At 64.6% G+C, this 57,671-nt stretch carries 42 protein-coding genes and 1 pseudogene (1 of these 43 running past the window's edge); 23 read left to right on the top strand and 20 right to left on the bottom strand.

Annotation, left to right across the window (positions count from 1 at the left end; all coding sequences use genetic code 11):
- Positions 1–15,816, bottom strand: partial view of an amino acid adenylation domain-containing protein gene (locus AC3WK8_RS18825; RefSeq protein WP_207245085.1) — the 5' portion only. Its footprint begins 4,137 nt before the window's first position; only the first 15,816 of its 19,953 coding nucleotides appear in the window; it begins with the start codon at positions 15,814–15,816; its stop codon lies beyond the left edge, outside the window.
- Between the two features lie 825 nt (positions 15,817–16,641).
- Between AC3WK8_RS18825 and AC3WK8_RS18820 the strand changes: the two genes are divergently transcribed.
- Together AC3WK8_RS18820 and AC3WK8_RS18815 are read left to right on the top strand one after the other, a co-directional pair.
- A complete protein-coding gene (locus AC3WK8_RS18820; RefSeq protein WP_103325490.1) occupies positions 16,642–17,472 on the top strand; it encodes an alpha/beta fold hydrolase in 831 nt (276 codons plus the stop codon).
- A gap of 308 nt (positions 17,473–17,780) precedes the next feature.
- A complete protein-coding gene (locus AC3WK8_RS18815) occupies positions 17,781–18,371 on the top strand; it encodes an acyl-homoserine-lactone synthase (protein ID WP_103325491.1) in 591 nt (196 codons plus the stop codon).
- A gap of 36 nt (positions 18,372–18,407) precedes the next feature.
- Here AC3WK8_RS18815 and AC3WK8_RS18810 read toward each other — a convergent pair whose 3' ends face one another.
- Entirely contained in the window at positions 18,408–19,133 is a 726-nt protein-coding gene (locus tag AC3WK8_RS18810; RefSeq protein WP_085599372.1) for an autoinducer binding domain-containing protein, read from the bottom strand.
- A gap of 428 nt (positions 19,134–19,561) precedes the next feature.
- Between AC3WK8_RS18810 and AC3WK8_RS18805 the strand changes: the two genes are divergently transcribed.
- The 15 genes from AC3WK8_RS18805 (at position 19,562) to AC3WK8_RS18735 (ending at position 36,181) form a co-directional block, all read left to right on the top strand.
- On the top strand, positions 19,562–20,053 hold the full coding sequence (locus AC3WK8_RS18805; protein WP_085599374.1) for a PhzA/PhzB family protein: 492 nt from the start codon (positions 19,562–19,564) through the stop codon (positions 20,051–20,053).
- A 30-nt stretch (positions 20,054–20,083) separates the two neighbouring features.
- On the top strand, positions 20,084–20,575 hold the full coding sequence (locus tag AC3WK8_RS18800) for a PhzA/PhzB family protein (protein WP_031321683.1): 492 nt from the start codon (positions 20,084–20,086) through the stop codon (positions 20,573–20,575).
- A gap of 25 nt (positions 20,576–20,600) precedes the next feature.
- Positions 20,601–21,797: a 3-deoxy-7-phosphoheptulonate synthase gene (locus tag AC3WK8_RS18795; protein ID WP_103325492.1), complete on the top strand. Its 1,197-nt coding sequence runs from the start codon at positions 20,601–20,603 to the stop codon at positions 21,795–21,797.
- 15 nt (positions 21,798–21,812) lie between these two features.
- Positions 21,813–22,436: an isochorismatase family protein gene (locus AC3WK8_RS18790; RefSeq protein ID WP_022640947.1), complete on the top strand. Its 624-nt coding sequence runs from the start codon at positions 21,813–21,815 to the stop codon at positions 22,434–22,436.
- Complete coding sequence (locus AC3WK8_RS18785; RefSeq protein ID WP_103325493.1) at positions 22,433–24,346, top strand: anthranilate synthase family protein; 1,914 nt, start codon at positions 22,433–22,435, stop codon at positions 24,344–24,346. The genes AC3WK8_RS18790 and AC3WK8_RS18785 overlap by 4 nt, the downstream gene beginning before the upstream one ends.
- Before the next feature lie 3 nt (positions 24,347–24,349).
- On the top strand, positions 24,350–25,186 hold the full coding sequence (locus AC3WK8_RS18780; RefSeq protein ID WP_022640949.1) for a PhzF family phenazine biosynthesis protein: 837 nt from the start codon (positions 24,350–24,352) through the stop codon (positions 25,184–25,186).
- Positions 25,183–25,851, top strand: a complete 669-nt coding sequence (gene phzG / locus AC3WK8_RS18775; protein ID WP_085599380.1) for a phenazine biosynthesis FMN-dependent oxidase PhzG — start codon at positions 25,183–25,185, stop codon at positions 25,849–25,851. Before AC3WK8_RS18780 ends, phzG begins: the two co-directional genes overlap by 4 nt.
- A gap of 140 nt (positions 25,852–25,991) precedes the next feature.
- Positions 25,992–27,824 carry an asparagine synthase (glutamine-hydrolyzing) gene (gene asnB, locus AC3WK8_RS18770; protein WP_103325494.1) on the top strand — a complete coding sequence of 611 codons (1,833 nt, stop codon included), beginning with the start codon at positions 25,992–25,994 and terminating at the stop codon, positions 27,822–27,824.
- A gap of 443 nt (positions 27,825–28,267) precedes the next feature.
- Positions 28,268–30,445 (top strand): type VI secretion system Vgr family protein, encoded by a 2,178-nt coding sequence (locus tag AC3WK8_RS18765; protein WP_103325495.1) that lies wholly within the window; start codon positions 28,268–28,270, stop codon positions 30,443–30,445.
- Between the two features lie 16 nt (positions 30,446–30,461).
- Positions 30,462–30,914, top strand: a complete 453-nt coding sequence (locus tag AC3WK8_RS18760) for a DUF6484 domain-containing protein (protein WP_103325496.1) — start codon at positions 30,462–30,464, stop codon at positions 30,912–30,914.
- A 12-nt stretch (positions 30,915–30,926) separates the two neighbouring features.
- A complete protein-coding gene (locus AC3WK8_RS18755; protein ID WP_103325497.1) occupies positions 30,927–32,069 on the top strand; it encodes a DUF2169 family type VI secretion system accessory protein in 1,143 nt (380 codons plus the stop codon).
- Positions 32,070–32,074: 5 nt separating this feature from the next.
- The gene (locus AC3WK8_RS18750) at positions 32,075–33,130 is read left to right on the top strand and encodes a 3-oxoacyl-ACP synthase (protein ID WP_085599391.1); all 1,056 of its coding nucleotides are present in this window, start codon (positions 32,075–32,077) and stop codon (positions 33,128–33,130) included.
- Entirely contained in the window at positions 33,127–34,038 is a 912-nt protein-coding gene (locus tag AC3WK8_RS18745; protein ID WP_103325498.1) for a DUF4150 domain-containing protein, read from the top strand. The genes AC3WK8_RS18750 and AC3WK8_RS18745 overlap by 4 nt, the downstream gene beginning before the upstream one ends.
- Positions 34,039–34,040: 2 nt before the next feature.
- Entirely contained in the window at positions 34,041–34,907 is an 867-nt protein-coding gene (locus tag AC3WK8_RS18740; protein ID WP_178088032.1) for a hypothetical protein, read from the top strand.
- A gap of 5 nt (positions 34,908–34,912) precedes the next feature.
- Entirely contained in the window at positions 34,913–36,181 is a 1,269-nt protein-coding gene (locus AC3WK8_RS18735; RefSeq protein WP_103325499.1) for a TIGR02270 family protein, read from the top strand.
- Positions 36,182–36,361: 180 nt separating this feature from the next.
- Here the strand turns inward: AC3WK8_RS18735 and AC3WK8_RS18730 are convergent.
- The 5 genes and pseudogenes from AC3WK8_RS18730 to AC3WK8_RS18710 all read right to left on the bottom strand — a co-directional run.
- Positions 36,362–36,814, bottom strand: a pseudogene (locus AC3WK8_RS18730) (ATP-dependent Clp protease proteolytic subunit); the annotation flags it as partial.
- A 173-nt stretch (positions 36,815–36,987) separates the two neighbouring features.
- Positions 36,988–37,587, bottom strand: a complete 600-nt coding sequence (locus tag AC3WK8_RS18725; RefSeq protein ID WP_053129805.1) for a transglycosylase SLT domain-containing protein — start codon at positions 37,585–37,587, stop codon at positions 36,988–36,990.
- A 169-nt stretch (positions 37,588–37,756) separates the two neighbouring features.
- Positions 37,757–38,392, bottom strand: a complete 636-nt coding sequence (locus AC3WK8_RS18720; RefSeq protein WP_085599399.1) for a hypothetical protein — start codon at positions 38,390–38,392, stop codon at positions 37,757–37,759.
- 54 nt (positions 38,393–38,446) lie between these two features.
- A complete protein-coding gene (locus tag AC3WK8_RS18715; RefSeq protein WP_085599401.1) occupies positions 38,447–39,058 on the bottom strand; it encodes a LysE family translocator in 612 nt (203 codons plus the stop codon).
- A 133-nt stretch (positions 39,059–39,191) separates the two neighbouring features.
- Positions 39,192–40,085, bottom strand: coding sequence for a LysR family transcriptional regulator (locus tag AC3WK8_RS18710; protein ID WP_103325501.1), 894 nt, complete (start codon positions 40,083–40,085; stop codon positions 39,192–39,194).
- A 110-nt stretch (positions 40,086–40,195) separates the two neighbouring features.
- Between AC3WK8_RS18710 and AC3WK8_RS18705 the strand changes: the two genes are divergently transcribed.
- Positions 40,196–41,047, top strand: coding sequence for an isocitrate lyase/PEP mutase family protein (locus AC3WK8_RS18705; protein ID WP_103325502.1), 852 nt, complete (start codon positions 40,196–40,198; stop codon positions 41,045–41,047).
- On the opposite strand, the gene AC3WK8_RS18700 is transcribed toward AC3WK8_RS18705, so the two are convergent.
- Both AC3WK8_RS18700 and AC3WK8_RS18695 read right to left on the bottom strand, forming a co-directional pair.
- Positions 41,023–41,763, bottom strand: coding sequence for an FAD-dependent oxidoreductase (locus AC3WK8_RS18700; RefSeq protein WP_158250057.1), 741 nt, complete (start codon positions 41,761–41,763; stop codon positions 41,023–41,025). The genes AC3WK8_RS18705 and AC3WK8_RS18700 overlap by 25 nt on opposite strands.
- Before the next feature lie 33 nt (positions 41,764–41,796).
- The gene (locus AC3WK8_RS18695; RefSeq protein ID WP_022640966.1) at positions 41,797–42,480 is read right to left on the bottom strand and encodes a type 1 glutamine amidotransferase domain-containing protein; all 684 of its coding nucleotides are present in this window, start codon (positions 42,478–42,480) and stop codon (positions 41,797–41,799) included.
- Positions 42,481–42,721: 241 nt separating this feature from the next.
- Between AC3WK8_RS18695 and AC3WK8_RS18690 the strand changes: the two genes are divergently transcribed.
- Positions 42,722–43,720, top strand: a complete 999-nt coding sequence (locus AC3WK8_RS18690; protein WP_178088033.1) for an acetoacetate decarboxylase (ADC) — start codon at positions 42,722–42,724, stop codon at positions 43,718–43,720.
- A 61-nt stretch (positions 43,721–43,781) separates the two neighbouring features.
- On the opposite strand, the gene AC3WK8_RS18685 is transcribed toward AC3WK8_RS18690, so the two are convergent.
- Both AC3WK8_RS18685 and AC3WK8_RS18680 read right to left on the bottom strand, forming a co-directional pair.
- A complete protein-coding gene (locus AC3WK8_RS18685; RefSeq protein ID WP_103325504.1) occupies positions 43,782–44,858 on the bottom strand; it encodes a saccharopine dehydrogenase family protein in 1,077 nt (358 codons plus the stop codon).
- Positions 44,859–44,975: 117 nt separating this feature from the next.
- Positions 44,976–46,115, bottom strand: coding sequence for a calcium:cation antiporter (locus AC3WK8_RS18680; RefSeq protein ID WP_103325505.1), 1,140 nt, complete (start codon positions 46,113–46,115; stop codon positions 44,976–44,978).
- Between the two features lie 489 nt (positions 46,116–46,604).
- Here AC3WK8_RS18680 and AC3WK8_RS18675 point away from each other — a divergent pair, with 489 nt between their 5' ends.
- A complete protein-coding gene (locus AC3WK8_RS18675) occupies positions 46,605–47,537 on the top strand; it encodes an MBL fold metallo-hydrolase (RefSeq protein ID WP_085599411.1) in 933 nt (310 codons plus the stop codon).
- 68 nt (positions 47,538–47,605) lie between these two features.
- Here the strand turns inward: AC3WK8_RS18675 and AC3WK8_RS18670 are convergent, their stop codons facing one another.
- The gene (locus AC3WK8_RS18670) at positions 47,606–48,019 is read right to left on the bottom strand and encodes an MAPEG family protein (protein WP_219738419.1); all 414 of its coding nucleotides are present in this window, start codon (positions 48,017–48,019) and stop codon (positions 47,606–47,608) included.
- A gap of 157 nt (positions 48,020–48,176) precedes the next feature.
- Between AC3WK8_RS18670 and AC3WK8_RS18665 the strand changes: the two genes are divergently transcribed.
- On the top strand, positions 48,177–48,494 hold the full coding sequence (locus AC3WK8_RS18665; protein WP_022640972.1) for an ArsR/SmtB family transcription factor: 318 nt from the start codon (positions 48,177–48,179) through the stop codon (positions 48,492–48,494).
- A 16-nt stretch (positions 48,495–48,510) separates the two neighbouring features.
- Here AC3WK8_RS18665 and AC3WK8_RS18660 read toward each other — a convergent pair whose 3' ends face one another.
- The 7 genes from AC3WK8_RS18660 to ectB form a co-directional block, all read right to left on the bottom strand.
- Entirely contained in the window at positions 48,511–48,963 is a 453-nt protein-coding gene (locus AC3WK8_RS18660) for a hypothetical protein (RefSeq protein WP_103325507.1), read from the bottom strand.
- Between the two features lie 60 nt (positions 48,964–49,023).
- Complete coding sequence (locus AC3WK8_RS18655) at positions 49,024–50,529, bottom strand: sensor domain-containing diguanylate cyclase (RefSeq protein WP_103325508.1); 1,506 nt, start codon at positions 50,527–50,529, stop codon at positions 49,024–49,026.
- 266 nt (positions 50,530–50,795) lie between these two features.
- Positions 50,796–51,194: a hypothetical protein gene (locus AC3WK8_RS18650; RefSeq protein ID WP_103325509.1), complete on the bottom strand. Its 399-nt coding sequence runs from the start codon at positions 51,192–51,194 to the stop codon at positions 50,796–50,798.
- A gap of 9 nt (positions 51,195–51,203) precedes the next feature.
- Positions 51,204–51,827, bottom strand: coding sequence for a LysE family translocator (locus AC3WK8_RS18645; protein WP_053129770.1), 624 nt, complete (start codon positions 51,825–51,827; stop codon positions 51,204–51,206).
- 56 nt (positions 51,828–51,883) lie between these two features.
- On the bottom strand, positions 51,884–53,197 hold the full coding sequence (locus AC3WK8_RS18640; protein WP_158250058.1) for a SidA/IucD/PvdA family monooxygenase: 1,314 nt from the start codon (positions 53,195–53,197) through the stop codon (positions 51,884–51,886).
- A gap of 10 nt (positions 53,198–53,207) precedes the next feature.
- Positions 53,208–53,672 (bottom strand): GNAT family N-acetyltransferase, encoded by a 465-nt coding sequence (locus tag AC3WK8_RS18635; RefSeq protein ID WP_022640982.1) that lies wholly within the window; start codon positions 53,670–53,672, stop codon positions 53,208–53,210.
- The gene (gene ectB, locus AC3WK8_RS18630; RefSeq protein WP_207245088.1) at positions 53,669–54,928 is read right to left on the bottom strand and encodes a diaminobutyrate--2-oxoglutarate transaminase; all 1,260 of its coding nucleotides are present in this window, start codon (positions 54,926–54,928) and stop codon (positions 53,669–53,671) included. Before ectB ends, AC3WK8_RS18635 begins: the two co-directional genes overlap by 4 nt.
- 463 nt (positions 54,929–55,391) lie before the next feature.
- Here ectB and AC3WK8_RS18625 point away from each other — a divergent pair, with 463 nt between their 5' ends.
- Together AC3WK8_RS18625 and AC3WK8_RS18620 are read left to right on the top strand one after the other, a co-directional pair.
- Complete coding sequence (locus AC3WK8_RS18625; protein ID WP_256592302.1) at positions 55,392–55,748, top strand: aldehyde dehydrogenase family protein; 357 nt, start codon at positions 55,392–55,394, stop codon at positions 55,746–55,748.
- A gap of 199 nt (positions 55,749–55,947) precedes the next feature.
- Positions 55,948–56,508, top strand: a complete 561-nt coding sequence (locus AC3WK8_RS18620) for a TetR/AcrR family transcriptional regulator (RefSeq protein WP_103325512.1) — start codon at positions 55,948–55,950, stop codon at positions 56,506–56,508.
- 168 nt (positions 56,509–56,676) lie between these two features.
- Here the strand turns inward: AC3WK8_RS18620 and AC3WK8_RS18615 are convergent.
- Positions 56,677–57,671 (bottom strand): efflux transporter outer membrane subunit (locus AC3WK8_RS18615; RefSeq protein ID WP_492574076.1); only part of this gene is annotated, 995 nt, incomplete at its 5' end.

Here is a 57,671-nt window from a genome sequence, read left to right as displayed (position 1 = left end):
ATAGCGCCCGGCGATACCGATGATCGCGATATCGTCATGCACCGGCGGGTTCGCCAGGGGCGGCGGCGCAGCGCTGTGGAACAGACGCCGGAGCGCAGCGCCAGGGGCGCGCCCTGGCGCCTTGGTGGTCCGCGCCGCCAGGTAGCCAGCCAGGGCGTCGAGGCTGCAATGCTCGAACAGCAAGGCCGGCGGCAACGCACCGAACACCTGTCCGAGGCGCCGGGTGAGCGTGAGGATCTGCAATGAGTCGAACCCCAGCTCCTCGAAACAGCGCGAGTCGTCGCTGCGCTCCAGCGGCCGCTGCAAGACCTCGGCCAGCAGGCCGCGCAGTTGCTCAGCGAGCGGTGCCGATACAGGGCTCGGGACCTGGCGTGCGGCAAGATAGCCAGCCAGCGCGCGCAGGCTCGGGTACTCGAAGAACAACGTCTTGGACAGCGGGCCGAAGCGTTTTTCCAGGACGGCGGTCATTTCCAGGATCATCAGCGAATCGAGCCCGTACTGCTCGAACGGCAGCTCTTCGTCCAGCCGTTGCGGTGCCAGCTTCAGGGTCCTGGCCAGCAACTGGCGCAGCCAACTCGCCACATCCACAGCCTCCAGCGCCACGACTTCGGCCACCGGCGCCGGGCCGGCGTCGAGCAAGGCGCGCAGTTTCTCGCCGTCGCGGCCAGCCAGGACCATCAGTTGTTCCGCATCGCTGTGCAATGCCTGGTAGAACGCCTTGACGCCGGTGGCGCTGGCCATGGCTTCGATGCCCGTGCGCTCGGCCAGCAGGCGACGTGCGCCAGCGCTCATGTGCAGGCCGCCCGCCTGCCAGAGCGGCCAGTTGATCGCCAGGGTCCGGCCTTGCCGGTCGCCAGCGGCGACCTGGCGGTTGCGCAGGCTGGCAAAGGCATCCAGATAACCATTGGCGGCGGCGTAGTCGCACTGTCCGGCGTTGCCCAGAACACTGGCGATGGAGGAAAACAGCACGAAGAAGTCCAGCGCCAGGCCGCTGCTGCTGCGGTCCAGGTGCTGCGCGCCGGCGACCTTGGCGGCAAGGACGGCGGCAAAGTCTTGCGCGCTCTTGTCCACCAGCAGGGCGTCACGTGTGATACCCGCGCAATGGAGGATCCCGTGCAGTGCGCCATGACGCTCGATGAGGTCGTCGATCAAGCGCTGGACCTGGTCGGCGGCGGCCAGGTCCAGGGCCTGGTATTCCACTCCCGGTCCCAACTGGGCCAGCTTCTCCAGCGCCTCGGGCGCAGTCGCCGGCGTGCGGCCACAGAGCACCACGCGGGCTCGGGGCGCCGCCGATCCGATCGCCCGGGCCATGATCATGCCGATCCCGCCCAGGCCACCGGTGATCAGGTACACGCCGTCCGCTCGCCACGGCGCGGGGCCGTCGCCAAGGGGCTGGGACAGCCAGCACAACTCTTGGCGCCGCAACGTCCCGGCCTCGGCCAGGTAGCGCAGCTGGCGCTCCGCAGGATCGACCGCCTCGGCCGCCAAGGCACTGGCCAGTTGCCAAGGGGCGAGCCCTGCCGCCACCTCGACCACCTGGCAGGCCAACGCCGGCTGCTCACGACTGGCACTGCGCAACAGCCCGGCCAGGCCGACATGGCCCACAGGCTCATCGGCGGCGATCAACAGCTGCAGCAGGCATGGCCGCGCGTCCTGGAGCAAGGGCTTGAGTTGCGCAGCCAGGGCCTGCGCGGCTTGCTGGTAGTCGCCCGGCGCCAAGGCATGACAGCCGATGCCCGAGGCCTGTAGCGCTTCGGCCAGCCCGGCAAAGGCTTCATGCTGGCCCAGGACCAGCACCTGTCGATCGAGGTCCGGCGCGGGAATCGCGCTGGCCGGTTGGACCTCGCGCCACTGCTTGCGGCACAGCAAGCCGTCGCTCGCTTCGGGACCGGCAGTGGCGACCCGGAACGACAACTGGTGGAGCAAGGCGCAGCACTGGCCCTGCTCGTCGAACAACTCAAGGTCGAAGCGATAGCCCGGGGCCGTACCGCCCGCCCGGCGAATTCGTACCTGCAACGTTGCCGGGCAATCGGCCAGCAGCACCCACTGCCCCACCCTGTCGGGCAACAGCAGCGGTGGCCGCTCGCCCAGCTCATCCAGCAACAAGGCCATGACCCCTTGCATGGCGGCATCGAGCAAGGCTGGATGAATGGCGAAGCCCGCGTTCGCCGCCGGATCCTCCAGGGTCACCCGGGCCAAGGCTCGGTCTTCCCAGCGCTCCAGCGTCAACAGGCGACGATGGCTGTGCCCATACTCGATGCCCATGGCGGCCAGGCACCGATAACAGGCCTGAATATCCACTGTCCGCGGAGCGCCGCCGGCGGCCTCCAGCGACGGCGCCGGGACCACGCCAAGGGCGGCCTGCGCCTGGCAATGCAGTTGCAGCTGGGCGGCATGATCGTAGGAATAGAGGCCGACCCGGTACTGGTCCTGCGCCTGTGCTTGCACCTCAAGGAACAGCTCCCCGGCAGCGGCGGTTTCGACGCTGAACGGCTGGTGCCAGGCCAGGTCGCGAACCAGCAACGCTTGGCCGGCGGGTAGCGCGCCGCCCAGGGCTGCGGTCAACGCCGCCTGAATCATCGCGACCATCGCCGCCCCGGGCAGCACGCCCTGGCCGTTGACACGATGCTCGGCCAGCAGGCTTTCGGTACCGCTGAAGCGGGTCAGGTAACGCAAGCCATGCAGGTCCGATACATTGCGCTGGAGCAGCGGATGCAGGTGGGTTTCGCCGCTGCTGACAGGCAGCTCCCGGGCCGCGGGAGCCTGCCAGTATCGCTCGCGGGCGAAGGGGTAGCCCGGCAGGCTCAGGGGCGCCGGACGGCCCTGCGGATACATCTGCTGCCAGTCGAGGTCGGCACCGGCCAGCCAGGCGTCGAGGGCGGCCTGGCTGGCCGCCCGGTGCATGTCGTGGCCAAGCGCCGGGCCGGGCAACGGCGTGGCGGACTTGGCTCGAGTGCGGGCCTGGGTGGCACCACTGGCGATGAAGTCGCGCAGCCGTTCCTGCAATTGCGCCAACGAACCGACCAGCCATCCACAGCGCTGCTCCATGGCCTCGCGCGCCAGTTGCAGGGTGCAGGCCAACGCTGGCAAGCCAGCCCCTTGCACTGCCTCGTGGGTCAATTCGTCGAGCAGCGAACGGGCTTGCTGCAACAGTTGCTCGCGGCTCTTGGCCGACAGCAGGATGATCGCCGGTCGCTGTTCGTCCACGACCATGGCGGGCCTGGGCCGTTGCTCCTGGTACTCCTGGAGCACCAGGTGGGCATTGGCGCCACCGGCGCCGAAAGACGACACGGTGGCGATGCGCGGCGCCGCCTTGAGCACACCGCCGACCTCGACCTGGGCCTGGGGCCACTCGGCCAGGGTTTTCTGCACCCTGAAGGGGGTGGCGGCAAAATCGATTTCCGGGTTTGGCGCATCGGCGTGCAGCGACGGCACCAGCTGCCGGTGCTGGAGTTGCAGCAGCACCTTGGTGATCCCGGCGATACCGGCCGCGCTTTCGCAATGGCCGATGTTGGACTTGATCGAGCCGATGGCACAGTACTGAGTGCGCGCAGTGCCCGCCCCGGCATTGAACGCCCGCGCCAGGCCGGCGATCTCGATCGGATCGCCCAGGGCGGTGCCGGTACCATGGGCTTCGACATAGCTCACGGAGCTGGGGTCGACGCCGGCGCGGGCCAGCGAATCGCTCACCAGGCGCGCCTGGGCCAGGGGGTTGGGCACGGTGTAGCCGTTGGTCTTGCCGCCGGCATTGAGCATGCTGCCCTTGATCACGCCGTAGATCCGGTCGCCATCGGCCTCGGCCCGGGCCAGCGGCTTGAGCAACAAGGCGCCTACACCCTCGCCGGCGACAAATCCGTCGGCGTCGGCGCCGAACGCCTTGCAGCGCTGGCCGGTGGAGAGCATCTGCATTTCGCTCAGGCCCATGTAGTGCACTGGATCGACCAGCAGGCTGACCCCGCCGACCAGCGCACAGTCGCTGACGCCGCTGTGCAAGCTGTCGAGCGCCAGGTGGATAGCCGTGAGCGATGAGGAACAGGCGGTGTCCACCGCCAGGCTCGGCCCCTGGAAGTTGAACTGGTAGGACACCCGGTTGGCCACCGACCAGTAGCTGGACTGCCGGTTATAGGCGCCGTTCATCACACCGACGAACACTCCGACCCGCTGTCCCTCGGCCAGGCGCGCCGGGGTATAGCCGGCATCGCCGATGCACTGGTAGGCCTCTTCCAGGAACAGGCGCTCCTGTGGGTCCATCTTCAAGGCTTCGCGGGGCGAGATGTGGAAGAACAGCGGGTCGAACTTGTCGATCTCGTGGATGAAGCCACCCCAAGGGGTATAGATGCGCCCGGGAGTACCGGGAACCTGGTCGAAATACTGGCGCCAGTCCCAACGCTCCCGCGGTACCTGGCTGATGCAGTTGCTGGCGTTCTTCAGGTGCTGCCACAGCTCGCGCACGTTGGCCGAATTGGCGTAGCGTCCCGCCAGCCCGACGATGGCCACATCGGTACCGGGTCTGCCGGATGGGGGCTGGACGGGTGGCGGCGAGGCAAAACGTGACTTGCCCGGGATGATCGGTTGCCCGCTCGTTCCGGCGGCGGGAGCCGGCGGTGGCGCGGCCTGGTCCACGCCCAGCAGGGACTTGAGGCGTTCTTTCTGGGTAGCGACGAAATGCCCGGCCAGGGCCTCGACGGTCTGGTATTCGAAGAACAGCGTGCTGCTGACCCCATCGAGCTGGTCACGCAGCAAGTTGGTGAGCTGCACTACCAGGATCGAATCGATGCCGTAGGTCTCCAGCGCTTCACGAGCGTCGATCTCTTGCGGAGCGATCTTGAACAGCCCGCCGATGACCTGCTTGAGGTGGTCGATCATGCCCGCCTTGAGCTGGCTGTCGTCCACCGCCAATGGCGCGGCGAGCGGCCTGGGCAATGCTGGCGATGGCGATGGCGCTTGCGTCGCGCTGCGTGACGGGCGCGCCGCGGTGCCGGCGCCGCTTGCCAGGGGCTCGCAGCGATCCTGCCAGACCACGCCATTGCTTCGGGCGATGATCACTTGCTGGCCCAGGTCGTGATCGGCCAGGGCCGGAAACAGCACCTGGCGGTAGCCTTCACTTTCCAGGACCTGCTTCCACTGCCGTGGAGCCAGCGCCGGACCGCCGGGCAGGCGCAGCTGCGGATCATCGAACAGCCACCAGCCCTTGAGCAGGCCAAAGGTCAGGTGGGTGAACAAGCCATTGCCGGCGATCTCGTTGATCATCAGCAGGCCGTTGTGCTTGAGCAGCGCCTTGACGTTCTTCAGGGTCCGGCGCAGATCCTGCGTTGCATGCAGGACGTTGGTGGCGATCACCAGGTCATAGGTGCCTGGCTCGATACCCTGGACCGCCAATGGCTGGTCGACATCGAACGGCTGGCAGGCCAGGTACGGGACTTGCGGGCCATAGGCCTGGCGGGCGTGCCTGAGGAACGCCTGGGAGACATCGGTATAGCAGTATTCGGCGATCCACTCCTGGAACGGTCGCAGCTTTTCGAAGGCACGGGCACTGGTGCCACCAGTGCCGGCACCGACCTCGAGGATCCGGATCGGCACCTGCGGCGCCTGCTCCAGGCGGCCGCGGACGAACTCCAAGGCCGCGTCGAGCAGTACTTCGTTAAAGAAATCGGACAGCGGATTGTGCTTGTAGATGCCCTCGACCAGAGCCATCGAGGCATCGGGAAAGAGAATGTCGGTGGCCGGGATCCGGCCATCGAGAATCCGCGGCAGGGCCTGCAAGCTCGCCTCGGCCAGCAATACCTCGGCCTTGAGGCTGGCGTGTTCGAGCCAGGCCGGCTGGTGCCCGGCCCACTCTTGCCACAACGCCTCCAGTGCCACCGGCCGCACCTGGGTGTCGTGGTATACGCCGTCCTCCAGCCGCAGGTAGCCATGCTGCGCCAATTCTTCCAGGCTCTTGGCAAGCCAGCGCTGGTACATCGGCGACAGCTTGCAGCGCTGCTGCATATCGATGGCCGATTCGCCTGGACAAGTGAAGCAGCCCAAGCGCTCGAGCTGGGCCTGCAGCAGGCGCAACTGCAAGGTATGGATGAGCGCCTTGTGCGCCTGCACCTGTGCCACCACGCCGCGCACCTGCTGGCTGTCCGGACGCAGGCGGTCCTGGATCCGCGGGAGCAACGAGGGGTAGGCAGCCGGACGCAGTTCGGCGTATTCCCCCAACGGGCCGCCGGCAGGGGCCGGCAGTGCCAGCTGGCCGAAGGTTTCACCCAGGCTGCGTGTGGCACGCAGGAAGGTCAACTGGCTCGGCGCCTGGCCTTCGGCCTCACCAGCGAGCAGCACCCGCAGGGCTTGCAGCGCCGACTCGCCGTCGATCGAGCCCAGTCCGAGGCCGGCCATCCGCCGCCGATAGTCCTCGCCGGCCACCGAGCCGATCTCACCCCAGTAGCCCCAGTTGATGACCTGCACCGGGTAGCTGCGGCGTTGCCCCAGATAGCGGCCGAAAGCGTTCTTGAAGGTGCAGCCGGCGGCGTAGTTGCCCTGGCCCGGGGACTTGGTGAAGCTCTGCAGCGAGGAGAAGAACAGCATGAAATCCAGCGGCTGATGCTCGAATACCTCGGCCAGGCATACGCTGACGTCGACCTTGGCGGCCAGCGCGGCGGCGAACTCCCCAGGCTGCATGCGCGCCAGGCTTCGATCCTCGAGCTGCAGCGCGGCGTGGATCACGCCATGGATCGGCCCATGCTCGGCCAGCACTTGCGCCACGGCCTGTTGCAGCGCGGCATGATTGCCGGCATCGGCCCTGATGTAGCGTGGCGCCGGGCCCAGCCGGGCGAGCTGGTCGATGGCCGCGGTGATCGGGTCGTCCTGTTCACGACGCCCGATCCAGATGACCTGCGCCGCATGGCTGCGGATCAATTGCTCGCTCCACCAGCGGCCGATGCCACCGGCACCACCGACCACCAGGTAGACCCCGCCTTGGCGATAGGGGTCCTTGAGCGTAGCGGCCTGGGGGGGCAGGCAAGGCACCAGGCTGGGTCGATACCAGGCCGCGTCGCGCCAGGCCAGTGCATCGCCTTGCGGGTCGGCGGGCAATGCCAACAGGTCCTGGCTCGGCCAAGCGTCGCCGGCCGGCAGGTCCAGCAGCCGAATCCGCCAATGGCGGTACTCCTTGGCCATCGCGCCGACCAGGCCGTGGACGCTGGCATGGGCAGGCGCCACCGGTTCATGGACGGCCTGGTGCAGCGTGCTGGCCTGATCGAATACCGTCAGGGTGGCGCGGGTGATCAGCGTCCAGGCCAGCGGCTGGCTGTCGCCGCCCATCGCCAGCACCGCCTTGAGCAAGCGGAACAAACCCAGGACCCCAGCCTGCTGGGCGTGGATCATGTCGGCGACGCCGCTCGACTGCTGTGCCTCGCTCGGCGCCAGCCACAGCACCTGCTCCAACGGGCCCAGCTCGGCCAACCGCGCGGCCAGGGTCTCGATGGACTCGCTGCCGTCCAGGAGCAACGCGGCGGCCTGCGGATAACGCGCCGCCAACTGCCGCTGGCCATCCACGTCATGGGCGATCGTCAGTAACCGTCCGGTGTCCGGCGCTTGTACTTGCACACCGACACGCTGCCATTTTTCCAGCAGGTACCAATCGGCCTGCGCGCGATCGTCCAGCAAGCCTTGCAGGGCCGACGGCGCCTTCAGCTCCCGCAGGACAAAATCCCGCAGGGCCAGGCAATGCTCGCCCTGCTGGTTGTAGATATCGATATCGAAGCTCGACTGACCGACATCCACGGCCTGCCGGGCATCACGCACCCAGGCCCATATCCGCTCCCCCAGCGCCGCCCCGCTCTGCCACAACCCGGCCAATGCGAAAGGCACTCGGGTGGTCTGCAACAGCGCCGCCTGGCCCTGCTCCAGCCGCTTGGCCAGGAGCAGCCCGACGGTGGCTTGCAGGGCGCCATCCATCAGGCTCGGATGCAGGACGAACGGCCCATGCCCTGCCCTCGACGACTGCGGCAGTTCGATCTGCGCCAGCAATTGTCCGGCACCGGTGTGCAACTGGCTTACCGCCCGGTGGCTGGGGCCGTAGTGGATGTCGACGCTGTCGAAGGCGCGGTACAGCGTGTCGGCGTCCAGGCTTCGCTCCTGGATACTCGCCTGCAACGCCGCCAGGGACGCTGGTGGCTCGGGTATACCCTGCAGCAGCGCCTCGCCCTGGCAGTACAGCGCCTGGCCCTGCGGCGCGCGTATCTGGAAACCCAGGCGCTGCGGGTCCAGGCTGTCCACCAGGATCTCGACACCCAGAGGCTCGCCGTCCTGTTCGTCGAGCGCCAGCGGTTGCGCCCATACCAGGTTGCACAGGGCCAGGGGAGCGGCCCCCTGCTCACCCAGGGATTGGCTGATGGCCTCGCGTGCCATTTCCAGGTAAGCCACCGCGGGCAATACCCTCTGCTTGCGCACCCGGTGATCACGCAGGAAAAATTCGTTACCCGTGAATATCGAGGTGAACTTCTGCTGCGCCAGGTCCGACACGTTGCGTTGCAACAACGGATGCAGATGCCCGGCATCGCCCCGCTGGGCCTGGGGCGGGAACTGGAAGTCGCCACGGACCCAAGTGCGTTCGCGGGCGAAGGGATACCCCGGCAGGCTGATGCGCCGGAGCGTCCCCGGCGCAGCCCCGAGCAGTGTCCAGTCGAACGCCAGGCCCTTGACCCAGAGCTCCAGCAGTTTCTGGTATTTGCCTTTGTCGGCCCAGGCCACTAGCGTCGCCGCCATGTCTTCATCATGGGCGAGCACCGCCATCGCCGCCTTGTTCTCCTGGACGCGGCCCAGGTACAGGTTGTCGAAGCACCCCGAGCACTGAGGCGTGCTGGCCAGCAATGCTTGGCCCTGGGCCAGGCGCTGCTGTAGCTCATCGATGCTCGTGGCACTGAACGCCAGGCGATACTCCAGTGCCTCGCGGCCCTGCTGCAGGGTGAAGGCCAGGTCATCCAGACGCGGCAGCTGGCCCTCCAGGGCGCGACGTTGCAGGCATTGCCGTAGACGCTCGACTTGTTGCAGCAGCTGGGGCGGCGTCCGCGCGGACAAGAGGATGATCGCAGGCTGGTCGGCAAGGGCCGGCGAGCGCTCCGGGGCCTGGTACTGGGCGATGATCACGTGCCCGTTGGAGCCGCCGGAACCGAAGGACGAGACAGAAGCGACCAATGGATGTTCGCGTTCGCTACCGTCCAGATCCAGCAGCGGCTGGCGCCACTCTTGCAGTTGCTGCGGGATATGGAACGGTGACTCGGCGAAGGCGATCGCCGGATTGAGCCGTTGCGAATGCAGCGATGGCGCCAACTGCCGATGCTTGAGTTGCAGTAGTACCTTGGCCACCCCGGCGATCCCCGCGGCCGACTCCAAGTGCCCGATGTTCGACTTGGCCGAGCCCAGCGCGCAGTGCCGGGCCGCAACCGGCGGCCGGCCCAAGGCGGCGCTGCGTTGGGCGAAGGCTTGTTGCAGGCCACTGATTTCGATCGGATCGCCCAACGCCGTGCCGGTGCCGTGGGCCTCTATGTAGCTGAGTTCCCGTGGATCCATGCCGGCCTTGGCCAGGGACTCGGCGATCATCGCGCCCTGGGCGTTGGGGCTGGGCACCGTGTAGCCGTGGGTCCTGCCGTTATGGTTGATCGAAGTGGCACGAATCACCGCGTGGATGTTGTCGCCATCGGCCTGGGCCTCGGCCAGCGGCTTGAGCAACACCGCGCCGACGCCTTCGCCAGGCACGAAGCCGTCGCCGCCTTCGCCGAAACTGCGGCAGCGTCCGTCGCTGGAAGACATGGTCAACTGCGACTGGATGAAATACTTGTTCGGGTGCAGCGACAGGTTGACGCCCCCGGCCAGGGCCACTCGGCACTCACCCCGCCGCAGGCTCTGTACCGCCAGGTGCAAGGCCGTCAGCGATGAAGAGCAGAGGGTGTCCACCGCCATGCTCGGGCCATTGCAGTCCAGGACGTAGGACACCCGGTTGGCGATCAAGCCGAACGAGGCATCGACCGCATCGTCAGTGCAGTCGCTGGCAGTGGAGCGGGTATACAGCAGGTACTCGCCGTGCATCACGCCGACGAACACGCCCATGTTGCCCTGGTAGTGACGTTGCAGCGCGGCGCGGTCGTAGCCTGCATCTTCCAGGGTGTGCCAGGCGGTCTCCAGGAAGATCCGCTCCTGGGGATCCATGCGTTCGGCATCGCGCGGGGAAATATTGAAGAACAACGGGTCGAAGCGATCGACATCGTCGATGAAGCCACCCCACTGGGTGTTGATCTTGCCTTTCTGGCCGCGGTCCTGGCTGTAGTAGTACTGGTTCTGCCAGCGTTCGGCGGGAATCTCGCCGATGCTGTCCACCGCATTCTTCAGGTTGTCCCAGAAGCTCTCAACATCGGGCGCCCCGGGGAAGCGCCCGGCCAGGCCGATGATCGCGATCGGTTGTTCCTGCTGCGCCGGCTGCCGCTCGGGCGCGGACCTTGGCTCGCTGCCGGCGATCTGCATGCCAGCCTTGGCCGGCTCCCGTAGCCCGAGCAGCTGGCGGCTGCGCGCCGGATGCTCGGTGGCGAACCAGGACGCCAGGGCCCTGATGCTCTGGTATTCGAAGAACAAGGTGCTGGACAACTCACCGAAAGCTTGCGCCAAGCGCTGGTTGAGCTCGGTGATCATCAACGAGGTCAGGCCGTAGCGATCAAAGCTCTGCTGGCTGTCGAGGCTGTCTTCGGCAATGGCCGAGACCTTGGAAAAATGCTGTTTGAGATAGCTCTCAAGCGCCGCTTGCAGGCTGTCGTCGCGGGCGGGCCCGGTCAGTTCGCTGCTGGCGGGAGCGGCGATATGGCAATCGAGGCCCGCAAAGGGATACGGCGCCAGGGCCACGCGCCGGCATTCATGCCGGGCAATTTGCTGCAAGTCGACCTGGCCTGCGACCCAACGGCTGGCGACGGCCTCCAGGGCCTGGCGATCCAGTCCTTGCAAATCCGCCTCGCTGACCGGCGGCCGTACTTCCCGGCCCGCCGTTCCACGCAGCAACGACGAACCCGTGCCAGCCCCGAGCAGCTCGAGCAATTGCGCCGCGCTCTCGGCCACCAGCGCCAGGCGATGGCCAAGGGCGACCCGGCCCACGCACAGGGTATAGCTGATGTCGCCCAGGCTGGCCTCATCCAGGCGGCCAGCCTGCAGATCGCTGGCAAAGGCCGCCAGCAGCCGCTGCAGTTGTTCATCGCTGGCGGCGCTGAATGGAAACAGCCAGGGACCGTGAGGCTGCGTCCTGGCATCGGCCGGCGGCGGCGCCTCGAGGATCAGGTGGCCAGCGGAGCCACTGGCACCGAAGGCATTGATCAAGGCTCGCGGCGGCCCTTGCCAATGACGCAGGCTGTCGACGATGGCCAGCTTGCCGTGCTCCATGGCCACCAGGGGACTCAGGGGTACGCACCCCAGGGTCGGTGCCAATTGCCGGTGCTTGAACTGCATCAGCACTTTGGTGATCTGCGATAGCGCCGAGGCCGACTCCAGGTGGCCGATGTTGGCCTTGATCGAGCCCACGGGCAGCGGTGTATCGCCCTGGCGCTGGCCGAAGACCTTGGCGATAGCCGCGAACTCGGCGCCATCGGCCAGGCTGGCGCCCGGCGCGGCGGCTTCCACGTAGCCGATAGCCTCGGCGTCCAGCCCGGCCTGGCGCAATGCCTGGCTCATCGACGCCGCTTGGCTGTCGGTGCTTGGAGCACCGTAGCGCAGCGTCCTGCCGCTGTGGCCGATGGCCGTGGTGCGGACCAGGCCAAGGATCTGGTCGCCGTCGCGCCTGGCGTCCGCCAGCGGCCTGAGCAACAGGGCACCGACGCCCTCGCCCGCCACCCAGCCATTGGCGTCCAGGCCGAACGGATGGGCCTGGCCCTCTGCGGACAGCAGCTCCAGGGAGCTCAACAGCTCCAGGTGCGAGGGGTGGCTGATCAGGTTCACTGCACCGACGAGCGCTGCCCGGCACTCGCCCTGGCGGATGCTCGCACAGGCGAAATGCAGGGCGGTCAGTGCCGAGGAACAGGAGGTGTCGAAGGCTACGCTGGGACCATCGAAGTCGTTGAAGAACGAAACTCGGTTGGCAATCGCCGAATGCAAGGAACTCGCCCGCTGGCCTTGCGTGCCGGGCTGGTGGTGCTGGTAATCGCCCCACATCGCGGCAACGAAGACTCCGACCCGCCCGGCACTGCGGCGCAGGCTGCTGGCGGTATGGCCGCTGTTCTCCAGGCAATGCCAGGCCGCTTGCAGGAACAGGCGCTCCTGGGGGTCCAGGGTCCTGGCTTCGGCGGGGGTGATATTGAATAGCAACGGATCGAACAGCTGCTTATCGGCCAAGGCTCCCACCGACCAATGCGGCCCGACGGCTGCCGCCTGCTGGCCATGCAATAGCGTACCGGCGTTGATGCTGGCGATGGACGAACGCCCGGCGCTCAGGTTATCCCACAGCTCCCGGACGTCTGCGGCGCCCGGATAGCGGCCACCGATCCCGACGATCGCCAGCGGCTCATCAGGCTCCGCGGCGCAGGTGCCCGCCACTTCGAGGCGCGGCCAGCCCCGGGGCAGTTGCTGGATCACGGTGCCGCCAACGAAGCTGTGCAGCAGCTCGTCGCCCTCGTCCAGGGCGAAGGCAGCGCGAACCTTATCGAAGTACATCGAGCCGATGGGGCACAGCCCGATATCGAATTCGCCTTGTCTTTCCAGGAGCAACTGGCCGATCCGTCCGGCTTGCAGCAGGTTGAAATAGCGACTGTCCGCACCATGGGCCGGCGCCTGGCCGGCGATGATGAAGATCCGCAGCCGGGCCTGTTGCCCGTGCTTGCGGTTGAAGGGGGTATAGCTGCCATTGAACAACTGCGGGTCAGCCTCGCCGATGCGACTCAGGGCATGGCTGGCGGCGTGGTAGCGGTAGATACCGGCAGGCAGCCATGGCTCCTGCCCCGCCTCCCGGGGCGCCGGAGCGGTCAGTTGCAGGTAGATCTTCAGCTCCAGGCTGGAGTCGACGTGATACAGATGGGCGCCATCCGCGGCGGCCCGCAGCATGCCCAGGACGCGGCTCAATTGCGCCAGGCTCGGCGGGGTCTCGGCGTACTGGCGCTTGGTGGCACGCAGGCGCAGCGCCTCAGCACCGATCGCCAGGCAAGGCAGTTCGATGACCTGCTCGCCCTGCTCCGGCAAGTCGCGACGAATCTGCCGTTGCTGTTGGTGCAACTGCTCCAGCGCTGCCTGGCCCGGCAAGTCGAAACCGTTGGTGCTGGCACTCAGGAAATCGCCGAATCCAGCTCCCGGTACCAGGCTCGCGCTGGCGGCCGAGCCGCCCTGGACCAGGCAATGCAGGACCCGATGGCTGGGTTGCAAGGCGAACAACTGGCGCAGTGGCGCAACCTCGAAACCCTGTACCGGGGCCAGCGCCAGGCCCAGTCCTGCCTGGCGCGACAGCAACAGCTGCTCGATGTACCCCGCTTCCAGGACCAGCAGCGCCGGCGCGGCATGGTTGTAGATGGGTTCGATGGCGGCCATCTCGGCGACCAGGAACAGCGCGAAATCGGCCCCGGCCAGTCGCGGGTCCTGGGGCACGTCCCGGGCCGGCACGCTGACCGGTAGCAGCCGGTTGAGCCGTGGCTGGTAGTACCAGGCGCCTCCCGGCAAGCCCTCGACCCGCCCCTGGGCCACGTACAGGTAGCACTGGATGGCATTGAGGCCGCCGGCCGATGAATAAAGGTACTTGCCCTGCCCTTGCAGCGAGACTTCGCGCAGCAACGACAACAGCTGGCCCAGTTGCTCGCGGCCGGCGGGCGTAACCTGCGTAGTGCGCAGATAGGCAGCTGGATCGAAGCTCACCGGTTCCAGCCGGATTGGCTCCGATCCGGACGCGCCATGGGTGGACGAGACTGGCGCCGTCGTTGCCGGCGCTGGCGAGTCCGCCAGCCCCCCCTTGTCGTCCAGGATATAGGCCATGATAGCGGCGATGGTCGGTCGCTCCAGCAGCACCTGCACCGGCAAGGTGACCTGATACTGCTGATGAATGCTGTGGATCGCCTGCACCAGGGTGAAGGAGGTCGCGCCCTGGTCAAAAAGATCGTCGTCAGGTGCCAGCTCGGTCAGTTCCAGCGCTTGGCGAAAGTGCGCTTGCAGCCACGCGGCCAGCGCCTGGACATCCAGCGTCGATGCCCGGGCGCCGGTTGCAGGGCCGCTGCTACCCTCGAGCAGTGCCTTGCGGTCAGCCTTGCCATGGGCGGTGACCGGGATCTGCTCGACGAACAGCACCCGGTTCGGCGTCATGTATTCCGGCAAGCGCGACTTGATGAAATCGCGCACGGCCTTCTTGTCCAGCCCTTGGGCAACGACATGGGCCACCAGCTTGGGGTCCTCCGATCCCGCATCCTGGACCTGCACCACCGCATCGCTGATCGAAGGGTGGCTCTTCAAGGTGGTTTCGATCTCGCCCAGCTCGATGCGCAAGCCGCGCAGCTTGACCTGGGAATCGAAGCGCCCCAGCACCTCGATCTCGCCGTTATCGAGGAAACGTGCCTCGTCGCCGGTGCGGTACAGGCGAGCATCGGGCTCGTCGCAGAACGGATCGCGGATGAATTTCTCCGCCGTCAGCTCGGGTCGATTGAGATACCCGCGGGCCAGGCCGACACCACCGATGCACAATTCGCCGGTCTGGCCGATGGGCACCGCCGCGGTTCCGGCGTCGAGGATATGGATGCGAATGTTGTCGATGGGTCGTCCGATTGGCACGCGCCGGTCGGCCCGTGGCTCGGCGACCCACCAGGTGACGTCTACCGCAGCTTCGGTGGGGCCGTACAGGTTGTGCAACCGGGCCTGGAGCAGTGAACGGTAGAGCAGCAGTAAATCGTGGGTCAGGGCCTCGCCGCTGACGAACACGTTGCTCAACGATCGACACTCGTCCACCGCCGGATGCTTGAGGAACAAGCGCAACATCGAAGGCACGAAGTGGCAGATGGTGATCCGTTGCGCCTTGATGATCTCCACCAGGTAGTGGGCATCCTGGTGGCCACCGGGCCGGGCCATGACCAGGCAGGCGCCACTGAGCAGCGGCAGGAACAACTCCCATACCGACACATCGAAAGTGAAGGGAGTCTTCTGCAGGATCCGCTCATCCGGCCCCACGGCGTAATGGCGCTGCATCCATAGCAGCCGGTTGCAAATGGCCTTGTGCGGCAACATGCAGCCCTTGGGGCGGCCAGTGGAGCCGGAGGTGTAGATGACATAGGCCAGGTCGGCGGGACTGTTGATGAGCGAGGGATTGGCCTCGCTGGCATGCAGCGCCTGGTTCTGCGGGTCATCCAGGCACAATGCCTGGACGGCGTGTTCGGCCAGTCGCGGGGCAAAACGCCGCTGGGTCAGCACCACGCTGACCGAGGCGTCGTCGATGAGCAATGCCAAGCGTTCCTGCGGATAGCCAGGGTCCAGCGGCAAGTAGGCGCCACCGGCCTTGAGGATTGCCAGCAAGGCCACCATCAGCTCGAGCGAGCGCTCCATCTGCACGCCCACCAGGCTGTCGGGCCCGACTCCCAGTTCGCGCAAGTAGTGAGCCAGACGGTTGGCCCGGGCATTCAACTGGGCAAAGCTCAAGCACTGGTCGGCAAACGCCACGGCCACAGCGTCGGGGCTACGCAGCACTTGTTGTTCGATCAACTGGTGCAGGCACAGGTCCAGCGGGTATGGGTGGTCCGTAGCGTTCCAGCCGGCGATGATCGCTGCTTCCGAAACCTGGTCACCAGGCCGCCCCTCTTGCGACATGCCCCGTGGGCCGCCATTGGTCGAGTTGTTGTCAGACACTGCGCGACTTCCCTGTCAGGTTCGGCCACCGGGCCCGGCAGCTTTTATCCGTGTCATCCCGTCGGCGGGACAGGCTCATGGGAGCGCCGGCCACGGGCTCAGGCAAATGAAGAATCGATTTCGTGCGGGGGTGCGCGGGCGGCTAATCGTCCTCCAGGGGACGCGGGTGACGATCCCACAGGCGCCTGCCCGGGAGCACGGATGCACAAGGCCACCCCGGTTCCAGCCATGGCTTCGATGGAGGTTCAGCGAGAAGCAAGGCCGACGTATCCGCGTTCCTGAACACAGTAATTCCCTTTAACAGTGACTGTCCGAGGCTTGCCAGCAGCAACGATGCATACCTTGCGTGATCAATGACTTTGTTGTTTTTGCCGTGGTCCTGCGGACCCGGGTCGATTGCCGCAAGACGACGGTACGAGCGTAGTAGCAACAGGTCAGCTGTCAAACCTCGATCCACGGACTTGGCACCGACAGGCCCGAACGCCATCGACCCGGCGCCCGCAATTGCGGTGTGGCGACGAACTCAAGGCCCGCTATCGGACTGCAACTCCATACCCCATGCGTTGTCCGGTATAGGGGCGTCATGACGCCCAGCGACACAGGCCGAGGCGGACCGACCAAAGGTATTGACCTTCAAGTCGGCTTCAAACCTAGCCTCGACTCCCGGACAGCCGGGACAGACTCGCGCTGCCCCCGAACGATGGTGCGCGCCAAAGCCGCTACGCTCTAGCTACGCGCGGCCATTGCCCCTCAACGCCAGGCACCGCAGGCTCGTACGCAACCGACCTCCAACGCTCCTGCACTACATAAGAGAGAGATGCGAACATGGGATATGTCACCACACAAGACGGAGTCGAGATTTTCTACAAGGACTGGGGCCCGCGGGACGCCCAGGTCATCTACTTCCACCACGGCTGGCCACTCAGTTCGGACGACTGGGATGCGCAGATGTTGTTCTTCCTCAAGCACGGCTTCCGGGTGGTGGCCCATGACCGCCGTGGCCACGGGCGCTCGAGCCAGGTGTGGGACGGGCACGACATGGACCACTACGCCGATGACGTGGCGGCGGTGGTCAAGCACCTCGGGGTACAGAAGGCAGTGCATGTCGGCCATTCCACCGGTGGTGGCGAAGTGGTGCGCTACATCGCCCGGCATCCCGAGGATGCGGTAGCCAAGGCGGTATTGATCAGCGCCGTACCGCCGCTGATGGTCAAGACCGAGAGCAACCCTGAAGGTCTGCCCAAGTCGGTGTTCGACGACTTGCAGGCGCAGCTCGAAGCCAATCGCGCCCAGTTCTACCAGGACATTCCGGCCGGGCCTTTCTATGGCTATAACCGACCGGGGGCTAAACCGTCCGAGGGCGTGATCCGCAACTGGTGGCGCCAGGGCATGATGGGCAGCGCCAAGGCCCACTACGATGGCATCGTCGCGTTTTCCCAGACCGACTTCAGTGCCGACCTGGCCGGCATCGGCATCCCGGTGCTGGTGATGCACGGCGATGACGACCAGATCGTGCCCCACCATAACTCGGGGGTGCTCTCGGCCAAGCTGCTGGCCAAGGGCACGCTCAAGCTCTACCCCGGTTTACCCCACGGCATGCCTACCAGCCATGCCGATACCATCAATGCCGACCTGCTGGCATTCATTCGCAGCTGATCGCACGAGGGCCAGCCCCTGGCCCTCTTCTCTATTCCTATGGTCGCTACTTCTTCGAACTGGCCAAGCGCTGCGGGCAATGGAGAATCTGCGCAATCGGCCAGGAACTCATCGCCAACCATGGCGCACCTGCACTACACCCAGCGGTACCGGCGAGGGGGCGGTGAGGTGTTGGCCTCCAGGAACGGCCCCCGTGTAAAGCGCCCAGCCCCAATGGAAGGCCTTGGAAACTACCAGATCTTGTAGGTGCCAAGCCGATACCGGTCCTCTATAAGGGACCGCTTTACCTACCCTCGAGGACATCCAGCATGCACATGGAAGAGCACAGGCTGAGCGAGATGAACGATGAGTTGCGTTTTTCGCTAGGGCGTTTCCGCTACGAACAGTTCGTGCAACGGCTGGGATGGCGACTGCCGGCCCATCCCCATCCGGACCAATGCGAATGGGACCAGTACGATACCGAACATGCCCGGTATATCCTGGCCATCAACCGGCAAGGCGCCATCCTCGGCTGTTCGCGGTTGATACCCACCACCTGCCCCAACCTGCTCGAAGGCGTCTTCAGCCAGACCTGCTCAGGCGCACCGCCCAGGCACCCAGCCATTTGGGAAATGACCCGATTCACTACTCGGGAATCACAATTGGCGATGCCGTTGTTCTGGAGAAGCCTGAAGGTCGCCAGCCAGGCGGGGGCCGAGGCCATCGTCGGGGTGGTCAACCGGAGCATGGCGCGCTACTACCAGATCAATGGCGTGCACTATGAACGGCTGGGGCCGCCGACCCTGCACCAGGATGAAAAACTCATCGCCATCAAGCTTTCGGCCCATCGCGAACAGCATCGCCGTGCCCTGGCACCGGCGACTTTGAGTGGCAATACCCCTTTGCAGGAAACCGCCTGAACAGGCCGAGCCGCCCGCAGGCGACTCGGCAGCGGCTCAGATATAGCCCAGGGCAACCGCGTAGGACACCGCCTGGACCCGGTTGCTGGCGCCGATCTTGCGCTGGATGTTGCGGTGGTGGTAGTTCACCGTGTCGGTGCACACCCCCATGATCACGCCGATTTCTTCCGAGGTCTTGCCATCGGCAGTCCAGCGCAGCACATCGCATTCCCGTCCACTGAACTCGACCTGGGCATTGAACACGCTGTCATCGCTTTCCAGTTCAGAGATCTTCTCATGGGCAGCGATGGCGAATGCCCTGGTCACAGGTTTCAAGGCCTCGAACTCCTCGAGGCTGATGGCCTTGCTCCGTCGTGCCAGGCTCAGCAGGCCGACTCGCCCCTGGGCATTGAACGAAGGTTGCGCCAAGCCATGGCACAGGCCCGAATCCCTGGCCTCGGACCAGAACTGTGGGCTGTCGCGAAATAGCTCGTTAGTCCACAGGATCGTGGCCGGGGAAAGCTTGCTGTGCTTCACCGTCGGATCGATCAAGGCGTAGTTTTCCCCCTGGTAGCGCTGCACCCAGTGCTCGGGGTAATTGCTATATATAGATGTCCTGGGGCGCATGAATGGGGTCACGCTACACATGCCGTAGGCAAAGAAGTCGAAACCCAGTTCATGCAAGGCTCTCATCGCGATAACCCTGAATTCTTCAGTATCAGCGGCTTGTGCAAAGATACTGTAAAAATAAGCGTCCCATCCAAACAGCTGTCCTAATTCCATTTTGAACACCACTAAAGTTTGAACGAGGTCGTGAGACTAGACCAAACTGAACTCATGTCAACAGGTAAATCGGAAGCTCCATAGACGTCTTCGTACTAATACTAGATTTGTACTATATAGTTAAACTCGCTAGCCATAAGCCAGTATCTACTCTCGATATTACTAGGCCATTACCGGTCTTAAGACGACGAACGCACGATTCTCTTCACGATACTGAAACAGTCCTTCCGAATGGCTTCTTAGCCACCCTCGCTACAAGATCTGGTAGTTCCAACGCCAAGAAACGCAAGTGTATAAACAACCCCCATTCAACGCCGTTACAACAGCAAGATTCTTGATGGCTGAAACTAATTTCGCCCAGAAATAGTTAACCAGACATTTACTTTATTTTAGAAAACAATGGTTCTAATTAAGTGAGGATGCTGCCCATGACTGCTTCAAGCGCTCCCAGCGACTTTGATGATCAAGTTGAACTTCGCAGGAAAAATCGAGCTACCGTCGAGCAGTACATGCGTACTAATGGCAAAGATCGCCTACGTCGCCATGAGTTGTTCACCAAGGATGGCAGCGTCGCTTCCTGGACCAACGAAACCGGAAAACCCCTGGAATTCAGGGGCCATGCCAAGCTCGCCGCTCTCGGCGCGTGGATCGAGAAGTGCTTCCCGGACTGGGAATTCCACAATGTACGGATTTTCGCCACCAACGATCCCAATCACTTCTGGGTGGAAAGCGACGCTCGTGGCAAGACTCGGGTACCGGGTTATCCCGAGGGATATTGCGAGAATCATTACATTCATTCCTTCGAACTGGACAACGGCAAGATCACCCAGAGCCGTGAGTTCATGAACCCTTTCGACCAACTTCGCGGCCTCGGTGTCCCGGTACCGAAGATCCAGCGTGCAGGTATTCCTGCCTCATAAGTCAAGTCCTTAAAACATTGGAGAAAGACCATGCCAAACAGCGCTGCACGTCAACTAAATGAGCACGACACCACTGAACTTCGCCGGAAAAATCGCGCCACCGTAGAGCAATACATGCATACCAAGGGCCAAGACCGCCTGCGTCGTCACGAGCTATTTACCGAGGATGGTTCTGGCGGCCTCTGGACCACGGATACCGGTGCGCCAATTGCCATCAACGGCAAGTCCAAGTTGGCCGAACATGCTGTCTGGTCACTCAAGTGCTTCCCGGATTGGGAGTGGTACAACATCCAGATATTTGAAACCGATGATCCCAATCATATCTGGGTCGAGTGCGATGGACACGGCAAGATCCTGTTTCCAGGATATCCGGAAGGTTATTACGAAAATCACTTCCTGCATTCTTTCGAATTGCAGGACGGCAAGATCAAACAGAACCGCGAGTTCATGAATGTCTTCCAGCAACTGCGCGCCCTGGGTATTCCGGTGCCGCAGATCAAGCGCGAAGGCATTCCTACCTGAATCCCATCCAGAGAGTGATCGCATCATGGAAGACTTACTGAACCGAGTTCTAAGTTGTGAAGCGTTGCAGCAACCTCAATGGAGCGAACCTTCACAATTGCACGATGCGCAGGCCTATCTCCGGGACAGCGCGCCGCTGATTCGCGTCGAAGACGTCCTGGTGCTGCGGGAGACCTTGGCCAAGGTCGCCGGCGGCGAGGCGATGGTCATCCAGTCCGGTGATTGCGCCGAGGACATGAGCGAGAGCTCTCCCAACCACGTGGCCCGCAAAGCCGCGGTGCTGGACATGCTCGCCGGTGCATTGCGCCTGGTGACCCAACAGCCGGTGGTGCGAGTGGGGCGGATCGCCGGGCAGTTCGCCAAGCCCCGTTCCAACAACAGCGAACGCATCGGCGACGTCGAGTTGCCGGTGTATCGCGGTGACATGGTCAACGGCCGCGAGGCCGTCGACAGCCATCGCCAACATGACGCCCAGCGCCTGGTGCGTGGTTATCGGGCCGCCCAGGACATCATGCAGCACCTGGGCTGGAGCGAACCTGTGGACCAGGAGCCACTGAGCGGTTCACCGGCCTGGACCAGCCACGAGATGCTGGTACTGGACTACGAACTGCCCCAGGTCCGCCAGGACGAACAAGGCCGGGTATTTCTCGGCTCGACACACTGGCCGTGGATCGGCGAGCGCACCCGGCAATTGACCGGCGCCCATGTGGCGCTGCTCAGCGAGGTGCTCAACCCGGTGGCTTGCAAGGTCGGTCCGGACATCACCCGCGAGCAGTTGCTGAGCCTCTGCGAACGCCTGGACCCGCGTCGCGAGCCGGGCCGCTTGACCCTGATCGCCCGCATGGGCGCGCACAAGGTCGGTGATCGCCTGCCGCCCCTGGTCGAAGCGGTCCGCGGTGCCGGGCACAAGATCATCTGGCTCAGCGACCCGATGCACGGCAATACCATAGTCGCCCCGTGCGGCAACAAGACCCGCATGGTGCGGACCATCACCGAGGAAATCATCGCCTTCAAGCATGCCGTGACTGCGGCTGGGGGCGTGGCTGCCGGCCTGCATCTGGAGACCACTCCCGACGAGGTCAGCGAATGCGTTTCCGACGTCATGGAGCTGGACCGGGTCGCCAGCCAATACAAGAGCCTGTGCGATCCGCGCCTGACTCCCTGGCAAGCCATCACCGCGGTGATGGCCTGGAAGAACTCGCCCTCACCCGCCCTTTTCTGACTGGAGTTAGTCGCCATGACCGGCATTCCATCGATCATTCCCTATGCCCTGCCCACTTCCCGCGACCTGCCCGTCAATCTCGCGCAATGGCATATAGACCCCGAACGCGCCGTACTGCTGGTACATGACATGCAGCGCTATTTCCTGCGGCCCTTGCCCGAGACCCTGCGCGAAAGCGTCGTCGGCAATGCCGCACGCATTCGCCAGTGGGCCGCCGATAACCAGATCCCGGTGGCCTACACCGCCCAACCCGGGAGCATGAGCGAAGAGCAACGAGGATTGCTCAAGGACTTCTGGGGGCCGGGCATGCAGGCCAGCCCCGGCGATCGCGAGGTGGTCGACGCCCTGGCGCCCCGTCCCGGCGACTGGCTGCTGACCAAGTGGCGCTACAGCGCGTTCTTCAATTCCGACCTGCTCGAGCGCATGCGCGAGAGCGGTCGTGACCAACTGATCCTCTGCGGGGTGTACGCCCACGTGGGAGTATTGATTTCCACAGTGGATGCCTATTCCAACGACATCCAGCCGTTCCTGGTGGCCGATGCGATCGCCGACTTCAGCAAGGAGCACCACTGGATGGCCATCGAATACGCCGCCAGCCGCTGCGCCATGGTCGTGACCACCGATGAGGTGCTGCTATGAACCAGGCCAGCGCCCCGCTGATCGAACGTATCCTGCAACCGGCCCCCGGGCCCTTTGCCCTGCTCTACCGTCCGGAGGCCACTGGCCCGGGATTGCTGGACGTCCTGGTGGGCAAGATGTCGGAACCCCGCCACTTGGCGGATATCGAGCTGCCCGCCACCACCATCGGCGCACCGCGCCTGGACGTGCTGACGCTGATCCCCTATCGGCAGATCGCCGAGCGCGGCTTCGAGGCCGTGGACGACCAGTCGCCGCTCCTGGCAATGAACATCACCGAGCAGCAATCCATCGGCATCGAGCAGTTGCTGCAGCTGCTGCCCGATGAGCCGATCCAGCTGGACAGCGAGCGCTTCGACCTGAGCGACGAAAGCTACGCCGAGATCGTCAGCCAGGTGATCGCCAACGAAATCGGCTCAGGGGAAGGCGCCAACTTCGTGATCAAGCGCACCTTCCTGGCGGAGATCAGCGACTACGGCCCGACCAAGGCCCTGTCGTTCTTCCGGCACCTGCTGGAACGGGAAAAAGGCTCCTACTGGACCTTTATCATCCACACCGGCGAGCGGACCTTCGTCGGTGCCTCGCCCGAGCGCCACATCAGCGTCAAGGATGGCCTGGCGGTGATGAATCCCATCAGCGGCACCTACCGCTATCCGCCCGCCGGCCCCAGCCTGGCCGAAGTCATGGAGTTCCTGGCCAACCGCAAGGAAGCCGAAGAGCTGTACATGGTGGTGGACGAAGAACTGAAGATGATGGCGCTGATCTGCGAGGACGGCGGCCACGTCCGTGGTCCGTACCTCAAGGAAATGGCCCACCTGGCCCACACCGAGTACTTCATCGAGGGCAAGACCCGCCGCGATGTGCGCGACATCCTGCGCGAGACCCTGTTCGCGCCGACGGTCACCGGCAGCCCGCTGGAAAGCGCCTGCCGGGTGATCCGGCGCTACGAGCCCCAAGGGCGTGGCTACTACAGCGGCATGGCGGCGTTGATCGGCAATGACGGCAAGGGCGGACGGTCCCTGGACTCGGCGATCCTGATCCGTACCGCCGACATCGATGACCAGGGCCAGGTGCGCATCAGCGTCGGCTCGACCATCGTCCGTCATTCCGACCCGCTGGGCGAAGCCGCGGAAAGCCGGGCCAAGGCCGCCGGCCTGATCGCCGCACTGAAGAACCAGACCCCCTCGCGCTTTGGCGACCACCTGCAAGTGCGCGCCGCCCTGGCCAGCCGCAACGCCTATGTCTCGGATTTCTGGCTGATGGACAGCCAGCAGCGCCAGCAGGTGCAAAGCGACTTCAACGGGCGCCAGGTGCTGATCGTCGATGCCGAAGATACCTTCACCTCGATGATCGCCAAGCAGCTGCGGTCCCTGGGGTTGCTGGTGACCGTGCGCAGCTTCAACGACGAGTACAGCTTCGACGGCTACGACCTGGTGATCATGGGCCCCGGCCCCGGCAACCCCAGCGAGATCCAGCAGCCGAAGATCAACCACCTGCACCTGGCCATCCGCACCCTGCTCACTGAGCAGCGGCCCTTCGTCGCGGTGTGCCTGAGCCACCAGGTCCTGAGCCTGTGCCTGGGCCTGGAGCTGCAGCGCCGGGAGATCCCCAACCAGGGCGTGCAGAAGCAGATCGACCTGTTCGGCAACCCCGAGCGGGTAGGCTTCTACAACACCTTCGCGGCCCAGAGCACGAGCAGTCGCCTGGATGTCGAAGGCGTCGGCACCATCGAGATCAGCCGCGACAGCGAGACCGGCGAGGTACATGCCTTGCGCGGGCCGGCGTTCGCCTCGATGCAGTTCCACGCCGAGTCGCTGTTGACCCAGGAAGGCCCGCGGATCATGGCCGACCTGCTGCGCCATGCCCTCATCAATACCCCCGCCGACAGCAACGCTTCGGCGGCCCGGAGATAACCCATGCACGAATACGTCATCATCGACGCCTTTGCCAGCACCCCGCTGGAAGGCAATCCGGTCGCGGTGTTCTTCAACGCCGACGACCTGAGCGCTACCCAGATGCAGCGCATCGCCCGGGAAATGAACCTCTCGGAAACCACTTTCGTGCTCAAGCCGCGCAACAGCGGCGACTGGCTGGTCAGGATCTTCACCCCGGTCAACGAACTGCCCTTCGCCGGCCACCCGCTATTGGGCACCGCCATCGCCCTGGGCGCCCATACCGAGAATCACCGGCTGTACCTGGAAACCCAGATGGGCACCATCGCCTTCGAGCTGGAACGCCAGAACGGCAGCGTGATCGCCGCCAGCATGGACCAGCCGATTCCCACCTGGTCGGCCCTGGGCCGCGATGCCGAGTTGCTCAAGGCCCTGGGCATCGAGTCCTCGACCTTTCCCATCGAGATCTATCACAACGGCCCGCGCCACGTGTTCGTCGGCCTGCCGAGCATCGAGGCGTTGTCCGCCCTGCATCCCGATCACCGCGCCTTGTCGAACTTCCACGACATGGCCATCAACTGCTTTGCCGGTTCCGGGCGGCGCTGGCGCAGCCGGATGTTCTCGCCGGCCTATGGCGTGGTGGAGGATGCCGCCACTGGCTCGGCCGCCGGGCCACTGGCCATCCACCTGGCTCGCCACGGCCAGTTGCCGTTCGGCCAGCAGGTGGAGATTCTCCAGGGCGTGGAGATCGGTCGACCTTCACTGATGTTCGCCAGGGCCGAAGGCCGGGCCGAGCAGCTCAAGCGAGTCGAAGTTTCCGGTAATGGCGTGCTCTTCGGGCGGGGGACCATCGTGCTATGAACAATCCACTACAAGGCAAGCCTCTGTTGGGCAGCGGTATGTCGGAGTCCCTCACCGGTACCCTGGATGCGCCGTTCCCCGAGTTCCAGAGCCTGCCGGACGAGCCCATGGGCGTGTTGCGCAACTGGCTCGAACGCGCCCGCCGCGTCGGCATCCGTGAACCCAAGGCGCTGGCCCTGGCCACCGCCGACAACCAGGGCCGGCCTTCGACCCGGATCGTGGTGATCAGCGAGATCACCGACACCGGCCTGCTGTTCAGCACCCATGCCGGCAGCCAGAAAGGCCGCGAGCTGACCCAGAACCCCTGGGCCTCGGGAGTCCTGTATTGGCGCGAGACCAGCCAGCAAATCATCCTCAACGGCCGGGCGGTGCGCTTGCCGGATGCCAAGGCCGACGAGGCCTGGTTGAACCGGCCCTATGCCACGCATCCGATGTCCTCGGTATCGCGCCAAAGCGAGGAACTGCTGGATATCCAGGCCATGCGCGACGCCGCCCGGGAGCTGGCGCAGGTCTCGGGGCCGTTGCCGCGGCCCGCAGGTTACTGCGTGTTCGAGCTGCGGCTGGAGTCCGTGGAGTTCTGGGGCAACGGCCAGGAGCGCCTGCATGAACGCTTGCGCTATGACCGCAGTGACAAGGGCTGGGAGGTACGACGCCTGCAACCCTGAATAAGGCAAGTGTTGGTACGGGATCTACCGCGCGATGGATTGGCACTGGGGGCAAGACACTGCGGTTTATCCGACATGCGTCATGGAAGTCTTTCCGGCCATCCTCACGCGGCTCATTGATAAATCAGAGGAGTTGCTAAATGTGTGGTCTCACAGGATGGGTAGACTATACGCGCAGGCTCGAAGGGGAAAATCCTGCAATTCGCGCCATGACCAATACGCTCGCGTTTCGCGGGCCTGATGCCGAGGGAACATGGAAGCATCGGCATGCCCTTCTGGGGCACCGGCGGCTGGCGGTCATCGATCTGGACGGTGGCGTCCAGCCGATGATCTATCGTTTCGCCGATGGCCAGGAGGTCGCGCTGGTCTACACCGGCGAGGTCTACAACCACGACGCGTTACGCGAGCAGCTGCGGCAACTGGGGCATGAGTTCCAGACCCGCAGCGACACCGAAGTCGTGCTGCATGCCTACCTGCAATGGGGCGAGCGCTGCTGCGAATACCTCACCGGCATGTTCGCCTTCGCCCTGTTCGACGGGCGCGATGGCCACCTGTTGCTGGTCCGCGATCGCCTGGGAATCAAGCCGCTGTTCTACGCTCGGCATCGCGATGGCCTGCTCTTCGCCTCGGAGATCAAGGCCATCCTGGCTCACCCGGAATTCACCGCGACCCTGGAAACCACCGGGCTGGCCGATGTGCTCACGCTGTCCAAGGGCACCGACCAGACCCCGTTCAGGCACCTGATGGAGCTGCTTCCCGGCCATCTCCTGTCCTGGCGTCCCAATGGACCGATAAAACTGCGCAACTACTGGGAGGTACGCCGCCAGGAGCACCAGGACGATGTGCAGACCACGGTGCACAAGACTCGCGAGCTGGTCACCCAGGCGCTGGGGACCCAGTTGCATGCCGACGTTCCCGTGTGCTCGCTGCTGTCCGGCGGGCTCGACTCCACCACCCTCACGGCGATCGCCCAGCGTCTGGAAAAGGCCAGGACCGGCGGTGATATCAATTCCTTCTCCCTGGACTTCACCGGCCAGGCCGAGCATTTCAAGAGCGACGATCTACGTCCCGACCTGGACCAGCCCTTTGCCTTGCTGGCCGCAAAAGCCATAGGCAGCCAGCACCAGACCGTGCTTATCGACAACGCGGAGCTTGTCAGCGACCTGGCCCGCCGCGAGGTGTTCCGGGCCAAGGACGTGCCGCTCACCTTCGGCGACATGGATACCTCCCTGAACCTGATGTTCAGGGAGATCCGCAAGCACTCCACGGTGGCCATCTCCGGCGAAGGCGCCGATGAGGTGTTCGGCGGCTATAGCTGGTTCCGTGATCCTAAGGTCGTGGCCAGCGCGAACTTTCCCTGGGCATCGCGGGTGCACTTGCAGGCGGGTTTCATCAACCCGGATTTCACCCGCCGGTGCGACCTGGCCAAGTACCAGCAGGCGAGCTACGACGATGCCCTGCGCCAGGTCGAGCACCTGGCCCAGGACAGCCCGCAGGAACGGCGGATGCGCGAGATTTGCCACATGCACCTGAAACGCTGGATGGTGATCCTGCTCGATCGCAAGGACCGCCTGAGCATGTGCAACAGCCTGGAGGTACGTGTGCCGTTCACCGATCACCAACTGGTCGAGTACGTCTACAACGTGCCGTGGTCGATCAAGAGCAAGGACGGCCAGGAGAAGTGGCTGCTCAAGCAGGCCTGTGCCGACTATGTTCCAGAGGCGGTGCTCAAGCGCAGGAAAAGCCCCTATCCGACTTCGGCGAACCTGGGCTATGAACGCTTCCTGCGCCGCAGCACCGAGCAATTGCTGCAGGACGTCGGCAACCCGGTGTTCGGCATCGTCTCCCACGCTCATGTCACCGAGGAACTGCGCCAGCCCGAGGGCTACTTCAATACGCAGATGAGCCGGCATGGCCTGGAAACTGCGCTGGCACTGGACGCCTGGCTGCGCTCCCACGGGCTTGCGGTCTGATCGACACGGGCCAGCCCTCCCGGGTTGGCCACCATCCCCCGCCGCCCCCGCGTTCTGCGCGGGCCACCTGGCCTGGAGCCAGTCCTTGCCGGGAGCCGCCCCTGCTCCCGGCTCCTCTTTCTTTACAGGGCGGCGACCCTTGGCAACAGCGGGCCAACCGCCATCTATCGGCCTTGGAAATAATTTCAATAGCCAAACAGACTAAGCAGGCGATCACTGGGCAGCGGACCTGCACCGAGGCAGTGGCCGCCCCTGGAACAGGAGCGTTTCTTGACAGCCGGCCAATAGCGCTAAAACTTCAGGTGCAGATGACACGGACGATACGGAGATCCCCTGTGCGGATGAATAACGATAACGACGCCGAACACGGCTCCCCTCTTCTACTCCTGCCCTGCTCCCCGACGGCCGACTGACGTCCCGAGACCTGCCAGAGGAAGCCGTGCATGCCCATCACGCAAAGCACCCGCCTAGTACAAGTCGATAGTCCCCTTGGCGAAAACGTCCTGCTGTTGCAGGGCATGGAGGGCAGTGAAGAACTGGGGCGGTTGTTCCACTACGAATTGGACCTCACCTCCGAGGACCGTGCGATCAGGTTCGACCAGTTGCTGGGCAAACCGATGTGCCTGGGCCTGGAACTGCCCGAAGGCGGCAGGCGCTACTTCCACGGCATCGCCTGCGGTTGCCGGCAACTGACCGGGCATGGTCAGTTCGCGAGTTATCGCGTCACCCTGCGGCCCTGGTTCTGGTTGCTCACCCGGACCTCGGACTGCCGGATCTTCCAGAACCAGAACGTGCCGGACATCATCAAGCAGGTGTTTCGCGACCTGGGCTTCTCCGATTTCGAAGACAGCCTGAGCACCAACTATCGCCAATGGGAATACTGCGTGCAGTACCGCGAGACCAGCTTCGACTTCGTCAGCAGGCTGATGGAGCAGGAAGGCATCTATTATTACTTTCGCCATGAGAAGGACCGCCACGTACTGGTGCTGGCCGATGCCTACGGCGCCCATGGCGCCGCGCCAGGCTACACGTCAGTGCCCTTCTATCCATCCGACCAGCAGATGCGCGAGCGTGACCACTTCTACGACTGGCAACTGGCACGGGAAGTACAATCCGGCTCGCTGGCGTTGAACGACTACGACTTCCTGCGTCCGCGCGCGAGCCTCGAAGTCCGCTCCAGTGTGCCGCGCAACCACAGCAACAGCGACCACTCGCTCTACGACTATCCCGGCGAATACCTGCAAAGCAACGATGGCGAGCATTACGCCCGCACCCGCATCGAGGCCATTCACAGCCAGTTCGAACGCGTGCAGCTGCGCGGGCGGGCCCGTGGCTTGGGTTCAGGCCACCTGTTCAAGCTGACAGGCTACGACCGTGCCGATCAGAACCGCGAATACCTGGTGGTGATCGCCCGATACCAGATCCGTCAGGAAGCCTATGAAAGCGGGCAAGCGGAACTGGCCGAGCCATTCCTCAGCGAACTGGACTGCATGGACGCCAACCAAGTCTTCCGGCCCCTGCATCTGACCCCGATGCCCGTTGTCCGCGGCCCCCAGACAGCAGTGGTGGTCGGCCCCGATGGCGAGGAAATCTGGACCGACCAGTACGGTCGGGTCAAGGTGCATTTCCATTGGGATCGTCATGACCAGTCCAACGAAAACAGCTCCTGCTGGATTCGTGTCTCCCAGGCCTGGGCCGGCAAGAACTGGGGAGCCATCCAGCTCCCGCGGATCGGCCAGGAGGTGATCGTCAGCTTCCTCGAGGGTGATCCCGACCGCCCGATCATCACCGGTCGCGTATACAACGCCGAGCAGGCCGTGCCCTACAAACTGCCGGCCAATGCCACCCAGAGCGGAGTGAAAAGCCGCTCGAGCAAGGACGGCTCATCGGCCAACTTCAATGAAATCCGCATGGAGGACAAGAAAGGCGCCGAGCAGTTGTTCATCCACGCCGAGAAGAACCAGGACATCGAGGTCGAGAACGACGAAACCCATTGGGTCGGCCACGACCGCAGCAAGACCATCGATAACGACGAGACCGTGCGCGTCAAGCACGACCGCAGCGAAAGAGTGGACAACCACGAGAGCATTTCCATCGGCGTGAACCGTACCGAAGAGGTCGGCAACAATGAAAAAATCACCATCGGCGTCAATCGCACCGAGCGCGTAGGCAGCAACGAAACCATCACCATCGGTGCCAACCGCACGGAAAAGGTCGGCGCCAACGAAGACATCACCATCGCCAGCCACCGGAGCGAAGACGTGGGCGGCAACGAAAGCATCGCCATTGGCGGCAACCGCGATGAAAGCGTCAAGGGCAACGAAAGCATCGAGATCGATGGTAACCACAGCAGCCGTATCGGCCAGAACGAATCCCGCGACGTGGCCCGCAATCGCGGTACCGAGATTGGCCAGGACGACCGCCTGGACGTTGGCAAGCACTTCATCCTCGACGCCGGCGACTCCATCAGCCTGACCACGGGCGACGCCAGCATCACCCTGAAAAAAGACGGCACCATCACAATCAGCGGCAAGAACATCACCCTCGACGGCACCGGCGCCATCCACATCAAGGCCAGCCGGAATGTCGTCGTCAAGGGTCAGAAGATATTGCAGAACTAGCCATGGAGCCTGCGTCATGACCGTGCAATGCCTGCCTCCCGCCACCTGCGCCCCCACCCGGATGGACGGGGTCGTGCTGGGCGTACTGCTGGATGTGCCCAGTGCCCAGACCCCCGTGGTGGCCTTTCCCGGCTGCCCGCTCGCCAGCGGGCTGGTGGCCCGTACCACCACGGTGCTCGATCGCCAAGACATCGGTGCCCAGGTAGCCCTGATGTTCGAGGCTGGCGACCTTGCCCGGCCGTTGGTGATCGGGCGTATCCAGCGCCTGCCGGAAAGCGCGGCGCCTGCCGTCGCCCATCTTGATGGCGAGCGCCTGGAACTCTGCGCAGAACGGGAAATCGTCCTGCGTTGTGGCAAGGCCAGCATCACCCTCACCCGCGAAGGCAAGGTGCTGATCCGCGGTGCATACCTGTCGAGTCGATCATCGGGGGTCAATCGAATCAAGGGCGGATCGGTGCAGATCAACTGAGGCGACAGGGCCATGGAACTGATAAACAAGACTCGTCTGGAGGCCGGCTATACCACCTCCACCGACAAGACCGGCCGCGAGTGGCTGGTGCTGGTCGCCAAGGGCACCTATGGCATTCCCGAACACCACGGCCATGCGCCACGGCTGCTGGAGCAACAGTTGCCGCTGGTCATGGCGGATGTCTTTCCCGGCGCCCCCGGAGAGTCGCCGGCGTTGTACGAAAATGACTTTGCCCTGTACAAGCCACGCTGCGATGTGCTGCTCAATGGCCACTGCCATGCGCCCAACGGGCAGCCCGTCACCCAGGTGAACGTGGCGCTGAAGATCGGCAGCCTGGTCAAGGCGTTCAAGGTCGTCGGGCCCCGGGTCTACGAGGCCAGTGCCTTCTCGTGTTCGGTTGGCGACCCTGCGCCGTTCACCAGGATGCCCGTCAGTTATGCCCACGCATTCGGTGGCGTGGACAGGACTCCTGCCGACGCCAGCCAACACAAATGGTATCCCTGGAATCACACCGGCGTTGGCTTCCATCCGGGCGCGCAGTTGGAGCAACTCCACGGTTTGCCCCTGCCCAATAGCGAGGAGCTGGACACCCCGGTTACCGACCCTGGGGGCGACTACCGGCCCATGGCATTCGGCCCGGTGGGCCGGGCCTGGCAGCAGCGCATCCACTGGGCCGGCACCTACGACCAGGCGTGGTTGGACCAGCAGTTTCCCTTCCTGCCGGAAGATTTCGACCTGCACTATTTCCAGTGCGCCCCCGAGGATCAGCAGATCGACTACCCCCAAGGCGCGGAAGAAGTGGCGCTGCTCAATCTCGATGCCCGAGGCAGGACCGCATTCCAGCTGCCGGCCAACCTCAAGCTTGTGATGCTGGTGGTTTTTCACGATGACAACGTCCGGGAAACCACAGCGGTGGTCGATACCATCCTGATCGAGCCCGATGCCCAACGCCTGGTCCTGACCTGGCGGGCGTCCTCGCCCCTGGGCCGCAACATCAGGGAAGTCGCCAAGGTGATCGTCGGGCAAAGGCTCGAGCGCTTCGAGCAAGCCCGGGCCCATGAAAGACGCATGCAGGGCAAGCAGCACTTCAAGTCGCTGGACTTGTTGATCCACTGGGCGACAGCCACATCGTCACCCGCACCAGAGGCGAGCTAAACCCCGTGGACGGTACCTCCCTGTTCGTCACCGGCATGGGCCTGACCTGCCCCGTCGGCACCAGCGTGGCCAGCGCGTGCGCCGCCAAGCGCGCCGGATTGTCGGCCTTGCAGGAGCTGCCATTGCTGGACAACGCGGCCGAACCCATCATTGGCGCACAGGTTCCCGGTATTGACCTGACCCTGCCCGCCCCCGCGCGCCTGTGCCATCTCATGCTGCAGGCGCTGGGCGAGTTGCTGGCAGGCACACCGCGACTGGACTGGCAGGCGATACCCTTCCTGCTGTGTCTGGCCGAGCCGGAGCGCCCTGGCGTGAACATCAGGGCCCTGGCCCAGACGATTATCCAGGAGCTGTCGGGCACGCTGGGCATCCAGGTCCACCTGGGCCATTCCAGGATCATTCCGACCGGGCATGTGGCGGCCATGCACGCCCTGGAAGAAGCTGGCCGGCTGATTCGCGAGACGCACGCGCCAGCCTGCCTGGTGGGCGGGGTCGACTCGCTCTTGGCGGCTTCGACCTTGCGATGGCTGGACGGCGATCGTCGGCTGAAGACGGCGATCAACCGGGACGGCCTGTTTCCCGGCGAGGGTGCCGCGGCGATCCTGGTCCAGGCCCACAGCCTGCCTGGCACCTGCCTGCAGGTGGCGGGCCTGGGTGTCGGCCAGGAACCTGCCCCTTTGCTCTCCGGCAAACCACTGCGCGGCGACGGTCTGGCCGCCGCCGCGCGCACGGCGCTGGCGCAGGCCCGGCTGGGTTTCCATGAAATCGACCTGCGCCTGTCCGATGCCACTGGAGAGCAATACGGATTCAAGGAGCTTCCCCTGATGCAGGCCCGGCTGGCACGAGTCGTGAGAAAGGAGGACCAACCGCTCTGGCACTGGTCCGAGGCCATGGGCGATACCGGGGCGATTGCCGGGATCATCCAGCTGATTCTTGCAGACCAGGCGCTGCGCAAAGGCTACGCCCCTGGAACAAATGCGATGTGCATGACTAGCGCCTTGGGCGGTGCACGGGCAGTTGCCGTGGTGCGCGACGCCAGGCCAACCGGGAGTCGATCATGAGCTGCGAGGTCTACGCCAACGGCGACGAGATTGCCTGCAAGGCAGGCGGCGGCAAGGTCATCGCCGCGTTCCCGGATGTGTGCCTGACGCCCCCGGCACCTCCGGCAGGGCCGATTCCGGTGCCTTATCCCGATACCTCCTATTCCCGGGACATGAAAAAAGGCAGCAGGACGGTGAAGATCAAGCGCAAGGAGGTGATGCTGAAGAATCTTTCCTACTACAAGACCTCGCCCCTGGGCGATGAGGCAGCGACCCGCAGCCAGGGGGCCGGGATCATCACCCATGTGATCACCGGCAAGACCTATTTCGTTTCGTGGACCCTGGATGTGCTGTTCGAAGGCCAGAACATCGACCGGCATACCGACCTCACCACGTCGAACCATGCCAGCCCGGTCGCCAATGCCGCGGTGCCCATGGTCAACACGGCCAAATATGCGCCAGTGCAACAGGACTCCAGGGTGCCGGGCAAGCACAAGTGTGAATGCTGTGGCGGCGCAGCCCACAGTGAAGCCCAGGCGAAAGGCGAATACCTTTCCGAAGACGAGTTCTACGACACTGCGCAAAGCCCGCAGAACGCGAGCCTGCTGGCCAAGGTCCGCGCCGATCCCAAGTGCAGGCACCTACTGCCTCCTGCCGGGAAGGCGCCCAGTGGCTGCAACAAGTACTACAAGACCAGCATTCGCGAGAAAAAGAACATCGAGAACGACTGGGCGATGAACAGGCCCGGCTACATGGCCTGGCAAGGCGTACCGCCAGGAGAACCCGTCGCCCATCGGGTTCCCAAGGCGGCCGGCGGCTGCCCTGCCGGACAGGGAAACCTGGCGCCCACCGGTCGCAAGTGTGCCAAGCTCGAAACCCAACTCAGTGCATTGCAAGATTCACGCGCCACTAGTTTGCGCAGGCCCTGAAAATGAATACCAGCCACTACAAGTACATCGATCGTCCCGGCTTCCTCGAAGGCTGTTTCTACTGGAAAGGCCGTGGCTATCACTTCGCCGCTGCGCCCCCCGCCCAGTTGCTGGCGCCAGGCGCCTGGCAGGACGACGACCCGTGGATGGCCCTGGCCGCGATCCTGGAAAGCGCCAAGCGGGGGGATTTCAGCCATGTCTCCCGGCTCAGGGAGGTCATCCTGGATGAAGCCAGCGTGCCGACCCTGGTCAGCGCCTGCCTGGGCCTGACCGCCGATGCGGGACTGGAGTCCGACCTGGATTTCCTCGCCGAGCTGATGATCCAGGGCCCGGACCACCTGCGTATCGAAGCCAGCCTCGCGGCCCAGTGGTCGGGGGTGATGTGGCTGGTCCCGTTCATGGTCGAAGCCCGCTGCGCGCTCGAGCGCCAGGCCGACCGGGAAGCCGTGGAAGCCAATATCTCCAACCTGCTCGACCCTCTCGAAGGCGAACCCGAGTTCTACGACAGCGGCCTGGACGACGCGCAGTACCGGCATGCCGTGGATACGCGGCTGGCGCAACTGCAAGCGCCGCATGGCAACGACCGACTCTCGATCCTCGCTGGCACCGTCGTCGATGTGAACCGCCAGGCCTGGCTCATGAGAAAGGCCCTGGTGCCCAACGACCCGGACGCCTGGCTCGACTGGAGCAATTTCCTGCTCTGGAGGCGCACATTCGAGGTGTACTCGGGCATCGACTGCTCCAGCTTCTATGACCGCCATGGTCAGTTCCAACCCCTGAATGCCAGCGCCGTGCTGGACCAGTACCTGGCCTCCCCCCTGCAGTTGGAAATCGGCAGGCGCTACTTCTTCGGTCGCCTGGTGGTGTAGCCGCCATGACATTCATTGCCTCGATGGTCGAACAACACGCCGAAGAAGCGGCTTTTCTCATCCTGCTCCACGATCACGCAGTGCGTGCGCCCCACTACGATCTGGATGACCTGGGGCGGCTGGACGAACGCATCGAAGCTCATCTGGATGGCTTGCGAATCGCTGGCCCCGCTGGCTTGCAGGTCCTGCTGACACAGTTGGGCCCGGATACCATCGGTGAAATGTTCGCCAGCGTGGTCCTGGCGTTCCAGACCCAGGATGTACAGGGCCTGGCGCGGGTGAACGAGCACCTCAAGGGGGCGACGGGCACTGAGCGTGGTTACCTGATGGCCCTGGGCTGGCTGGAGTGGGAATACCTGTCGCCCTGGATCGAAGCCATGCTCGCGTCCTCCACGCCGTTGTTCCAGCGTCTGGGCCTGGCGGCCTGCGGTATGCACCGGCGGGATCCCGGCCCAACGTTGCAGACGGCTCTGGCCCATGCCGACCCCGGCGTGCTGGCACGTGCTGCCCGTACGGCCGGCGAGCTGCGACGGCGCGAACTGCTGCCGGCTCTCCATCGACACTGCCAGCATGGGGATGTGGCTACGCGCTTCTGGGTGAACTGGGCAAGCGCGCAGATGGGTGACGAACAAGCCCTGGAACCCTTGCGGCTGTTCGCCGAGCAACCCGGTCAGTTCCAGTTCCGTGCGCTGTGTGTCCTGCTGGCCTGGCAACGACGCGAAGCCAGCATCAGCTGGATCTGCCAGCTGATAGAGAACCCCGGGCAGCTACGCACCGGCATCCGGGCCATTGGCCTGCTGGGCGATCCACTCAGCGTGCCTTGGCTGATCCAGCAGATGCACGACCTGCCGTACGCCCGGGTGGCCGGCGAGGCCTTCAGCCTGATAACCGGTGCCGACCTGGCGCTCCTCGACCTGGAACTGCAGGTGTTACCAGATTTCGATGTCGGGCCGAACGATGACCCCGAAGACCCCAATGTGTCGATGGACCCCGATGAAGACCTGCCCTGGCCGGACCCTGCGGCAATCGCCACTTGGTGGTGCACCCATGGCGCCAGCTTGCAGACTGGTATCAGCCATATGCTGGGGCGCCAGCAGAGCGAAAGCAGCTTCTTGCACGCCCTTGCTCGAGGCCAGCAGCGCCAGCGCATCGCCGCGGCCTGTGCACTGGCGCGATGGCAGCCGGACCAGGCGCTGTTTCCCACCAATGCTCCGGCCCGGCGACAAATGAGCTGCTTGCGCACGATGCAAGCCCCACACCAACACCGTCCCTGAACCGGATACCTTGGCGGCTTGCCGGATCGCCTGCGCTCCCACGGGCTTGCGGTCTGATAGGAGCCTGAGCTAGCCGCCCGGGTTCCCTCATCCCCGGGACACTGTGCACAGTGTCCCGGCTATCCCACTGCATCGCGGCCGGTATTGGCCTTCAGGTCCCTGCCAATGTGCGGCCAGCACTCACTGGATGATTTCAGCCTCGGTGGTGACGATCTTGTTCACCAGGCCATACTCGACGGCTTCTTCTGCACTCAGCCAGAAATCCCTTTCGGTGTCGGCGGCAATTCTTTCCAGCGGCTGGCCGGTGGCCTTGGCGAAGATCTTGTTCAGCCGATCCTTCATCCAGAGGATTTCCTTGGCGTAGATCTTCACGTCCAGGGCCCGGCCCTGGAAACCGCCTGAGGGTTGATGCAGCAAGAAACGCGTGTTGGGCAACGAGTAGCGGTTTTCCTTGTCTGCCGCGACATAGATCAGCGAGCCCGCACTGGCCACCCAGCCGGAACCGATGGTGATGACCTTGGGCTTGATGAAGCGGATGGCATCGAAAATCATGTCGCCGGATTCGACATGGCCACCCGGGGAGCTGATGAACACCATGATCGGGTCGTCGCTGAGGTGGGCCAGCGCATGCAGATGAGCGGAGCCAGGAAGTCTGGCGAGGGCCAGGTGGCCAAAGGGCTCCGAGGGCCTGTAGAGCGTCAGTGAAGCCCCGTAGGGGGCGGCCAGTGCCGAATGTCTGCTGTACCCCACCCGTTTCGCAAAGCCAGCGAAGGCTCAGCCCGAAAGAGGCTTGTCCCGCCCTGCTTTCACCAGAACCAGCCACCGCCGCGGGCCAGTTCCTGTTCGCAGCTGCGGTATTGGGCGCCGAACAGCGAGGCCCGGGCCTGGACCTTGAGCGATACGTTCTTCAACCAGGGCTTGGCGTCGTAGCTGCGGTTGCGATAACCGCCCCAGCCTTCGTGGTAGTTCAGGTACTGGCCGTAGGCGTCCCATTTGGAGGTGCGGTTGACGTTGTAGCTCTTCTGCATGTACCAGCCCATGAAATCCAGGGCGTCGGCAAAGTTGTCGCGGCTTGCCCCCCAGCCACCGGCGTCCTTCTTGTAGTCGGCCCAGGTTTCATCCTTGGCCTGGGCGTAGCCGTAGGCGGTGCTGACCCGGCCCCAGGGAATGAAGCCCAAGAAGTAGTAGCGCGGTGGCAAGGCGTCGTGCTTGAACGACGACTCCTGGTACATCATGGCCATGGGCACCTGGATCGGCGCGCCCCAGCGCTGGTTCATCTTCTGCGCGGCTTCGTACCACTTGGGCTTCTCGCGAAAGATCTCGCAGAGATTGTCGGGGTTGGCCGGAGGCTTGGTGGCGCAACCGGCAAGGGCCAGGAGCAGGACGGGGAGCAAGAGCCGAAGCATGGAGGGGACTATTCCTTGGGCGCGGGCCTGGTGCAGCCCTTCGGGCGAAGCTTTATACACACTTTGCCATCAGCCGGCGATACGCCAGCGCGCAGCGCTGTGTTGCAACTCGCAACAGCGCCTGGCCAGGTCAGGCCTGCCGGCACACACGCGGCAGGCCCGCTGCCGGTCAATCGGGGCGCCAGCGCTCTCCACGATTGTTGCCGGTGCCCTTGTAGCCGCCGTAGCCATCCGGTTCCCAGCCACCGCCGGCATTGTCTCCGGTGCCGATGAAACCGCCACGGCCATCGGGCTCCAGCCCCCTGCCCTGGTTCTTGCCTGTACCGGTGTATCCGCCACGGCCATCGGAGACATAACCACGCTTGCGGTTCTCGCCCGTCCCCTCGTAGCCGCCCTTGCCATCGGAGGCCCAGCCGCCACCCCAGGCGCTGCCTTCACCGTGGAAGGCACCCTTGCCATCGGACTTGTAGTCTTGGCCGTAGTTGGTGCCGGTACCGGTGTAGCCACCCGAACCATCCGGGGTGAAACCGGCGCCCTTGTTCAGCCCGGTGCCTTTGAGCCCGCCATCGTCGGCCGGAGCATAACCGCGACCAAAGTTGTTGCCGGTGCCTCGGAGCGAGCCGTCCTTCTGCAACTCGTAATCGGAACCCTGGTTCTTGCCCGTACCCTTGAAACCGCCATGTCCGTCGGGCTCGTAGCCGCGATCCTGGGCGAAACCCTGGCCGATGAAACCTTCGGCGGCCAGCAGCGGCGTGCCGGCGCCGAGCAAGGCGATGGCCAATAGCAGGTGGGAATGTCTGTTCATGCCGTATCGATATCCTTATGTAGGGGAACGCCAGAATTCTTTGCCTGCTTGCCCTCAGCGGGAAATGGCCATCCAACCGGCGCAACCGGTCATGACCCCGGCCGAGGTGCGGTTCAGGCGCTGCATGGCCCTGGGCGACTGGATCGCCCGCTTGATCCGCGCCCCGGTCACCAGGTACGCCAGTTGGATGCTCAGGTCGATGCCGACTCCCAGTGCAGTGATGAAAGCCACTTCCGGCCAGGACAGCGCCGTCAGATCGAAGGCATGGGGCAGCACCGCGCCGAAGAACACCACCGCCTTGGGGTTGCTCAGGGTCAGCAGCGCTCCGGCGAGCAGCCCGCGGCCGGCCGAGCGCTTCGCCAGCGCCTCGGGCTGCGTGGGGTTCTTCGACCACAGCTTCCAGGCGATGAACAGGATGAAGGCCACGCCGAGCCACTTGACGCCGATGAACAAGTACTCGAAGCGCAGCGCCAGCGCCGCCAGGCCCAGGGTGGCCACCAGCAGCCAGAGCGCATTGCCCAGGACCATGCCACCGATGAACGGCAAGGTGGAACGGGCCCCGCGCGCCACCACCTGCCCCAGCATCGCGGCCTGGGCCGGGCCGGGAATGGCCGCGGCAATGGCGAACGGTACGGCGAAAAACCAGATCGAGGCAGTCACGCTCATCGACGAAATCCCCCAGGTCACAATGATATCGGCCTGGATATTCGCACCGAGGCAGCCGCTTGGGCAATGCCCGCTCCAGTGACGGCGCAGGATTCATGACGAGGCTTGGCCTGCGGGCCACAGGGGCACTGCATCAGCCCCCGGCAAGAATCTCCCGGGCGCACAGCAACAAGCCGTCGACCACCGCAGAAGGCGTTTGCGCACGGGTCACCAGGCCCAGGGTCGCCCGTGGCTGTTCCAGGGCCTGCTGGCGAAAGTTCAGCCCGGGACGGGCCATCCGCTGCATTGAGGCCGGCACCAGGGCAATGCCCATGCCGGCCGACACCAGGTTGACCGCCGACGACACTTGGGGGGCCTGCTGGTGGATCAGCGGGCTGAAGCCCTGGGCCCGGCAAGCGCTGACTATCTCGGCGCTCAGGCCGTAGCCGGATTTGCGCGAATAGAGGATGAAGCGCTCATCGCGCAGGTCCGCAAGATCCAGGCGCTCGCGGGCGAGCAAGGGATGGCCATCGGGCAGCACCACCATCAGCGGTTCTTCACTGAGGACCTGGAACGCCAGGTCGCCACCCCCGGCAAAAGGCGGGCGGACGATGGCGGCATCGATCTGCCGCTCCAGCAGGCGGCCGACCAGGGTTTCGCTGTTGCCCTCCACCAGGTTGACCTGCACCTGCCGATAGCGCTGCTGGTAGAGACGCAGCAACGCGGTCATGCCCTCGTTGAACGAGGCCGACTCGGTGAACCCCAGGGTCAGGCTGCCGATCTCCCCGCGCGCGGCACGCAGTGCCCGGACCTTGGCCTCTTCGGCCCGGGCCAGGATGTCCCGGGCACAAACCAGGAAGGTCTTGCCGGCATCGCTGAGGACGATGCCGCGGCCCTGGCGGTGAAACAGCGGCGTGCCGATTTCCTCTTCCAGTGCGCGGATCTGCTGGCCCAGCGGCGGTTGGGCGATGTGCAGGACCTGGGCCGCCTTGGTCAGGCTCTGGGCCTCGGCGGTGGCCACGAAGTAACGCAGGTGCCGGAGTTCCATGGAATGTTCTACGTTCTGATTTTGGATAATTAGAATATTAGACATAACAAAAGCCCAGGACCAAGCTTTGCCTATCCAAGCAACGACACCCGCCAGCCCTGGGAGGCACCATGAAAAACACAAGGAAACTACGCGATCTGTTGGCCAGCGGCGAAAGCCTGGTAGCCCCTGGCGTCTACGACGGGCTCTCGGCGCGCCTGGTGGAACTGGCCGGCTTTTCAGCCGTCTACGCCAGCGGTGGAGCCATCGCCCGCTCCGCGGCGCTACCGGATATCGGCCTGTTGAGCTTCAGCGAGGTCCTGGAACGCGTGGAGAAGATCGTCGACGGCAGCGCTTTGCCGGTGATCGCCGATGCCGACACCGGGTTCGGCGGCAGTGCCAACGTCGAACGTACGGTACGTGCCTTCGAACGTGCCGGGGTGGCGGCACTGCACCTTGAAGACCAGGCGTTTCCCAAGCGCTGCGGGCACCTGGACGACAAGTCGCTGATCGATACCGAGCAGATGTGCCGCAAGCTGCGCGTCGCCCGCGAGGCCCTGGTCGATCCAGACCTGGTGTTGATCGCCCGTACCGATGCGATCGCCGTCGAAGGCTTCGACGCCGCCCTGGAACGGGCGCAGCGTTATGTCGAGGCCGGTGCCGACATGATTTTCGTCGAGGCCCCGGAGACTCTCCAGCAGATCCGCGAAATCGCTGCCCGGATCCCCGGGCCCAAGCTGATCAACATGTTCCATGGCGGCAAGACCCCGATGATGCCGGTCGAGGAACTGGCGGCCCTGGGTTATCAGCTGGTGATCATTCCTTCCGACCTGCAACGCGCGGCCATCCATGCCACGCAGCAAGTCCTGGCGCAGATCAAGCGCAGCGGCGACAGCTCGGCGCTGGCCAGCCAGCTGGTGAGTTTCCAGGAGCGCGAGCGCATCGTGCGCACCAGCCGCTATCTGGAGCTGGACCAGCGCTGATCACCGCGCCGCCCGAACAGGCCATAGCGGTTCCAGCGATACGGCGCCAGGTCGATTGCCGGCTGGCGTCCGGCCACCAGGTCGCTGACGATCCGCGCCGAGCCGCAGGCCATGGTCCAGCCCATGGCGCCGTGGCCGCAGTTGAGTAGCAAGTTGCGCACTTGGCAAATGCCGAGGAACGGCAGGTTGTCCGGGGTCATCGGCCGCTGTCCGAGCCATTGCATCGCGGTAACGCCCTGCAGCTGCGGGCAGACCTGCTCGGCGAAACGCTGCAGGGCGGCAAAGCGCTGCTCGATCTTGCCCGGTCCGGGTTGCCCGACATCGGCGAACCCGGTGAAGCGCAAGGTCTGGCCGAAGGCCGCCCAGGCTACCTTGTGCAGGATCGACACCGCGCCGACGCTCGGCCGCGGGATCCGGCCCAGTGGATAGGACAGCGAGTACCCCGTCACCGGGTGAATCGGCAAGCGCAGCCCCAAAGGAGCCAGCAAAGGTGCCGAAGCCAGGCCGGCGGCGACCACCACGGCATCGGCGCACCTCCGGCCCTGGTGGGTCCGCACCCCCACCGCCACCCCGGCTTCGACCTCGACCGCCAGCACCTGCTCAGCGAAACGCGCCACGGCCTTGGTCACGCAAGCACGCTCGATGGCTGCCTGGGCATAGCGGGCTGCATCTCCCGTGCCGTCCCGGGCGCAGTAGCCCGCCTTGGCAAAACCCACCCGGGCCAGTCTTCTCCAGCCTGGGACCATGGGCTAGAGCAAGGCCGCCACTTGTTCGGCCGTGGCCTTGGCCGATTGCGGGTTCTGCCCCGTCACCAGGCGGCCATCGACCACCACCTTGGTGGTGAACGGCAACCAGGCCTTCTCGTAGCGTGCCCCACGCTGTTTCATCAGTTGCTCGACGTTGTACGGCACCTTGCCTGCCACGCCCGCCAACACCTCCTCGATCCAGGCGTAACCAGTCAGGCGGCGCCCCTCCACCAGCAGCCGGCCGTCGCTGAGCCGCGTGTTGAGCAACCCGCAGTAGCCGTGGCAGACCGAAGACACGATGCCGCCCTGCTCGAAGATCTCCCGGGTCAGGCGCTGCAGGCCCGGGTCGTCGGGGAAGTCCCACATCACTCCATGGCCGCCGGTGAAGTAGATGGCATCGAAGTCCGCGCCCTGCAACTCATCTGGATGAGCAGTGTGGGCCAGGCGCTGCAAGCTCGCCGGATCCTCCAGCCAGGCCTTGGCCGTGCCATCGAGCAATGGCCACTTCAACGCCCTGGGCTCCAGGGGCGAGGCGCCGCCTCTGGGGCTGACCAGGCGCTGCTCATGCCCCCTGGCGGCGAACACCTGCCAGGCATGGGTCAGCTCCCCCAACCATAACCCGGTGGGTTGGCCGGGGTCGGCGTAATGGGCAACGTTGGTGACGACATGCAAGATGCGCTTGGCCATCGATACGTACTCCGCACAGTGCCGGGACTGGCAAAAGGTTAGTCCACCAGGCTCGCAAACGCCCGGCAGGCAGGCTGGGTGGACGCCGCCCTGGTCACGCGGCAGCGCCGTCATTTGCCTGCTTGACATTAAGGTTAAGTTTAACGTTAGGGTTTACCCACCCCGGCCGGTATCGAGCGAACAGACGCCGGCCTTGCCCGGGGTATTCATCAGCGTGATGCACTCTCTGGAGAACTGGAACGTGAAACTTGCAACTGTCACCGCAATGGCCGGCGCACTCCTGGCCCCTCTGGCAAGTCCCGTGCTGGCGGACGCCACGGGCCATGCCGAAACCACGATGATCGATATCGCCGGCCATCCGGTGCCGGTGCTCAAGGGCGGCCTGTACGACCGCTATCGCTCCAACCCGCCGCTGTCGGTGATCGAGGCCGAGGCGCCGGGCATGGACCTGAGCTGGTTCAAGCAACTGGCCAAGACCCGGGTCGACATGGGCTTCGAGTCCTACTCGCCGAACTTCTACTACAAGAACAGCCGTATCACCGCGGTCTATACCGCTGACCTGGCACGCTTGCGCGAGCTGATCCCGGCCGAGGTGCTGGCCCAGGTCCAGCCGCTGCAGGTCTGGCCTGGTCGCGGGTTGGTGGCCTTCACCGCCTACACCTACGACTACTGCGACAACGACAGCTACAACGAAATTGCCTTGTCGATCATCACCAACAAGCCGGGCAAGTCCAACCTCGGCCCCCTGACCCTGGTCGGCCAGTCCATCTCCAAGGACTTCTGGGGCTACGTGCTCAAGCTGCCGGTGAACACCGAACTGGCCCGGGTGCGTGGCGTGGTGGGCTACAACCTGCCCAAGTGGCTGACCGACATCACCCGCCGCGAGGAAGCCCAGAGCCTGTCCTACGACATCATCGACAGCCAGACCGGCAACGTCGACGTGATCTTCAAGGGCAGCAAGCTTGCGGACCTGTCCCACGACGTCGGCATGGTGACCAACAGCTTCACCAACCTCGACCACAACGGCCAGCTGGCCTACGGCTACGCCACCTCGCGCCAGACCAGCCATGCCTCCAGCAGCAGCGCCGACGCCGCGCGCCTGATCCTCGGGCAAGGCAGCCTGTCCGACTACCTGCGTTCGCTGCAACTGGGCAAGTTGGTGAAATACGAGTACGTACCCGAGTTCCAGAGCGCGCTCTATGCCCCCAAGCCCCTGGCCAGCCTGAACGATAGTCACTGATCCCGGGTGTCCTGAGATGACCGGGACCGACCGCCAAGACGGCGGTCCCGGTGGTCACCGATCACTCGATGCGCATCTGGCCCGAACCCGGCAGGCTGCTGACCAGCCCGGCCCCGAGCAACTTCGCCGGGGTGTACGCGCCCGCTGGGGGGCGCTCGCCCGCCAGGTACTCGACCACTGCCAGGGCGCCACTGACGGTCAGGCTGTAGACATTGGCGGTGTGCACCCGGGCCACCTTGCGCTGGCCCTGGGCATTGCGCGCCTCGCCCCATACATAGGTGCCCTGGTCGGCCCGCTTGGCATCGTCCGGGCCGGTCACGGTCTTGCCGATATGCGCCTTGAGGCGCTTCTGCACCCAGGCCAGGCCCAGCAGCGGACGGACCAGGTTGGCCCACCTGGCACCACGGATCATCCCGGCCGACCCGGGGAGGAAGACCTCGATATTGGCAATGCCGGTGGTGTGGTAGGCGGTGGATACGTCGCCCCAGGGAATGGTCATGGCGAGCTTTTCACCGGCGCCGAAATCGATGCGCCGCACCTGGTAGGCCAGCGGCACCGTGACGATCTTGCCGTCGCGCCGCACCTTGCCATCCTGGGCCATGCCTTCCACCGAGGTCTTGGCCGTGCCGGGCGAGAAGCTCGAGCGCGAGTCGAAGCCCAGGGCCAGGTGCGTGGCATCGGGCAGTGCCGCCTTGAGCGCGGCGGCGACGCAGTCGGTGGGGATCACGTCGAAGCCCACGCCCGGGCAGATCACCACCCCGGCCTCCCGAGCGCGCAAGTCCAGGGCCTGGGCATGTTCGAAGACCGTGATCTCGCCGGTGATGTCCAGGTAGTGCGCCTTGGCATCCAGGCAGGCCTGCATCATCGGCGCGGCGGTGGCCGAGAACGGCCCGGCGCAATGCAGGACCAGGTCCATGTCCTGGATGCGGGCCGCCAGTTGCGGTTCATCGAGCCCGAAGATCCGGGCCTCCAGGCCCAGCTCCCGGGCCAGCGGCTCGACCTTGTCGCGACTGCGTCCGGCCAGCACCGGGCGCAAGCCGCGCTGGTGCGCTTCGCGGGCGATCAGCTCGCCGGTGTAGCCATAGGCGCCGTAGATCATCCATTGCATCGGTTCGGCTGGGCTGGATCGTTCATTCATGGTGCGGCTCCTGGCAGGGTTGGGCGAGGCGGCACGCTGCCCTCCTCGATCTGGCTGCGACGCTAACCTTCAAGCCCGGTTCAGGGTCAAGGGGCAAGCCCGGCTCGCCCGTCCTGCTCAAGGATAGAAAAGCAACAGGCCGAATACCGCGAACACTGCCAAATGCATGAACCCCTGGAGCGGCGAGGTGCGCTGGCCGCCGAAGCTCACCAGGGTGAGCCCGACGGTGATGGCGAACAGCAGCATCTCGGCGGCAGACAGCCCCATGATCACCTGCTTTTGGGTGATCAAGCCGATCACCAGCACCGCCGGCACCGTCAGCCCCACGGTGGAAACGAAGGCGCCCAGGCACAGGTTCAGGGTGCGCTGCATTTCATTGTTGCAGGCGGCCTTGATCGCCGTGATCGACTCGGGGGTGAAGACGATGATCGCGATCAGCACGCCGCCAACCGCCACCGGCGCCCCGGCCTGGGCGATGCCGTAGTCGGTGACCACCGCCAGGTAATGGGCCAGCAAAACGATGGGCAGGATGAGCCCGAGCAAGACCAGGGTGCGCAGGAGCATTTCCCGGCGATTGGCCGGTGGCTGCACGTCGGCATCAGTGCCGGCTTGCGCCTGGGGAAGGTGCAGGCTACCGGCCGGCGGCTGGACGAAGAATCGCCGGTGGCTGCCCACCTGCAACCACAGGAAAGCGCCGTACAGCAACACCGTGATGGCCGAGATTCCCATGGCCTGGGTGGCGCTGAACTCACCGGCCCCGGAAGTGAAGTTCGGCAGCAGCAAGGCGATGCCGGTGAGCAGCACGACCATCGAGATGTAGGAAGCTGCGCCCTGGGCGTTGTATTCCTGCTCGCCGTTGCGCGCAGCTCCAGCCACCAGGCACAGGCCGATGACCAGGTTCATGATGATCATCATCACCGCGAATATCGAATCCCTGCCGATGGTCGGCAGCTCCCCCGGGCCCAGGAGCATGGAGGCGATCAATATCACTTCGATCGAAACGATGGACAGGGTCAGGATCAACGTGCCGTAGGGTTCGCCCAGTTGCCGGGCCAGGTGGTCGGCCTCATGCACCACGCCGAACGCAGCGGCGAGGATGGTGCAGAACAGCAGCAAGAATACCCAGCTGGCGGTCAGTGGCTGCAGGGGCGCGGCCAGCAGCTCGCTCCCCTGGAAAAAGAACAGGCCCACCACCAGCCAGGAGCCGGCCAGGCGCAGGACTGTGGACAACGGCACTACTCGGGAAAGTTCGCTCATGTCGGTCTCATCTTCGGTTCATTGCACAAGGAACATAGCCCAGGCCATGGCAGGTTCCGGTTCGCGGTGAATCACTGGCTGGCACGCCCCTGTCCGGCGTTGCAGGGGGCGCCGGCGGGTAAGCCACGCCGGGCCTGGGCGCAGGCACGCAGCAACCGCGCGGCATGAAGAAGAGGCTCGTGCGCAGCACAAGGGATGGAGCAGGCAGGGAAAAGTAGCGGGGACGCTGGCCATGGGGGCTTGCTCAGAAGCTTCGGGCCGTCCCGCATGTCGATCCTGGCCCCGGGGTCGTCCCCGGGCAGGTGGTTGAACGCGCCATGGAAGCGGCGCTGCGGCGCACTCTAGCACCGGTGTGCATGTCGATTCCAGAGTCAACTCCTGCGAATCCCGCGGCATTCAACCAGCGAATCTTGCTTCTGCAAGCCGGCGAATGCAGGCACACGATTATAGTGGCGAGGGTTATCCGAACTTGGCACAAGCGAGGCACACATGCGATCAGCCCATGGTGGCGAAGCTTCATCCCCCGGAATCGAACGCCTGGATTTCGGCCGGGTCTCGGTGTTCTTCGGCAAGCGCCACGGCAAGTACCCGGACGGCAACCAAGTGATGATCCGCGGGACGGACACCCTGGCGGCCTTCGATACCCCCATCGTCGCCAACTGCATCGGCCCCTGGTTCGATGCCACCGAGTTGGTGGTCCTGGGCCATGTCCACGAGGACCACATGGCCGGCCTGCATCGCCTGCCCCGAGCCAGCGTCCACGTCCACCAGGCAGACCTGGCCGCGGCCCGGAGCTGGGAGGGCCTGGCGGCGGCGTTCGGGATCAGTCACCCGGAACAGGCCCGGGTCATGCTCGAGTACTTGCAGGGACAGTTCTTCTACGCCCCGCGCCCGGATGCCCAGGGCTACCAGGACGGCTCCTGCTGGGAACTGGGACGCTCCAGGGTCCGCGCCTTCCATATGCCCGGGCATACCGCCGGCCATACGGTGCTTTTGGTCGAGCCCGAGGGCGTGGCCTTCATCGGCGACATCGACTTGACCGGCTTCGGCCCCTACTACGGCGACGCCACATCCAACCTGGGGGATTTTCGCCGCAGCCTGCAGCGCTTGCCGGATATCCCGGCCAGGGTCTGGGTCACTTCGCACCACCGGGGCGTCTACACCGATCGTGACAGTTTCCTCAATGCCCTGTCGGCGTTCGCCAGCAAGCTCGATGAGCGTGAAAACCGGCTCCTGGCCTGGCTCGACGAGCAACCACAAGCACTCGAACAACTGGTGCAACGCGGGCTGCTGTACCCACCGGGACACACCGCGCCCTGGGTGGCGAGCGCCGAACGGCGCACCATTGCCCAGCACCTGGCCGAGCTGCAGCAGGCCGGCCGGGTGCAGCAGGACGAACAAGGACGCTACCGTCCCGGCTGAGGGTGTCCGGATGGCTGGGCGCTACGTTCGAGGTTCGGCATGCCGCCCAACGAGCGTCCGGCACCTGATCAAGCGTGACTGGCCACCAGCACGCCCATGCCGATCATGGCCAGGATCTGCGTGAAGAAGAACGCGAAACGCCAGCTGGCGACCTTGTCGGTCTGTGGCAGGCAGATATGCACCAGGCTCTGGGCCATGCGCGCAGCCAGCATCAGCAGTGCCAGGCCGTCCAGGGCGCCGCTGGTGACGGCCGATACATGGATCGCCAGCACGATGGCGCCATACACCGGCAGGTTCTCCACGCAATTGCGGTGTGCAGCCATGGCCCGTTGGTACCAATCGCTGCCCTGGGGCTTGTCCGGCTGCCACTCGCTCACCGTGGCGCGACCGGTCAGGATGCGCGACCAGCGATAGACGCCGACCGTGCCGAACAAGATGAGCAACGTCCAGCCGGCAAATGCCAACAGGACCCAAGTGGGCATATTCACTCTGGACCTTCCTGATTGATGGATAATGGCGGGGTTTGCACAGCACTCAAGGTGCTGGCAGGCTCACGACGCTCCGGTGGCCTTGAGCCCGAACCATAATATTAGAATTATCTAAATTAGCAATTACTAATTTAATGGATTACCTGTCCCCATGACTCCAGAACCCATTGGCGACGACGAGCGCTTTCTCGTCGAAGGCGCGCAGAAAGCCGCCACTCTGCTGCGCGCAATCAGCAATGAATACCGCCTGCAGGTGCTGTGCCTGCTGATCGAGCATGGGGAAATCACCGTGGGTGGCCTGCTGCAGCGCATCACGCTGAGCCAGTCGGCCCTGTCCCAGCACCTGGCGAAGATGCGCGAGGAAGGCCTGGTGGCCTTCCGTCGCGAAGCCCAGACCCTGTACTACCGCATCGACAATCCCGACGTGGCAAAGATCATCGCCACCCTCAAGAGCATCTACCGCCCCTGACGACCACTCGCCGGCCCTATACCCGCGCGATCACCAGTTGTTCGAAGACCGGTGCCCGCAGGCGGTCCGTGCGCCCGGCGAAGTAACGTTGCTCCAGCTCGGCCGGTGCGAGCAGTAGCACCTCGGCAAACCCCAGCTCCAGCAGCCAGTGCTGCAACTGCCCGGGGTCGAAGCGGCTGATCCAGGGTTCGCCGCGAGCGGCCGCCAGGCTGGAAAACACCTGCACCGCCTCCTGGTCCAGGCCATCGAGCCCCGGATCCTTGATGATGAAACTCATCACCAGGCCACTACCGACGGGGAGCGCCAGCACATCCTCCAGGGTGCGCTGGATCGCCGCCCGCTCCAGGTACTGGGTGACGCCGAGCCAGGACAGGAAGGTCAGCGAGCGCCTCTGAGGTTCCTGGCACCGGGCAGCGTCGAGCGCCGTGCTAGCACCATGCGCGGTGCGGCGCTTGCCCGCCGCTGCCACAGCACCTTTGGCGCGTCGGTGTTGCCGGTCTGCCGCTAGACGCTGGCGCAGCTTTGCGGGTCAATCGACGGCATGCACCCGGGTCCGATTGCGGCCCTCGTGCTTGGCCCGGTACAGCGCCTGGTCGGCCAGGCTGACCCAGTGTTCCAGGGAGGCCTCCTGGTCGACCTGGACCATGCCGATGCTGACGGTGGACGCCAACTCCCCCGCAGGCAGCGCCAAGCGGTGCGCGCTCCAGCATTCGCGCAGGCGCTCGAGCAAGGCCAGGGCCTGCTCGCGATTGGTCTGTGGCAGCAGCAATACGAACTCCTCGCCGCCATAGCGAGCGAACAGGTCCGTGCGCCGGACCTGGCTTTCGCAAACCGCACTGAAGGCCTTCAGCGCCTGGTCGCCCACCAAGTGGCCGTGGTTGTCGTTGATCCGCTTGAAGTGGTCGATATCCAGCATCGCCAGGCACAACGAACGCCCCTGTCGACGGTCCTGGGCCAGCTCGAGCTTGGCCCGCTCGATGAAGGCCCGTCGATTGAGGGCACCGGTCAAGGCGTCCCTGGCGGCAGTCTGGCGCAGCTCCTGCTCCAGGGACTTGCGCCCGCTGACATCGCGGATCTCCGCCACCTGGGTGCCATCGTCGAGGGCCGCGACGGTCAGTTCGGCGGCGAACTGGCTGCCGTCGCGGCGTACCGCCACTCGATCCAGCGGCACCCCATCGAACCGTCGCAGTTGTTGCTGCAGGTCGGCATCGGTTTCGAACAAGTGCTCCAGGGGACGCTCGTGGTAATGCTCGCGCTCGCAATCGAACAGGCGCTTGAGCACCGGGTTGGCATCGACGATCCGCCCGTCGCGGACGATCACCACGGCGGCGCTGGTGATGTTCATCAGGCGCTCGAAGCGCACCGCGCTGCGCTCGGCCGCCAGCAGGAAACGGCGCAGGCTGAGCAGGGTCAGGCCGAACAGGCAGAGGATCCACAACGGATAGCCAATGTTGAAAGCCAGCAGTTCGGCGGCCGCCTCCAGGCCTTTGCGCGGCCGCAGCGCCTGGAGCAGATCGAGGGCACCGCTGGCGGCTGCGCTCAAGGCCAGCAAACCGAACATCAGCGCGGCGAAGATCCGTACGCTGCGCAGCCGGCGATCGCCCGGCAGGCACAACAACGCACGACAGGCCAATGCCCGGACGAAGGCACTGACGAAGGTGTACAAGGCCACCACCAGCTCCGCTTCCAGCGGCTCGCCCAGCCAGTGCCACAACAGCCAGGGCACGGCGGTCAGGCAAACCGCCGGCACCAGCCACCAGGGCGCGGGACGCTCGAGGAAGCGGAACACGCCGATGACCAGCACCGCCTCCCCCGAGGTCAGCAGGCTGTAGCTCAACACGTTGTACGCCAGCCCCGCCGAGTGGCCACCGAACAGCAGCAGCAACTGGCCCAGCCCCACCAGCAGTATGCCGAGGGTCCACAGGCCCGGTCCCGGATAGGGGCGCGAGTAGTACCACAGCGCCAGGCAGATGATCGCGCTGGCGATCAGGATGTTGGTACCCAGCAATAGCGGGGAGAACAGCAAGGCATTCATGGCGTTGGGGAGTCCGGAAATCGAAGGGGCCGACTGCCGTGATGGCGGACAGCCGCCAGTGACGCCTGGGATACCAGGGCGGCCGGAGCTTCTCGATGCACGGGGTCAAGGCAGGGGCGCGATCATGGCTGGACCAGCACCTGGCGTTGCCTAGGGGTTTTCTGCCGGGCACGTCCGAACTTTAGGTGCCTGGGGTAAAAATCCGCCCGCCGGTTGCCGGTCGGGCGGAGCCTGGGTTGACGGTCCCTGCCCCGGCCTTCAGGCAGTCAATGGGCAATCATCGACAGGGCCCGGATCAACTGCGCCAGGTTGCGCTGGCCGTCGGCGGCCAACCGGACGCCGGGGTGGTAGCGCAGGCTCGTTGCCGACTCCTCGGCCTGTGGTGCCGGACGAGACCAGGCCGGGGGCTGGACCTGATATGGGCCGGGGGCGCGGGCCAGGTCAGCGGATTTCAACGACGCGGCATAGCCGACCCCGGGCTCCAGGCGCTCGAGCAACTGGAAGACACCGTCCAGGTCGCAGTCCAGGACCAGGGTCACGCCGGGGTAGGCCTGGGCCGGCGCAGCGCCAGCGCCTTGGGCAGAATGGTGCGGCTGATCGATCAGCAGCCAGCTGCGATGCTTGAAGCGCGCCCCCACCTCCTTGAGCAGATCGTTCCATTGCATGGCAGGTCCTCAACGGGCGGCAACCAGCACCGGGATCGCGTTGTTCAGGGAGAACGCCACCAGGAACACGGCCAGCCCCACGTCGATCTGCCGCGTGTACTTGAGGAACAGCGCCTTGACCGGCCCCTGGCCGAACAGCAGCGCCACCAGGGAGTACCAGGTGACCTCCAGGGTCGAGCATAGCACCACCACCAGTACCTTCTCGAGATCCGAGCGTGGCGAGGAAAGAAACCCGGCATAGATGCTGATCATGAAGGCGATGGTCTTCATGTTGCTGATGTTGGTGATCACCCCCACGCGGTAGGCCTTGGTGAAACTGGTGGCTCCGGGCGCGCTGGCGGTCGGCGCGCTGGCAGTCCTGGCCAGAACGCTGCGGATGATGCTGTAGGCGATATACAGCAGGTACAACGAACCTGCCAGGGTGGCCGCCTTGGAGAAAGCCGGATACTGGTCCAGCAGTACCGCCAGGCCCAACAGCGAGATGGTCGAAAAGAACACCCCGACGGTGCAGATGCCCAGGGTCGCGCCGATCCCCGTGGACACCGAGCCCAGGGAAGCGAAGCGACTGACGATGATGAAGTTGGGGCCCGGGCTGATGACCGCCAGGATATAGATCAATGCTGCGGTGAACATGGCAACTCCTTGTCATGGCGCGGCAGCCCGGCCGGGCTGCCGCCAGGGTGCGGGCTTCAGGCCAGCGCCGGCTCGGGTGAACGCAGTTCCTGGCCCGGGGCCAGCCGCTCCTGCAAGGCGGACAGGATGCGCTCCACCCGCAGCGAGATCAGGCTGAACGAGCCGGCATCGCCAAGCCCGTGGGAGCTCTCGCACAAGCCGTTGAGGAACACCGCCGGCAAGCCGTCCAGGGCCGTCAGGCTGTAGTCGCGGTTGACCACCAGGGCGCCCTGGCCGTCGCGGCGAAAGTCCTGGTGATAGGGCTCCAGCAGCGGCGGATAGAGCTCGCCGTTCTCTTTGTCGGCGATGTCCTTGAACCCGGTGGCCAGCACCAGTGCGTCCAGGGTGAGGTGCGAGGACTGCAACTGGTTGACCTCGGTCAGTGCCAGCTCGACCTGCCCTGCCGCGTTCAGGCTGGCGCGCTCCACGGCGGTATTGTTGAGGATGTGGATACGCTGCTTGCCCTGCAGCTTCTCTTCATGGATGCGCACGTACAGCGCGTTGATCACATCGGCATCGGCCGAGCTGTAGTTGGTACCGCGCAATTGGCGGTCGATCCGGGCCTTGGCCTCGCTGGAGAGCGCGAAGTAGTAGTCGATGAACTCGGGGAAATACACCTTGTCGCTGAATGGGCTGGTGTCCTTGAGGCGAAAGCTGAAGCTGCGGTGCAAGGCGTAGATGTCCTTGTCGGCGAACCGGGCACTCAGGTCGAGGACGATCTCCACCGCGCTCTGGCTGGAGCCCAGCACGCCGATACGCTGCACCTGGGGCGGCAGGTCGTGGATGTTCTCCAGGTAATGGTTGAGGTGGAATATGCGCGGGCCGGTCAGGCCTTCGAACACCGCGGGAACGTTCGCCGTGCGTCCGGTGCCCAGCACCAGGGTACGGCCATGGATCACCTGGTGATCGTTGTAGGTCACCTTCCACAGGCGCTGGCCCTTGAGCTGCACCGGTTCGACCTTGCTCACCCGGGCCGAGGATTCGACGCTGTCGAGAAAATGCCCGGCCACCCACTTGATGTATTCGGCATATTCGCGGCGCAAGGGATAGGCCAGCGGCAGGTTCAGGTAGTCGAACAGGCGCCCGGTTTCCTTCAGGTAATTGACGAACCCGTAGTGGCTGCGCGGATTGCGCGGGGTGACCAGGTCACGCAGCGGGTTGTTCTGGATATCCGAGCCACTGAGCAGCATCCCGTCCTGCCAGTCCGGCTGGCGCTTGGCGTCGAGAAAACGATAGCTCAGCGGCGATTGCGCTTCCTCCAGGGCGATGGCCAGGGCCAGGTTGGAGGGGCCGAAACCGATACCGACAATATCGTAAACAGTATCTGACATGGGAAAGCTCCTATCCTTGGGCATGTTTGAGTGGAAGGTGGTAATAGTGATAGTCACTGTTCTCGATGAAACCGAACTGCGTATATATATTCCGCGCCTTCGGATTATCTTCGGCGCCTTCGATGAAAAGTTGCTTGGCCTGGGTATCGACCCCCAACTTCCGGGCGGCATTCAATAGTGCCAATCCGGCCCCTGCTCCTCTTTGCTCTTCATCGACATACAAGTCGTTCAATATCCACAAGCGCTCCAGGGTGACACTGGAGAAACTTGGGAAAAGTTGGCTGAAGCCGACGACCCGCTGGTCGAGTTCGGCGACGATGATGATCGACTCACCAAGAAAGAAACGTTCCAGGATGAAAGCCAGCGAGCGCGACAAATCGCTGGCCTGGCCATAGAACTGGCGGTACTTGTCCAACAGCGGCGCAATGGCCTGGGCGTCGTCGATCGAGGCATAGCGAGTCAGGACCTGGCTCATGGCTCACCCCTCGCGACGTCGGCGAAGGCCTGCTCGAGAAGCTTCAGGCCCTGGGTGATCTGCCCCAGGCTGATGGTCAGGGCGGGCAGGAACTTGAGCACTTGATCGTCGACCCCCGAGGTCTCGATGATCAGCCCCAGGGCATAGGCCCGGGCGGCGATCTTCGGTGCCAGCCCCCGGTCCTGGAACTCGATGCCCCTGAAGAATCCCCGGCCCTTGAGCCGATTGGGCGCCTGGGCGGCGAAACCGGCAGACAGCTCCAGCAGCCCCTCGTGGAGGAACGCCGCCTTGGCCTTGAGCTCCTCGGTGAACCCCGACCGGCTCCAATAGTGGTCGATCACCGCCTTGCCAGTGACGAAGGCCAGGTTGTTGCCACGGAAAGTGCCGTTGTGCTCTCCCGGCTGCCAGATGTCCAGGTGCGGGGCGATCAACGTCAGCGACATCGGCAAGCCGTAGCCGCTGATGGACTTGGACAAGGTGACGATATCCGGTGTGACCCCGGTGCCCTCGAAGCTGAAGAAGTCGCCGGTGCGGCCACAACCGGCCTGAATATCATCGATGATCAGCAGGCTGCCATGCTCCCGGGCTATGTCCCGTACCGCCTGCAGCCAGGCGGCGCTGGCGCTGCCGACACCGCCTTCGCCCTGCACGGTTTCCAGGACGATCGCCGCGGGTTTGTCCACCCCGCTGCCGGCACGCAGCATCTGCGCCAGGTATTGCGAGGTGTCCAGGCCATCGCCGAAGAAGCCGTCGTAGGGCATGAAGGTCACGTTGTTCAGGTTGACCCCGGCACCGGCGCGCTTGCGCGGGTTGGCGGTCAGGGCCAGGGAGCCCAGCGACATGCCATGGAAGGCATTGGTGAAGGCCACCACGTTCTGGCGCCCGGTGTACTTGCGCGCCAGCTTGATCGCCGCCTCGACGGCATTGGTCCCCGTGGGCCCGGGGAACTGCACTTTGTACTGCAGGTTGCGCGGCGCCAGGATCCGCTCCTGGAAGGTGGTGAGGAAGGCTTTCTTGGCCGTGGTCTTGAAATCCAGGCCGTGGGTGATGCCGTCGCGGGCGATGTAGTCGAGCAACGCCGCCTTGAGCAGCGGATTGTTGTGCCCATAGTTCAAGGCCCCGGCGCCACTGAAGAAGTCGATGAAGACCTCCCCCGTATCGCTGGTCAGCGTCGAGCCTTCGGCGGTCTGGAAGGTTGCGGTGAAGTCCCGGCAATAAGAGCGAACGTTGGATTCCTTGAGTTCGAAGATATCCAGGGACGAAGGAACAGCAGGAACAGCATCTACCAGCAAGTGATTTAGCGTGGCCGTCATGTCAGGTACCGTTTATCGATCCAATGAATGGACTAACAACGGAAAGAGCGTTTCCTCAGTGGCCAGGTAGCGAATGCCGAGAAGGCTTCAATCCTTTGCAGTCCGGATTTAAGTTTCATCCAATGAAACATGACCCGCTCTGTTGGCCAGCAGGAACAATGACGACTTTCGAGTTGCAGGCTAACAGCCCTGATAACTCTGCGGAATAATTATAATTTCATATGCATATAATTTAACCCGCGCATATATAGCCACCTGCAATGGCTCGCGAAAATGACAGCTTGAAATCACAGCGCCCCGCTGCCCTGACGCCCATCCGGGGAAGCCTGGCGCTTGCCCTTGGCCTGGGTGCAGGTGCCACGCCTGGGGCGCAGCACCTGCCTGCGGTGCTCAACCCACCAGCGACTTGCCGAAGATCTGTCGGGCACTGGAGGAGGTCGTGGAGTACATCAAGGACCGCGACCAACCGCTGGCGCTCTACTTGTTCACCCGCCAGCCAGAGGTGCAGCGGCAGATCATCGCCCAGACCCAGTCAGGCGGCGTGGCGATCAACGACTGCGGATTGCACGTGGCCCAGCACGACTTGCCCTTTGGCGGTATCGGCGCCAGCGGCATGGGCCACTATCACGGCCATGAAGGCTTCTTGGAGTTCTCCAAGATGAGGCCGGTCTTCAAGCAGTTCGCCTGGCCGGCCTTTCCCATGCTCTACCCGCCCTACGGCAAGCTCTTCGAGCGCTTGATGAGCCTGATGCTCGGGCGTTGAGCAACCCTGTCCGCCCCCACCCGGAGCGGTAAGGGCAGGGTTCCACAGATTTTCACCTGACACCCCAAAGAATCTTTAAGGATACTAATGTCACAAATGAACCCACAAAGACTCAGGCAAGTGATTACAATGTGCGGGTGCCGGCAAGGAGTGCTTCTTGCCAGGAATCTCCTCACTTGCCTGAAGCCCCGAACACCCCATGACACTGCATGACGCCCGCCTTCTCAAACAGCTGACCACTGCGCTAGTCAATCACCCACGTGCCACCATGAAGGAACTGGCGGAACTGGCCGGAGTGAGCAAGGCCACGCTCAACCGCCACTACGGGACCCGTGCCAGCCTGGAACAGCAACTCGAACTGCATGCCAAGAACGTGCTCGTCGGCATCACCAGCAACGCCGGGCTGCACGCCGCCGAACCGCTGGAGGCCCTGCGCCACCTGATCCGGGAGCACCTCACCCACCGCGACCTGCTGGCCCTGCTGATGTTCGAACATCGTCCCAAGGGGCCGATGCTGGAGCAGGAGGCGTCCTATATCGAGGATCTGGATGCGTTCTTCCTGCGCGGCCAGCACCAGGGGGTGTTTCGTATCGATATCAGCGCCGCGGCCTTCACCGAGCTGTTCATCAACCTGATCTACGGCATGGTCGATGCTGAACGCCGCGGCCGTGCGGCCAGTGCCAATTCCGTCCATTCCCTAGAGCAGATGTTCCTGCATGGCAGCGTCGCCCAGGAGGCCAAGTCGGGCAGGCGCCCATGAAAAAGGCCGGCTGGATCGCTCCAGCCGGCCTTTTTCGCCCCCTTACCAGGTCCGCCTGATGCTGTCCGGGCGGCGCACATGCAAGAGCGCCCGGCATCGATTGCACGCATCGCTACCCTCCTCGAGCGCCGCCCGCCGGGTTTGCTCCGGCAGGCGGCGGTCACTCATTCAGGGGCGGTCCTGGCGTTGCGCCAGTTGCTGGTCCTGATTGTCCTTCCAGCCACCACCCAGGGAGCGGAACAGATCCACCAGGGCGATCTGCCGTTGAGTGCTGACTTCGATGAACGCCGTCTCGTTGGCGAAGTTGTTGCGCTGGGCGTCCAGGTAACGCAGGTGGCTATCGATACCGCCTTCATAACGAGCCTTGGCCAACTTCAGCGATTCGTTGCTGGTGTTGGCCAAGGCCCGGCGTGCCTGCTCCTCGCGGCGCAGGGTATCGGTGGCCGCCAGGGCGTCCGCCACTTCGCGGAACGCGGTCTGGATCGTGCCCTCGTACGCCGCCACCGCCGAGTCCTTGCGGGCCTCGGCCAGGTTCAGCCCGGCGCGGTTGCGCCCGCCATCGAAGATCGGCAGCGACAGGGTCGGGATGAAGCTCCAGGAGCGCGAGCCGCCATCGAACAGGCCAGACATCTGCGCGCTGGAGGTGCCGAAGCTGCCGGTCAAGGTGATCCGCGGGAAGAACGCTGCCCGCGCAGCGCCGATGTCGGCATTGCGCGCTTGCAGGCGGTGTTCCGCGGCGAGGATGTCCGGACGGCGCTCGATCAGCGACGACGGCGAGCCCGCGGCGATGTCTTGCACCAGTAGCGGCTGCTCCGACGGCTTCTCGGGAATCGACTTGGCCGCATCGGCGGTGCCCAGCAACAGCACCAGGGCATTGAATGCCTGTTGCTTCTGGCGCAAGGCGGCCTCCTCGTCGGCCCGGGACTGTTCCACCAGGCCCAGGGCTTCCTGGTAGTCCAGCGCGGTGGCGTTACCCACGGCGCGGTGCCGGCTGATCAGGGCGAAGGAGTATTCGCGGCTGACCAGGGTCTGCTGGGTCAGGGCCAGGCGGCGCTGGGCACCGTCATGGGCCAGGTAGGCCTGGGCGACCTCGGCGATCAGCGCAATGCGTGCCGAGCGCCCCGCCTCTTCGGTGGCCAGGTACTGCTGCAATGCGGCATCGC

This window comes from Pseudomonas sp. FW507-12TSA, from assembly GCF_058781435.1.
This window is presented reverse-complemented; position numbering and strand designations above follow the sequence as displayed.

What these genes read in the sequence shown, in the direction of transcription:
- AC3WK8_RS18820 (WP_103325490.1), top strand. Translation starts at nt 16,642, where the DNA reads ATGGGATATGTCACCACACAAGACGGAGTCGAGATTTTCTACAAGGAC.
- AC3WK8_RS18815 (WP_103325491.1), top strand. Translation starts at nt 17,781, where the DNA reads ATGCACATGGAAGAGCACAGGCTGAGCGAGATGAACGATGAGTTGCGT.
- AC3WK8_RS18810 (WP_085599372.1), bottom strand. Translation starts at nt 19,133, where the DNA reads ATGGAATTAGGACAGCTGTTTGGATGGGACGCTTATTTTTACAGTATC.
- AC3WK8_RS18805 (WP_085599374.1), top strand. Translation starts at nt 19,562, where the DNA reads ATGACTGCTTCAAGCGCTCCCAGCGACTTTGATGATCAAGTTGAACTT.
- AC3WK8_RS18800 (WP_031321683.1), top strand. Translation starts at nt 20,084, where the DNA reads ATGCCAAACAGCGCTGCACGTCAACTAAATGAGCACGACACCACTGAA.
- AC3WK8_RS18795 (WP_103325492.1), top strand. Translation starts at nt 20,601, where the DNA reads ATGGAAGACTTACTGAACCGAGTTCTAAGTTGTGAAGCGTTGCAGCAA.
- AC3WK8_RS18790 (WP_022640947.1), top strand. Translation starts at nt 21,813, where the DNA reads ATGACCGGCATTCCATCGATCATTCCCTATGCCCTGCCCACTTCCCGC.
- AC3WK8_RS18785 (WP_103325493.1), top strand. Translation starts at nt 22,433, where the DNA reads ATGAACCAGGCCAGCGCCCCGCTGATCGAACGTATCCTGCAACCGGCC.
- AC3WK8_RS18780 (WP_022640949.1), top strand. Translation starts at nt 24,350, where the DNA reads ATGCACGAATACGTCATCATCGACGCCTTTGCCAGCACCCCGCTGGAA.
- phzG (WP_085599380.1), top strand. Translation starts at nt 25,183, where the DNA reads ATGAACAATCCACTACAAGGCAAGCCTCTGTTGGGCAGCGGTATGTCG.
- asnB (WP_103325494.1), top strand. Translation starts at nt 25,992, where the DNA reads ATGTGTGGTCTCACAGGATGGGTAGACTATACGCGCAGGCTCGAAGGG.
- AC3WK8_RS18765 (WP_103325495.1), top strand. Translation starts at nt 28,268, where the DNA reads ATGCCCATCACGCAAAGCACCCGCCTAGTACAAGTCGATAGTCCCCTT.
- AC3WK8_RS18760 (WP_103325496.1), top strand. Translation starts at nt 30,462, where the DNA reads ATGACCGTGCAATGCCTGCCTCCCGCCACCTGCGCCCCCACCCGGATG.
- AC3WK8_RS18755 (WP_103325497.1), top strand. Translation starts at nt 30,927, where the DNA reads ATGGAACTGATAAACAAGACTCGTCTGGAGGCCGGCTATACCACCTCC.
- AC3WK8_RS18745 (WP_103325498.1), top strand. Translation starts at nt 33,127, where the DNA reads ATGAGCTGCGAGGTCTACGCCAACGGCGACGAGATTGCCTGCAAGGCA.
- AC3WK8_RS18740 (WP_178088032.1), top strand. Translation starts at nt 34,041, where the DNA reads ATGAATACCAGCCACTACAAGTACATCGATCGTCCCGGCTTCCTCGAA.
- AC3WK8_RS18735 (WP_103325499.1), top strand. Translation starts at nt 34,913, where the DNA reads ATGACATTCATTGCCTCGATGGTCGAACAACACGCCGAAGAAGCGGCT.
- AC3WK8_RS18725 (WP_053129805.1), bottom strand. Translation starts at nt 37,587, where the DNA reads ATGCTTCGGCTCTTGCTCCCCGTCCTGCTCCTGGCCCTTGCCGGTTGC.
- AC3WK8_RS18720 (WP_085599399.1), bottom strand. Translation starts at nt 38,392, where the DNA reads ATGAACAGACATTCCCACCTGCTATTGGCCATCGCCTTGCTCGGCGCC.
- AC3WK8_RS18715 (WP_085599401.1), bottom strand. Translation starts at nt 39,058, where the DNA reads ATGAGCGTGACTGCCTCGATCTGGTTTTTCGCCGTACCGTTCGCCATT.
- AC3WK8_RS18710 (WP_103325501.1), bottom strand. Translation starts at nt 40,085, where the DNA reads ATGGAACTCCGGCACCTGCGTTACTTCGTGGCCACCGCCGAGGCCCAG.
- AC3WK8_RS18705 (WP_103325502.1), top strand. Translation starts at nt 40,196, where the DNA reads ATGAAAAACACAAGGAAACTACGCGATCTGTTGGCCAGCGGCGAAAGC.
- AC3WK8_RS18695 (WP_022640966.1), bottom strand. Translation starts at nt 42,480, where the DNA reads ATGGCCAAGCGCATCTTGCATGTCGTCACCAACGTTGCCCATTACGCC.
- AC3WK8_RS18685 (WP_103325504.1), bottom strand. Translation starts at nt 44,858, where the DNA reads ATGAATGAACGATCCAGCCCAGCCGAACCGATGCAATGGATGATCTAC.
- AC3WK8_RS18680 (WP_103325505.1), bottom strand. Translation starts at nt 46,115, where the DNA reads ATGAGCGAACTTTCCCGAGTAGTGCCGTTGTCCACAGTCCTGCGCCTG.
- AC3WK8_RS18675 (WP_085599411.1), top strand. Translation starts at nt 46,605, where the DNA reads ATGCGATCAGCCCATGGTGGCGAAGCTTCATCCCCCGGAATCGAACGC.
- AC3WK8_RS18670 (WP_219738419.1), bottom strand. Translation starts at nt 48,019, where the DNA reads ATGCCCACTTGGGTCCTGTTGGCATTTGCCGGCTGGACGTTGCTCATC.
- AC3WK8_RS18665 (WP_022640972.1), top strand. Translation starts at nt 48,177, where the DNA reads ATGACTCCAGAACCCATTGGCGACGACGAGCGCTTTCTCGTCGAAGGC.
- AC3WK8_RS18655 (WP_103325508.1), bottom strand. Translation starts at nt 50,529, where the DNA reads ATGAATGCCTTGCTGTTCTCCCCGCTATTGCTGGGTACCAACATCCTG.
- AC3WK8_RS18650 (WP_103325509.1), bottom strand. Translation starts at nt 51,194, where the DNA reads ATGCAATGGAACGATCTGCTCAAGGAGGTGGGGGCGCGCTTCAAGCAT.
- AC3WK8_RS18645 (WP_053129770.1), bottom strand. Translation starts at nt 51,827, where the DNA reads ATGTTCACCGCAGCATTGATCTATATCCTGGCGGTCATCAGCCCGGGC.
- AC3WK8_RS18640 (WP_158250058.1), bottom strand. Translation starts at nt 53,197, where the DNA reads ATGTCAGATACTGTTTACGATATTGTCGGTATCGGTTTCGGCCCCTCC.
- AC3WK8_RS18635 (WP_022640982.1), bottom strand. Translation starts at nt 53,672, where the DNA reads ATGAGCCAGGTCCTGACTCGCTATGCCTCGATCGACGACGCCCAGGCC.
- AC3WK8_RS18620 (WP_103325512.1), top strand. Translation starts at nt 55,948, where the DNA reads ATGACACTGCATGACGCCCGCCTTCTCAAACAGCTGACCACTGCGCTA.